The organism is Paenibacillus salivarius (assembly GCF_051307165.1).
GTDB lineage: Bacteria > Bacillota > Bacilli > Paenibacillales > Paenibacillaceae > Fontibacillus.
Genome location: NZ_CP195592.1, coordinates 4602741 through 4660000 on the forward strand (window position 1 = coordinate 4602741; position 57260 = coordinate 4660000).

Consider the following 57260-nt stretch of genomic DNA (forward strand, 5'->3'; position numbering starts at 1 on the left):
ATAATTTGAGTCGGTCTCGGGGAAAGGTCCATAAATTGCTGTATAAAGTACAACACTTGTACCCCTGCCGCTCAATTTTGGCCTCAATTGTTGTATTTAGTACAACTTGGACGCCTGGGCTTGGGCGCTTGGGTGCTCGCCCACTCCTGATCTGTTTGGCCCCTTTGCGGCCCAGCTAGACAAAGGGGTTGTGACGCGGGAGAACTTGTCTCAGCAGAGCCGCTGCCGCATATAACCTTTTCATTAACTAACACAAATTGCACTTTATGCAACATTTGGCTCCCGACTGACTACCTTCCGCGCCAAAACGAACACAAAGCTGCCTTTAGCGCCGTAACGCTCACAAATTGCACTTTATGCAACAATTACCTCCAAATGGCTGCCTTTACCGCCAAAAGCTGCAGAATTTACAACATTTTAAGCATAATTTGAGTCGGATTCGGGGAAAGGTGCTTAAATTGCTATATAAAGTACAACACTTGCACCCCTGCCGCTCAATTTTGGCCTCAATTGTTGTATTTAGTACAACTTGGGCTTGGGTGCTTGGGTGCTTGGGTGCTTGGGCTTGTGTGCTCGCTCGCTCCTAGTCTGTTTGGTCCCTTTACAGCCCGGCTGGACAAAGGGGGTGTAACGCGCCGCATACAACCTTTTCATTTACTAACACAATTGCACCTTATGCAACATTTGCCTCTCGAATGGCTACCTTTCGCGCCAAAATGCACATAAAGGAGCCTTTCCGCCGTAACGCACACAAATTGCACTTTATGCAACACTTACCTCATGAACGGCTGTCTTTCCCGCCCAAAGCTGCAGAATTTACAACATTTTAAGCATAATTTGAGTCGGTGTCGGGGAGAGCTCCATAAATTGCTGTATAAAGTACAACCTTTGCTCTCTTATCCTCCGATTTTGGCCCAAATGTTGTACTAAGTACAACATGGCTTCTTGGCCAACCCGGATTTGTAAAGTTGAGAGAATGCCGAAACTCCATCCACAAAAAAAACCGTGCAAATGCACGGTTTGAAATGGTGTTTATGTGGAAAACTCCCGCTGACGCAGCGCCTCGTACAGCAGTACCGAGGCCGCCATCGCAACGTTCAGCGATTCGGCGCGGCCGCGCATCGGGATGAGGAGGCCGTCGTCCATGAGGCCGCGGACTTCGGCGCTCAGGCCGGCGCCTTCGCTGCCGAACAGCAGCCATACCGGCCCGGTGAAGTCATAGGCGTAGCAGTTCACCGCCGCCTGCAGGCTGGTGCCGGCCAGCCGGATGCCGCGCGACTTCGCTTGCGGCAACAGCTCGCCCAGCTTGCCGTGGATCACCGGCAAGTGAAAGATCGAGCCCATGGTGGCGCGCAGCACCTTGGGCCCGTAAATGTCGGCGCACCCCGCGCCGACGATGACCCCGTCCGCCCCGACCGCGTCGGCGGTGCGGATGATGGTGCCGACGTTGCCGGGGTCCTGCACCCCGTCGAGCACCACGACCAAGCCGCGCTCCTTCGCCAGGAGCGCGGACGCGTCCCCGCCGTGCTTGCGCACGACGGCGAACACCGGCTGCGGCGTCTTCGTATCGCTGCATTTCACAATGACCGCGCTCGACACCGCGATCCATTCCACATCGAGGCCTGCCGAAGCGGCCTCGGCCAGCTCGCCCGGGATGCCCGCTTCCATCTCGTAGCAGACGCACTCGAGGTCCGCCCGGGCGTCCAGCGCTTCCTTGACCAAGTGGATGCCCTCGATCAGGTATTTCCCCTGCTTGTCCCGCTGCTTTTTCTCCAGCAGCCCGGACCATGCTTTGACCCGGGGATTTTGTGGAGACAAAATTTCCATGCCCGCTTCATTCCTTTGTATAAATTAAGCTTCTTCCGAGAAAGCAAGCTCCAGCTTCGTCAAATCGTTCTTCTCCCCAACGATGACCAGCACGTCACCGTCGGAAAGACGGTCGTTGGAGGAAGGCGAAATATTCATTTTCGTTCCGCGTTTGATCGCCATGACGTTGCACCCGTATTTGGCGCGAATGTCCAATTCCTTCAGATTTTGGCCGAACATGGCGCTCGTCGCGCGCAGCTCGACAATGCTGTACTCATCCGACAATTCGATGTAATCGAGAATATTCGGCGACGTCAAATGATGCGCTACCCGCAGACCCATATCCCGTTCCGGAAAAATCACTTTGTCCGCCCCGATTTTTTGCAGTACTTTTCCGTGAAGCTCGTTCTGCGCCTTGACTACAATCAGCGGTCCTCCCATATCTTTAAGGATCAGCGTCGTCAGGATGCTTGCCTGGATATCCTCCCCGATCGCCACGACGACCACGTCAAAATTACGGATGCCCAATGCGCGAAGCGCTTCTTCATCGGTGGAATCGGCCGAGACGGCGTAAGTGACAATGTTGGAAACCGCTTGTGTTCTTTGTTCGTCCGCATCGATCGCCAGCACATCGAATCCCATGCCGCTCAGCGCGTTAGCCACACTTAAACCAAACCGTCCCATGCCGATGACGGCAAATTGTTTCTTTTCCGCGTGTGCCATTTTTTTCACCATCCCGCAACATTTTGGATTGCTTTAGTATATCACACCATATTACAAACTTGTATGTTTGGCCCCTTGGCCGGGAACGTTAAGCATTGGGCAATCACTATTCAAGGGGGAGTTTTCGATGCCGATCATGATGGATTTGCGTCAAGCCGTCTTACACAAAGTCCACGGTAAAGACCAAAACGGGCTCCGGGAAATGATCGAGGGTTCGATCGACGCCCGGGAAGCCGCTTTGCCCGGTTTGGGAGTCGTGTTCGAAGTCATCTGGAAGCATATCGACCGCGCCAAACAGGACGAATTGATCTCCGTGCTCCAAGGACAGCTGCAATAAACGACCTGATCTTGAAAGAATGATGGAATGATTCCTGCCCATGAAAAAAGCCTTCCGGTTCACCGCCGTTAAAGCCGGATCCGGAAGGCCTATTTGTGTCAGATTAAAGTTACGGCGCCGTCTCCAGAAACTTCGCATCCGGATTTTTTTCCATGGCCGTACGCATGGCATATTCGTTTTCAAACAGGGCGACGTAGTTCCCCTTCTTGTCCTTCACAAGGGTGGAGTTGATCCGGAATTTGGACGGGTCGATCTTGTCCGCCACGATCCACCGGGCAAATTGGAACGGCATGCGCTGAAGCATCACATCGACGCCGTACTCGCCCTTCATCCGGTATTCGAACACTTCAAATTGCAGCTGGCCGACAACCCCGAGCAGCGTATCCTCGAAGCCTACGGTCGTGAACACTTGAATTGTCCCTTCCTCCGTCAGCTGATCGATCCCTTTTTGATATTGCTTATGCTTGAGCGCGTTTTTTACCGTCACCTTTGCAAAAATTTCCGGCGAAAACGTCGGCAATTCATCAAATACAACCTCACTGCCTTGGCTCAACGAATCGCCAATCCGGAAAATCCCCGGGTCGAACAACCCGATAATATCCCCCGGAAAAGCTTCGGTAACGATATCCCGGTCTTGGGCCAGGAACTGTTGAGGCTGGGACAGCTTAATTTCTTTGCCCACCCGGACATGCTTAACCGACATACCGCGCTCGAACTTCCCGGACACGATCCGCAGGAAAGCGATCCGGTCACGGTGCGCCGGGTTCATATTGGCCTGGATTTTAAATACATAACCCGAAAACTTCTCGTTCGTCGGCTCCACCAGTCCGGCCGTGCTGCGGCGCGGCTCCGGTTTGGGAGCAAGCTGGAGGAAGTTCTCCAGGAAGGTTTGCACGCCGAAGTTGTTGACCGCGCTGCCGAAAAATACCGGCGTAAGCTCGCCGCGCTTCACCTTTTCCAAATCGAACGGATCGCCCGCGACATCGAGCAGCTCCAGGTCCTGGCACAGCTGGTCATGCAAATAGTCCCCGGCCATTTCACGGATCACCGGATCCTCATAACCTTCGACCTTTTGAACCTGAATGTTCGAGTGGTCGTCCCCTTGGAACAGTTCCACCTGATTTTTCATCCGGTCATACACGCCGCACAGCTCGCGCCCCATCCCGATCGGCCAGTTCATCGGCACCGAACGGATCCCGAGCACCTGCTCGATTTCTTCCATCAGTTCGAAGGGACTGCGGCCTTCGCGGTCCAATTTATTAATGAACGTAAAAATCGGGATGCCCCGTTTGGCGCATACCTGGAACAGCTTGATCGTCTGCGCCTCGACCCCTTTGGCAACGTCGATGAGCATGACGGCACTGTCCGCAGCGGTCAGCGTGCGGTACGTATCTTCACTGAAATCCTGGTGGCCCGGCGTATCCAAAATATTGACGCGATGGCCGTTATAATCAAACTGCATGACCGAGGAAGTGACGGAGATCCCCCGCTGCTTCTCGATTTCCATCCAGTCGCTTGTCGCATGCTTGCTGGCTTTCCGGGCTTTGACCGAACCCGCCAAGCGGATCGCTCCCCCGAATAAAAGCAGCTTTTCGGTTAATGTCGTTTTCCCGGCGTCCGGGTGAGAGATGATCGCAAACGTACGCCGTTTGTCGACTTCCTCTTGCAATTGTTCCAATGCTTTGCTCATTCTCACTTTCCTCTCGTTCACACAGAGTCACATTTTGTATTGTAACATACACCTTTCCACAAATTCCAAGACTTCTTCCGATATCGGAAAAAGCCCGGATTGTTCGGCCGGCTGTTTGCGGACCTCCCAAAATTTGTCCATCAGCGCTTCATCTCCGCCGAAGGTTTCTTCCGACAAGGAGATCAGTTCGCGGGCGATCTGGGCACCTTCTTCCGATTCCGGCGGAATGCTCCGGCTGATGCACCATTCTATTCGGCGGAGCAAGGAACTGTACTGCTGAACAACCTGCGTATTATTTTCCAGTGCGGGCAAGGTTCTTCGCAACAGCTCCTGCTCTTCTTCATTGAAATACTCCACCCACTTTTTCGAGGACTGCTTCGAATTCCGAACGACGGAACGCACCTTATCCCAGGTTAGCGAACCTTCGATATCCAGCATATTGATCAGAGAAACCGTGTTATCGATGCTGGTCTTAAGCTCTGCCGCCTGTTCCTGCAAATGGTTGTGATGCGCGATAAGGAGCTGCCGCAACGAAACGGTGTCCAGCACCCTTTGGATTTCCTCCAGCGGGAGCGATAACGATTTGAGCAGGGTGATTTTTTCAAGGGTCAGAAGATCCTCCTCCGAATACAGCCGCTTGCCATGATCCTCTTTGTGGCTTGGCGTAAGAAGCCCGATTTGATCATAATAGCGAAGCGTCCGCACCGATAACCCGTAGACCTTGGATACTTGGCCCGTCGTCAATTGCTGTCGGCGTTTCAAAAGAACAATCCTCCCATACCCAGCAAAAAAAGAATTTGCAGGTGACGTAACGTCACCAAATATACTTGCATTATACCATAGGAAATATGGAGGAAAAGCGAATGAGGTTGAATTTGGAATCCCGGATTGGATTCGGGAGGAAGTGCTCCAGCCCTTGGGGCGTAAAAGAGTTTATCATCTTGATGTTGCTCGAATTCGGGTTTGTGATGATCGGGATCAAATACGCGGTTCAACGTGCATATGAAGCCTGGTTCGGAAACACGTTATATTCCGGTACCCTAACCGGTCTGACCATTGCCGTTGTCTTGATGACCGGCATATATTTTACGGCGCTGCGTCCGCTTCGTCTTTCCTGGAAAGAAGTCGGCCTGAAACGGTTCCCTTCCAAAGATTGGCCGCGAATCCTCGGCTGGACACTCCTTCTTATCGTTCTGAGCGTCCTGGTCGCAATACTGACGAGTTACCTCGGCGTCGGAACGGATAACAGCAAAACCGAAAGTCTCCGGGAGAAGATTAACTTTTTCACCGTTCTGATCGGGATTATATCGGCGGGGGTTATCTCGCCCGTTTACGAAGAGATTTTCTACAGGGGCTTTATTCACAGATGGCTGGCAAGCCGTATCGGAACGGGTCTGGGAATGCTTGTCAGCTCGCTCATTTTTACGGCCGCGCATTTCCCAACGCTCAACGCCATGCCGGTGAACTTTATCAGCGGGGTCATCCTCGCCTGGACTTATGAACGTACGGGTTCCGTGATCCCGGGAATGATCGTCCATGGGATATTTAATACGATTGCCGTGCTGCTTACGGTAACCGGTTGATTATCTCTATTCATACAAATCCCCGCTCCTCTGACGATGAAAATGGTAAAAATAGTATGATCATCTCCCCTGAAACGAATACTGTAAATTATGGTTAATTTCAAAATAGGGTATTTATAACGCCGCTTCTCGCGGACGGTGAAATTGGCTGCGATGAAGTCCGGCGGTCCATTTTTTCTAGTGGAGGTGCAGGATGAGCGTTTGGTTGTGGATTGTCATCGGGGTCCCCGTTTTCGTCGTTCTGGTGATGGTGGGACTAGGCATCGTCGCTTCGGGTAAGGATATCGGCTTCACCCGGGATGATCAGGGGAACATTACTTTGTTTGATACGCCAGGTATGCGGGCCGACGCAACTTTTGCCTATGACGAAAATATCATCATGGAAAAGCGGGGCCAACAGTTATCGAACGGCATGAGCTGGAACGAAGTTTGGTTGAACATGATCCGCGCGATCCGAGTGAATACCGAAAATCCGGAGTGGTATGTTCAATACATTATCGAGCAGCGGCGGATGGCTGGCCTACCGGAACTTGAAGGCTTGGATGATGAGAATAAGCGGTAGGCGGTTTGATGGCGTTGTACCTATCCATATGAGGCTTGCCCATGGCATATTGTTATTTCCCCGCGGGTACTTCCTTTCATGGTCGGCTTCTTCTTTCAATCCACGCACCCGTATAGGGTGCGACGTTGATCTTTTGCCGCCAGTTATCATCACGATGCAACTTTCAATCCACGCACCCACATAGGGTGCGACTTCGTAATATTGAAAACGTGAGTAGTATCATATGCTTTCAATCCACGCACCCGCATAGGGTGCGACTGGGGCGAATATGTGGCCGAGTGGGAGCCATGCGAACTTTCAATCCACACACCCGCATAGGGTGCGACATCCACGAACGGCATTACCTTAATGGGGCTCCATGCTTTCAATCCGCGCACCCGCATAGGGTGCGACGTCCGGATCCATCGCAAAGATACCGACCTCCCGAACTTTCAATCCACGCACCCGCATAGGGTGCGACTTTTGCTGCACCGCCGGAGCTCTCGGTAATATTTCTTTCAATCCACGCACCCGCATAGGGTGTGACGAAGAAGGCAGAGGACGACACGCTGGCCGCGCTCTTTCAATCCACGCACCCGCATAGGGTGCGACCATAACCTTTGTTTTCCCTTCATCTACCCCGAGGCCTTTCAATCCACGCACCCGCATAGGGTGCGACTTATATATAAATTCAACGCCGCCTATCGTCAGTCTTTCAATCCACGCACCCGCATAGGGTGCGACTAAACGCCTAGAAACGCTTTACTACAAGGAGATCTTTCAATCCACGCACCCGCATAGGGTGCGACCTGTCGGCCACGACTGATTTTCTCATTGCATTCATCTTTCAATCCACGCACCCGCATAGGGTGCGACGCGCCATTTCCGTTTGATCCAGCGCCTTTACCGTCTTTCAATCCACGCACCCGCATAGGGTGCGACTCCGATTTCAGGTTATAAATAACCCAAAAAATCGGTTGAAACCAAATATAATTATGATAAATCCAACTAAACACATTCAACTTCAATTTACAAAACCATTTTTTGTAACTTATTTGGTGCGAATCCCCTAGCAAAACTATGTTCGCTTGGCATTCGCACTACAGAATTAGTACCCCATCCAAATCCAGAGATTTTTTGATCCCTACATGTTCTACTTTATTCTTATAGTTGTTTCCAAGCTGATAAAATCTGAGACTATCCTCTTCCGGATCAATGATGTCGATCAGTTTTTGCTTCAACACGACATATTGGGTAGCGTCAACAACACACTCAAATACGGAATGTTGAACACGTTGTCCATAATTCTGGCAAACCTTGGATACTTGCCTAAGTCTTCGTTGCCCCTCACTACTCATTGTACTTACATCATACGTAATCAATACAAGCAATTCCAGCACCTACTTCCAAAGAAATGGAGGATACTCATCCAGATCATTACGCAAATGTCGGGCAAGTAGAAGTGCTTGAGCATGCGGGACTAGCCCCCAGGAGATTTTCTCTCCAAGATACGGATGAGTTACTTTCTCCTGTTTTTTATTCTGCCAAGCCGATAAAAACCTCTTCCTTGCCTCATCCGTTATGAGAACAGCGCCATTTTCTTTTCGGTAAAAATCATCCTTATTCAATACCCTCTTGTTAATCAGAGAGAGAACGAATTTATCCGCATAGACACCTCTTAATTCTTCCATAAGATCAAGCGCTAAAGAAGCTCGGCCGGGACGATCTCTATGTAGAAATCCAATATATGCATCTAGTCCAACTCCTTCAAGAGCTGCTGTCATATCATGAGCCAATAACGTGTAGGCAAGTGACAACATCGCATTTACGTTATCGAGAGGTGGCCTGCGGGAACGGGTTCGAAAATAAAAGTCCTCTTTCTGCTGCAAAATCATATGGTCAAATAATTGATTATAAATTAGCGCTGCCTGTCCCTCAAGTCCCCGCAACCTCTCTAAACCGATACACTCTCTTACTTCTATCATCAAGGAAGAAAGTTGTTTCGATGCCGTTTTAAACTGGTCCATATTAATCCTGAGGGGATAATCCCGCGTCATCCGTTCAAGCATCCATTTATGATTATATATTTTACCGACGATAAAATTCCGGGCTATGTTTGTCGATAATATCTCGTTATCTGAAATTAAGCTTTGTTTTTTTCGCAGGATCACATTTCCTTTACTTGCTCCAATGACTCTAGCTAGAAATCTACCGCTCAGGGACATGAAGGTTATTGATATGTTTCTTTCAGCGCAATATCCCATAAGAGCAGGACTTGCCCCTGTATAACCAAACGCAACTATCGATTCCAAGTTATGTAGAGGGAGCCTGGCCAGTTTCTCTTGCTCTTTCAACAATACGATATTATCTCCGTCCAGTGATAGATACACGTCTGGTTGTGTAATAAACAACGTATTCAAAAGTTTTTTCATTCGCGGATTTTCCCCTCGACATAACTTTTTACCGACCGCTTGTTCATAATCTCGGGCAAACATACCAAATGCAAAGAACAATTCCGACAAAAGGAACCCGTCTTTACTTTAGGCGTGTATTTACGGCTGTAATAGTTATACATTTCCTTGAACGTCGCCTTAACTTTATCCTTGAGCTCATCGGTTAATTGTACTTCTATCCGATGTTTTATTTCATTATAGAAAATATATCCGAACTCGACTCGGCACAGCAGCATTTCTTCCAAGCAGAGCGCCTGCGCCGCCAACTGCATCACGTCAGCATCGGTCACTTTAGGCTTGCCGCGCTTGTACTCCACGGGGAAAGGTAAATATTTTCCTTCTTCCCCATGAATAACAACCCCGGCTTCATCCCGAATGAATTCAACTACATCACAGATCCCGGATATTTTAAGTTCCCCTGATTTCACTGGCATCCCTCGAACAACCAGCTTATCCCCACGCTTCTCCCTAATGAATGGCTGATCCGCCTTCTTGTGAAGATATTGTCCTTCAATGGTCCTTACATTTTCTTCCCATTGTTGTTCGATATGGATAAGAGCCCACTGGCGTTTGCAAAAGTCGAAATGCTGAATCCCGGACAACATCAAGTAATCTTCTTCCTGATTAACGTCCATCCAATACTTCGACCTTTAGTCCATCCAACTCTACCAATTCGATGGAATAATCATCAAAAGATCTCGGTTCATCCTTTTTCGCCTTTACACAAAGCGAACGATGTACTTTGGCCGAAGAGTACTGCCCCAGTTTGGAATTATGCTGCCACCAATATACTTTATTCACTTCCATACTGCCTTCCGGTCGTGCTGACGATAAGTCGTTTTCAAAGAGACTAATTAGAGCTTCCTTGATCTTCTCAGCATCCTCATTTGAAAATCCGGTTTTCTCTGCGAGTTGGGTATTGATACTTCCAAAAAAAACATATAAGCCGAAATCGACCCGGTGCTTCATTCCCATCGTATCCGAACCCCGGTCTTTGCCAGGCTCGGAATTCACGCTTTTGGTAATTTGCATACTAGTAATGTCAATTGGATCGACGCTTCTGGCCGTATGGATGGAAACTGGCCCTCTCACTCCGACAGATACGCCTCCACCGTTTCCGGCTCCTTTGAATGCAAACACCTGTCCGAAACTCCGAACATCGATCCATTCTTGGCAAGCTACATTGGCAAAATCTTCACTTGAACTTGTTTTCGACTTCAAGATTTGGTTTAATTCCGCGTTTCCTTCAGCACGTTCCCTTAAACTTCCATATTCGTCAACTTTGCGATCATTGGATTGCACGAAAATAGATTCTCCCATATCTTGCAGCCTATTTCGGATTTTACGCTTGATAGCCACGTCCGATATTTCACCGTAACCATCATAGTTTTGTCTGGGACGGTTCCCATTGAGCGGGTCACCGTTTGGATTCGCGGAAGTCACCGATAACACCACAGCAAAATCAATTTTATGATCCAAAATGTTCATTCTTAACACTCCTTATTCGTTGGATTCTTCCTGTTCAAGGGCATTCCCATTATTTTTACTTTGATAAAGATCATGTCTTTGACTGTAGAAACCAAGCAAATACTTGCCGGAAAGGGGCCTGTTGTTGAAGTCTTCCGCTTTGAACTTAAATCCGATCTCATCGATAATCTTTGTCAAGTACGTTGCATCTCTGCCTAAACGCGCAATGTAGGGCTGTAAGCTTGCCTGAATAACACTCCATGTCCGCTCCGGGCGACCTGCAAATGAATTCATGTAGCGAATAGCATTAGTTGCCCTTTTTTCATCTTTACCCAGTGCTCTTCTTTCAAGGACATCCGCCACGGCTAGCATTCGACCAAACAAATAACTACGGTCATCGTTGTTTACATCCAGCGCCAAATCAATTCCCTCCTGTCTATCAGTGTAATCCTTGCGAATTAATGCACACGTAATACTCAGCGTTTTTTCCCATTCCCATGTTTCCATCGCAACCGGATTGGAGGCACGGTTCATAGCACTATTGATAATATCTTTAGGAATCCTTGTCCCGTCTACAATACAAGGTAGAATTCTTTCCATCAGAACTTTGACGATTTTATCACCTGCCCTTGGTCCGTAAGCAGCAAAAGCGATATCTTTCGTCGCGGGAGCTCCGTAAAAAGGAACAAAACTCCCTTGTTCGTTTTTACGGTATCGATGCAGCCACGCACATGATGTATGCCACTCCGCGAGCTTATCCAGGTACAGCTCTTTATTCATATTTCGGTAATAAAGCACTGCCATTCGTCCAGTGGTTGCTGAATCAAGCACTAAAATATTGACCTCTGACTTGAACCGTTCCTTCGTATCCTTGACCAGTTTGTTTCTGTACCCGCTTAACGCTTTTGATACTTCATGAGCAAGTGCTTCATTGGTATTGGATTTCAAAACCACGGCCGGTATGGCTTCCGGATCAAGAGCAAAAGTATCCTCGGAAGGTTCTGGAATAAACAGCGAGTCATTACCCCACACCAAAAAAACACGCTGATCAATCGTTTTTCCCTGACGATTAATGAGCCACTTTAGTGCATTGTGCGCCTTTTGCGATACTTCATAGCTAATACTTGCTGCATCGCTGCTCTCCACAAATCTTCCGCGAAAAGTAAACCCGCTGGTGTCGTTAGATGAAATAAGTTTTGCCTTATCCGCGGCATTGCGGATTTTGTTTGCATGCCTTTCCGTACTCGGCAATCTTTTTCCAGTAACGTAGCAGATGTCCTCGTCACCGAGTCGCTCTCGGTAGTATGCTATGAAAGAATCATGGACATCTCGATCTTTCCAAACATCGTCCATAATTCGATCCGGCGAATACACATTGAAGCGTATAAATGCGCTGGTTTGATCCCCCGCTATTACGCTGAAAATGGCTGGCTTCTCCGGATAAAGAGATTCGTATTTTCTATCCCACTTCTCAATCAAATGGTTGTTTTCATCTACAGCAAGGGTATTCTTGTATGCTGCCAAATCTCGAATCAACGTTCTTTTGTTGAGGTAACGGTGAATGCTCTGTACCTTGGGATGGGTATAAGAGGATTCCGCCCAATTTTGCAACTCTTGTATGTAAGTTTCGAATGGAACTTCCCCTTTAATTCTTCCTCCGTAGGCCACAAAATCGCCCGCTACATAACTTAATTTGTCATGCAGCGGATAAGGAGCGATTACCGAGCCCGCCCTGCTTGACGATTTTTCCGTACAGGGAATCAGGGTACTGGCCTCATTTTTATCAACAATCTCTGCAGAGTGAAAATCACCATTTTCTGTGACATAAACGGTAATATGCGCCGTCTGGGTCGTATGCGAAACGGGGAGGAGTGTGTATTCCCGGTCGTTCTTCAGTTCTATCTCACCCACTCGATCCAGGTTCGACTCATAGGTTTCATACAAGTTGAGCAGCCAGCTCATAGATTAACCTCCTCTCCCCAACTGGCCAATAATTGATCTGCGGATTCAACATTCGTCGAGTCAAAATGCTTTGGTTTCATCTCCGAGATTACGCGAATCTGAGTACATTCCTCAGGTCTAGGGAACTTAATAACTCCATCCCTCATAATCGGATTCCACAGACGTATCTCAAGCTGATCTCTGCCGGTTTCATCCGGATAGTTAATACCGTGTACCATGTTTCCCAAGTGGATATCACCATAGCCGTCGTAAAAGCTTTCACCTTCACCAAAATTGCATGGTTCAACGTATCCCTGGCATTCCCGGACCCCTAGAAAAATATCTCTTCGACCGCCTGCCTGGACGCTACGCTTAAGAATGTTATGATGTTTATGCTCGTTACGATCAAAGGCCATATCGGGACGATTCAAGTTAAATTCAAAATGGCATCTCACCTGATACTCAACATCCTTAAGATAGGTGTAATTTGCCAATGTATTTCCTCCGCCATATTCAATAGGACGTATGCCTTTTGACTCCATTTTGATCGCCTTCATAATACGAACTTCGTCTACAACCATGATTAAGGTCGGTTTCCAGTAAACGCTTTCAACTATCCCTTTCAATGCTTGATACGTGGGGACTTGGTAGCTTAGTTTTTCACCGCCAAGTTTTGTTAGCGGATCCGTAAAAAGCGCATAGTCACCATAAACCACGAACTCTACGGAGTTTCTCATTGTAAAGACTCACCTCCTTTCAAGTTTATAAGCCTCTCGGAATTCACCATTCCGCATTAGCCCTGGCCTGACGGCCAGGGTCTTTATTTGTTTCACCCCCAAAGTATGGTGCGAACAAACTTTCCTCTTGACTTTTTCGAAACACCCCAATAATCGCCGAGAAGGCATTTTTATTGCCTACCTTTTAATTTGGGTGATTGTAATGTCGATTGTATCTCGTTCTCATCAGGACTACCTGGCCTTCGTACGCGATCAACTTCGAAAGGAGTACAACTCCCCGGAAGCTATGCGGTTTTTGCAGCGCTTCTACAGCGATATCATCTTCTGGATCACAGCGATTGACCTGTCCGCTGCAGCTTCCTTGATGCAGTCGGCCTATTCTTCTAAGCCAAGAGGCCGAAAGCCTCACGATCCCGCCGACATGCTCCGCTGCCTGCTCCTTATGACCAAGCTTGAGCTGAGCGTCGATGAGGGGGTCGTCGCCATTCGCACGACGCCTGTTTATGCCATTCTTTGCGGTTTCAACCCTGGCGAGTCGCCGGGCGTCGGGACGTTCTACGACTTTTTCCCCCGGCTTTGGCGGGCATCCAAGCCGCATAAGACTGGGCGCATCAAACGTCGCCTGAAGAAGCCGCGAAAGAAAGGCAAGAAGAATGAAAAGCAGGAACCCAAAAACCCAAAAATTACGGAGAGGCTCGTCTCCCGCGTCCTGCGCGAGGGCAAAATCCACTATGCCCCCAAGGAGCACGACCTGTTGCAGCAATTGTTTCAAACCATGTTTGTCGCACCTTCCGCGGCAAAGGGATTGCTCGGTGATACGAACGCTTTTCGCGTCATCGGCGATGGATCTCCAGTTGAAGCCGGGGCGCGTTCCTTCGGTAAATTCCTTTGCGATTGCCGCAAGTCGGGCAACTGGAAATGTACCTGCAAACGGCAATTTTCCGATCCCGATGCAGATTGGGGCTGGGACAGCTACCGCGAGAAGTATTACTACGGACGCACGCTTTACATGTTTACCGCCGCGGACAGCGCCTATGATCTGCCCGTGTATCCGCGATTGTTTCGCGCCAGCCAACACGATGCCGTATCGTGGATTTGCGGTTACCGCGAACTTCGCTACTGGTACGCGGATTGGAAGGTGGGAGAGGCGATCTTGGATTCGGCCCACGACGCCCTCCCGATCTATACCATGCTGGAACATGATGATGTTAGCAGCATCATCGACCTGAATCTCAGGCGTTCCGGGCATACGGTATACAATGAAATGAAAATAAACTCCGATGGTGTTCCCGTCTGCCCCATTGGTCGCAAGATGTCCTGCTGGGGCAAGTGTCCGGGGCGGCAGCGTATCAAGTGGCGCTGCCCCGCCAAAGTTGGAAAATGGGAGTGTCCTACTCCGTGTTCGCCTTCCGAGTACGGAAGAACGTTCTATACGTCGACAGCCGATAATCCGCGCTTGTTCCCACGCATCCGCCGTGATAGCAAGGAATGGAGAAAGCGTTACGCGATGCGAACCGGCGTTGAGCGTTGCATTAAGCGTCAGAAGACTGATTACAAGTTGGAATCTTCGCGCGGCCGCAGTTCACGTCACTGGAACATTCGAGTTTATCTTATTGCCATGTGTCAGCACGCTGACGCATGGTTCGAAGAAGCAAAGAAACAAAAACTGTTGCCATCCATTCAGCATTGGCTTAACGAATCTGTTGCCGCATAAGCCCAATTTTTAAAAAATGGAGGACCTTGTGTTTCTTTGGCATGCGCATTCATGAAAATCGCTTTCATTATCGTGCTAGTATTCATTTTTTGCGCTCATCACCCCTCGCTCGAACTCGAATCCCCCAGTTTAATCCGAGCTCCTATGTTTAAACTTATAATTTGATTCTCCGTTACCAGTAGTAACCGCCTGTCCAGCTGTCATTTTCCAAATCAAGTCCATACTCATTATTGTAAGCGCCCTCTCTCAATACCAGAAGTTGTCCGTCCAGGCAGCTTTCTAATCCGCTGTTTTTGTCTAGTTTCTCTAGCTCATAACTAAAAAGATTAATAGTATATTGCTGCGCCTTCCGCATCAGTGTGCTGAAATCCTCGATCTTTTCTGCTCCATTCAGTTCGGCAATGATTTGCTTCCCATCCTCACCGTATGGGACCAAAACCGGCGTGGTTATGTCTTCAATAACGTGAAAGTGCTCAGCGGCTGTTCGGTAGCTGTTTTTTATAAATAACGGCGGAAAACTGCCTTTGTTCGTTTTATATTCCTGAAGATACTTATTATTGGAAGGATCAGCAAAAAGCAAGTCGGTCATATACACGTCAAGTTTTTTTATATGGTAGTTAAGTAAGGGCTTTACACCCGAATAAAATCGTCGAAAATAATTAGAAATAGCTTGTTCTGACAATAGATGACCGCCATGATTTGATAAATCTCGTTTAAGGTCAACCAACATCAACTTTGTGATTTCCTTGCCTTTCTTTATCTCGTTTAAATGATTCAAATTTTCTTCCGTATGATCAATCACATAGACCTGCTGTAGTTCTTCTTCTCCATGTCTGTTGCATCGACCAGCCGCTTGAGCGATCGAATCCAGTCCTGCAAGAGAACGAATAACACATTGAAAGCTCACATCCACCCCCGCTTCAATTAGAGGGGTACTGACGCAGATTACTCTCTCTTGATTTTTTAAATGAGTTCGAATTTTGTCCAAAATGTATTTTCGGTGCGCCGCACACATGGAGGTGCTTAAGTGAAACACAGGGATATCCTGCAGCATTCCATGAAGCCGTTGATACAAATCTTTTACTATGGATTTGGTATTTAGAATAATCAGAATACTCCGTTTCTCTTCAAGCCTACTCAGCACAAAGTCCGTCAATTTCTCATTAGTAAACATGTCATAAGACGCTTCATTCACGATCTCAACCCGTTTAAACGACTCTATCACTCGATCCAAATCCTTAATCATTTCCGCGTCTGAATTGATCTGCAGCTCATGTTCCACAAAATCTAGCGCAGGCTGGGTTGCCGTGCAGAGTACAATGCTTGAATTACAAAAACTCTTTAGAAAATTCAATGCTTCATTAAACAGGGATACACAAGATATCGGCACTTTCTGAACTTCGTCAAAAACTATCACGGATTCACTGAGGTTATGTAGCCTACGGATATTTCTGCTACCCTTGGCATAAAACACATTTAGGAATTGTACCATGGTCGTAAAAATAACAGGAGAATCCCAGTTGTCTTTGGCCAGCTTCAGCTTTTGGCGGATATTCATTATCCCGTCATTAGCTTCATCATTCTCATCGAATTCTTCAATCATATTGGAATGATGCTCCAGGATGTTGGCATCATCTTGTAAAATTCGGCGCACTTCGGCGGCGTTCTGTTCTATGATGGTCGTAAATGGCAAGACGTAAATAATGTGTTTTTTATTGAAATTAATAGCATGCTTCAGTGCATATCGGAGACTGGCTAAAGTTTTTCCACCCCCAGTAGGAATTGAAAGAGTGTAAATACCCGAAGGCTTGTCCGCAAACCTGTCACACTGCTCCGACATCTCATTTCTTAATTGGTTAATAGAAGAGGACGCATTCTTGTATCTGGAATAGGAGTTAAGCTCTTTCATAAGCTTTCCATAATAGCTCTGAAATAGTTCCAATGAAGGGGCTGCTGCTTCACTTTCGTCAGATATCTTATCTTCGAAGCGGCGAGTGTTTGTCCGATCGGCGTCGATTAATGCGCTGAAAACGAACTTGGTAAGAAACATGCATTTAAGTTCCCGACTAAATGAAGACGGTACCGCCAGGTACCTCTTTAATTCTAAAGCAGCTTGATCGACATATCGTTTAAAATCCGCCTCACTCATGACGCGCTCAAAAAATAGTTGAACGCATGGCCCATAGTCTTCAATGTCTTTTTTGTCTCTCACTCGCTGCAAATATTTTGATTCAAGATCCGAATCTAGAAAATCATGGAGATAAGAATGGTGGGATATAATCGCGTTACCGACGATTTCAGCCAGTAACCCAGTTTCAAACTCAATTTTGTTAGTATGATAAAATTCAAACAATAGTCTTCCACCGGCAGTAGAATGATCGACACTCCCCCGCTTAGGTGGAGCGTCTGGATGTTGCACAGCTTCGATTAGATAATTTTGAAAAGCCTTCGTTAATTTTCCCATGTCATGAAGTAAACCTGCTAATCCAGTAATGTGAGGAATCCGTAGTTTGTCCCCGAAAGATTCCGCTAGCTGTTTTACTTCAAGCAAATGTTGTTCAACGGTTTGACCATTTCCATCACTTTTGCGAATATGAGCTACATATCTCATTTCCCTGCCCCCTCTCCGAACTTACTCGGATCGCTAATCAGTTAATACAAGATATATTAGTTAGTTCTACAGCCCCATTGCATTTACCTTCCAAATTTCTACAAAAATTTTAAATTGTACTTTCTCGTAATGTCAGGAACAGTTTTCCGCCTCCATTCTGTTTGGTTAATAGTCTATAGTTACTAAAAGAAAACACAGATATATTCATCACAGTTCATAATAATATTTTCATTGAACTTTTAATTCTGAATTCTAAAAGGCAGCCCAATTTGGGCTGCCTTTTAAGGAATTTTAACCAAAAATCATATTTTCATTTTTTCAATCCGCGCACCTCAATAGTACGACAAAAGCTAAATCCCGCACCTTTAACAGCAAAACAAAACAAATTATAAACCTCTGAATTCAAAAAAGCCATGACGTTTGTGGAAAACCACCTTCCTTCTAAATTACTTCACTTTGTACAACCGCGCGCCAGTTGATCAATCGCATCTTTTAATCCATACACTTACATAGGGTAATCCACACACCAACATAAGGTGCGACCACCCAGGTATTCGGATCCATTCCGGAACGCCGTCTTTCAATCCACGCACCCACATAGGGTGCGACATTAAATCCGGCGCTTCTAATTGTGCCACTTTTTCTTTCAATCCAAGCACCCACATAGGGTGCGACGACCGTTGATGTTGCTGCATCCCATACGAACCAACTTTCAATCCACGCACCCACATAGGGTGCGACCCAAACATGTTGAAATATTTTTCATGTTTAATGACTTTCAATCCAAGCACCCACATAGGGTGCGACGTGGATTGGGTGACGCATACAAGTCCGCAGGTAACGTCCACTTTCAATCCACGCACCCACATAGGGTGCGACACTCCCGGACTGATCGGACATGTTTGTCTGATCACTTTCAATCCACGCACCCACATAGGGTGCGACCAATGGTCAGATGTTTAGGGATGTTGATGGGTTTACTTTCAATCCACGCACCCACATAGGGTGCGACTTCGCCGGCCTGGATGACGTTGAAAAGCTGAAATCTTTCAATCCACGCACCCACATAGGGTGCGACGGTTAACCGCGCCATCGAATACGCCCTTAGCCTGAGCTTTCAATCCACGCACCCACATAGGGTGCGACAAGATATAACAATCAAAAACGCAATTTTGGTGGAGCTTTCAATCCACGCACCCACATAGGGTGCGACGTATAAGGCCGGGCTCACGACGATTCCTTACCGCTTTCAATCCACGCACCCACATAGGGTGCGACTTACAAACTGGCGGCGGATTTGGATTTGCTTGTTCTTTCAATCCACGCACCCACATAGGGTGCGACGTCCATGATCGCAGCTAGTCGCTTAGGTGGACATTGCTTTCAATCCACGCACCCACATAGGGTGCGACACGGAACCTGTCTTATGGGGATTCGATCAGGCCTTTCAATCCACGCACCCACATAGGGTGCGACTCGATATGACGCAACAATTTCATGGGCTGCTAATACGCTTTCAATCCACGCACCCACATAGGGTGCGACTGCGAACGGAGAGAAACAGAGCTTCGAAAAACGTTGCTTTCAATCCACGCACCCACATAGGGTGCGACAAATGACGCCTTGAGCGATTCTGTACCCCGGAGCTTTCAATCCACGCACCCACATAGGGTGCGACTCTGACCGGTTCGTCGATCGTAGGCCGTCTTAACGCTTTCAATCCATGCACCCACATAGGGTGCGACAAATGACGCCTTGAGCGATTCTATACCCCGGAGCTTTCAATCCACGCACCCACATAGGGTGCGACTATATGCACCTAAACGATTAATACGGGATGTTAAACTTTCAATCCACGCACCCACATAGGGTGCGACGGTAGCAACGTAATAAGTCATGTTGTCGGCATACTTTCAATCCACGCACCCACATAGGGTGCGACCAATTCTTTCAACTTGCCCTGTACCTTCTTTTCACTTTCAATCCACGCACCCACATAGGGTGCGACGCGTAGTAGTCGCTGAGTTCTTACCCCGGATTCTCTTTCAATCCACGCACCCACATAGGGTGCGACCGAAGATAAAAAAGCATATGCGTCAGGTATTTACTTTCAATCCACGCACCCACATAGGGTGCGACGGTATTCATTTAGTTTTAGCAGCCCTGGATTAGCGCTTTCAATCCACGCACCCACATAGGGTGCGACTAGGTTCAGCAGGTGGAACCGTATCAGGACGAGCTTTCAATCCACGCACCCACATAGGGTGCGACTCCGTTTTTCTTTAAAAAACGGTCTTAAAAATCCCGTTCTTATAAAAATTGACTCAAATAATAAGCAATGACTAGATTAATAATAGTTATATTTGGAAAACAAAGTTAAATTACAAGTGCGAATGTCCCTGGAATTTTATGTTCACTCTACATTCGCACCAAAGAGAAATTGTACTTTATATTATAAATTTTATAATAGTTTTTAGCTTAGCTGTAAACAATCTTAAATCTTACTTCACAGTCGGCCACTAAGAGCACCACTCCCCCAGCTTCCCAATCTAACGGAACTCACAGCCGCTATTTCGCCCAAAACGCTCGAATTTCAAATCTAACGGAACTCACGGACCTTATTTCGCAAAAAAGGGCACCCTACGCCCGCAAAAACACCAAATAAGGTCTTTGGCTTCCGTTAGACTTTCATTACGAGCAAAATCCGCCGAATAACGGCTCGTACTTCCGTTACGCCGCCGCCCATGTTACTTTCGACCAAACCGCCCCGCATACTGCGACAATAAGATTCGGGATCCCATGCGGTAAATCAAACATAGAGGGCTCAGGGCGGCTTGGCGTAATCCAAATGACGTTGTCTTTATCCTGGCCGTTAACCGGCCACCAGTGGAAGCTGTCTTTTGCCAGGAGCTTCAGGAGCTCCTGAGAATACGAGAGCTTCAAGCAACCTACAAGATACAGGTTGGTAATTCTAACGGAACTCTCCGCCGCTATTTCGCCCAGAACGCTCGAATTTCAAATCTAACGGAACTCACGAACCTTATTTCGCAAAAAAGGGCACCCCGCGCTCGCAAAAACACCAAATAAGGTCTCTGGCTTCCGTTAGACTTTCATTACGGGCAAAATCCGCTGAATAACGGCCCCTACTTCCGTTACGCCGCAGTCCATGTTACTTTCCACTCCAACCGGCCACGAATAACTGCGACTATCAGATTCGGGATCATGCGATAAATCCGACATAGAGGGCTCGGGACGGTTTGGCGTAATCCAAATGACGTCGTCTTTATCCTAGTCGTCAACCAGCCACCAGTGGAAGCCGTCTTTTGTTAGGAGCTTCAGGAGCTCCTGAGAATACGAGAGCTTCAAGCAACCTACAAGATACAGGTTGGTAATTCTAACGGATCTCCCAGCCGTTATTTAGCCCAAATCGGCCCGATTCCAATTCTAACGGAACTCACGGACCTTATTTCGCAAAAAAGGGCACCCCGCGCTCGCAAAAACACCAAATAAGGTCTCTGGCTTCCGTTAGACTTTCTTTTGAGGCCAATATCCGCCGAATAAAGGCTCGTACTTCCGTTACGCCGCCGCCCATGTTACCGCCGCCCATGCTTCCTTCCCAACCTACCGCGCATAACTGCGACAATAAGTTCGGGATCCCATGCGGCAACGGCAAATCCGATATTATAAAGGGGGCAGTTTTCCCGCGCCAACCTTCAAAAAAACCGCCCCGAGCACATGCTCGAGGCGGTTTCAGTTATATTTCCATTCCGATTATTTCTTCGGCGTAATCCAAATGACGTTGTCTTCATCCTGGCCGTTAACCGGCCACCAGTGGAAGCCGTCTTTCGCCAGGAGCTCATGAGCTTCCTGAGGGCCCCAAGAACCTGCAGGATACTGGCTGATGTCGGCAGGATTTTGCGCCCAGGCGGATGCGATACGATCGACGAAAGCCCATGCGGTCGCCACTTCATCCCAGCGGGTAAAGTAAGTGGAATCCCCGTTTGCCGCATCATAGATCAAGCGCTCGTAAGCTTCCGGCGAGTTGATGCCGACTTGGCAGCTTTGGCAAAATTCCATGGCGAACGGCTCGATCTCCGATTCCGATCCCGGTTTCTTCGCATTGATCTTGATGTAGATCCCTTCCATCGGGTTTACGCGAATGACCAGCAAGTTCGGTTCCAGATTATGCTTCTGTCCGAGATAGACGTTGGTCGGCATTTGCTTGAATTCCACGACGACTTCCGTTGTTTTGACAGGGAGGCGTTTGCCTGTACGGATGTAGAACGGTACGCCCGCCCAGCGGAAATTGTCCACATAAACTTTAGCCGCAAAGTACGTTTCCGTATTGGAGTTCGGATCGACTTTGTCCTCTTGGCGGTAACCCGGCAATTTCTTGCCGTTGCTTTCGCCTTCGGTATACTGGCCGCGAACGACGTTCTCCTTCACTTCCGTCGCGGAAGCGAACGGACGCAGGGAACGAAGCACCTTGACCTTCTCATCGCGGATATCTTCCGCGTACAACCGGCTAGGCGGTTCCATGGCAATCATCGTGAGCATTTGCAGCATATGGTTTTGACCCATGTCGCGCAAAGCCCCGGAATGATCGTAATACCCGCCGCGCTCTTCCACGCCGACGGTTTCGCTCAATGTAATCTGGACGTTCGCGATATGCTTGTTGTTCCAAAGCGGTTCGAAGAAAGCATTCGCAAAGCGGATAACTTCGATATTTTGAACCATCTCTTTGCCGAGATAGTGGTCGATACGGTAAATTTCTTCTTCCTTGAACACTTGGTTCAGCTCTTCGTTCAGCTTCTGCGCGGAAAGCAGATCGTATCCGAACGGTTTCTCGATGACCAGACGATGCCATCCCCCGCTGCTGAGCATTCCGCCCTTTTGCAGGTTGAACGAGACACTGCCGAACAATTCAGGCGCAAGCGCCAAGTAAAAGAGACGGTTTCCCGGAATGCTGTAACGCGATTCCACGGATTCGGTCAAATCGCGGAGTTCGTGATAACCGTCAATATTGTTGATGTCCAGCGACTTATAGGAAAAATGCTCGGCGAACCGGGTCCAGTTTTCGCTGTCTTCTATTTTGTAACGGCAAAACTCCTGGATAGAACGGTGAACATCCTCACGAAACTCTTCGTGCGTGCGCGGACGGCGTGCCACGCCGATAACAGCAAAATCTTCAGCGAGCTTTCCTTCGCGGTACAGCGAATAAATCGCGGGAAAGAGTTTGCGGCGCGCCAAATCTCCGGTCGCTCCAAAAATGAAAAAAACCGCTCCTGGTGTCTGCAGTGATTCTTGATTTTGAATTTCAGCCATGGCTCCTCATTTCTTTCTATGTAATATAGTGAATATTTATTCAATTCCCGACCAATGATATGAATTTACACGGGCATCACTGGATGTGATGTCATTTTAGCATATTCGCAAAAATGATGCCATCATATTCATACCTAAAAAAGACGGTATTTCAGAAAATTCATCTAATATTTATCTTATTTTTAAAGTGTTCTCCTTAATACTCCACCGTAAGCAGCGGAGAGCCGATGGATATCTCCCCTTTCCCCGCAATCGTGCTGAGATGGGCCGCGAACTGCAGTGCGACTTGATTTCCGCCGCTCAGCACCGAGATGGGCATTTCCCGAACCGTATAGGTCCGGCTGATCGTTTTCTCGTCAGTATAATTTTCCACCGGATTCAGATTTAATTCACGGCTGGCATCTATTTCCATGCTCCGAACCGTCTCCTCGAGCGAATTTTGCATACCTTCGCTGTCGGCGTGATTTTCGGTCAGTGAGTTTTCACCCTGCAATGCCCCGTTCCAATGAATTTCCACGCCCTCATCCGCAAGGATATCCCCGTACCTCGACTGCAAAGCCCCGATCCCGTGCAAATTGTCCTTGCCCTGCCCTTCCATCCGCAAAACGACATAGTATTGCCCGTCTTTAACCGGGGTTACGGTCAGCTTGGAATCGATGCCCCGTTCGCTCCCGACAGCATCATACACATCATGGTCCTGCACCCGGCTGACGCCGATTTCGGAAAATCCGAGACGCGAAGCTAACGCTCCCGCCCCTTCTTCCGGAGTTAATAGCGTATTCCAAGTTCCCTGCCATTTGACGGTTCCCTTCAGATCGTTTTCAATCACACGGATTCCCAAAGCAAAAAGCTGATCCCATTGTCCGGCGGCCTCTTCAACGGCATCGCCCATCATTGCGGCCGAGCTTTGGATATTGCCGGGACGGCTCAAAATCAGCCCGAGCACCAACAGGCATCCTGCAAAAAGAACCCATCCGCTTTTCACTTTGTTTCCGTGGTTGATCATCTCAAATTCCCTCCGCGACTCTATCAATCTATGAGATCAGGATAACCTGATAGCGAAGAGTTTATACCCGAATACCCATGATAATTCTGGAAACACTAAATCGGACTTCCATGAGAACAGGAGTGCCTCTATGCTGAAATCGCCTAAACCCTCTGCACTTCAAGCCGTCATGATGATGATGTTGACCGTCGGCATCACGAATCATGTTTTTATTATTCCGGCAATGCTATGGGCAGCCAAACGCGACGCGTGGTTCTCCGTCCTTCTTTCCGTAATCCCGTTTGCCGCCTTTACGCTGCTGCTGCTTTTCATTTCCGGACGTATCCGAACCCGGCCGCTGCAGAATTGGATCAAGGATCATTTCGGGAATTTCGCATCCATCTTGTTTCGGGTGGTACTATTTATTTACTTTTTTACGGTAGCGTGGTTTACCTTGTTCGATACGATTACCTGGACCAAAACAACCTTTCTTCCCTATACTCCGACGTGGGCCACGCTCATCGCCTTGGTCGCCCTCTGTCTTGCCGGAGCGGCTCTGGGTATAAGAACGATCGCGGTGGCCTCCGGTTTGCTGCTTCCGCTTGTCGTTATCCTCGGAATCTATGTCGGAATCGCCAATGTGGACCTCAAGGATTACAGCCAATTATTTCCTTTATTCGAATTCGGATGGGGCCCCCCACTTAAGGGCGTCCTTTATGCCTGCTCAGGTTTGTTTGAATTGTTTATGATCCTGTTTATCCAGCCGCATCTCTCCAAGCCGTTGAAAATATCCCATTTCACGGCCCTCGCCATCATCATCACCGGGCTTACCCTTGGGCCGCTGACCGCGGCCATCGCCGAATTCAACCCCTTCGAAGCGGCACAGCAGCGGTATCCCGCTTATGAAGAATGGAGAATCGCCGGTTTCGGGAAATATATATCCCAAACCGACTTTTTTTCCATCTATCAATGGTTGGCGGGGAGTACGATCCGCATTTGTTTCGCCTTGTTTGCCGCCGTCGATCTATGGAACATCAAGAAGCCGAAGGTACGATTCATCATGCTGACGATCATGGCCATCGCCTTGATTCCGCTGGGGAATTACGCATTCAGCGACATTCAGTTTCAATACTTGATGACCTATTATATTTTTCCGGGAAATTTGTTTCTGATCAGCGGTTTGACCCTTATTCTTGCCGGGGCAGCGCTTGCCGCCGGGCGCAAAAAAGGAGGACCTCCCCATGGATCTTGAAGAGGATGGCGGTCTTTTGGTTGAAGGAAAACCGATTACCGCGGAATTGCTTAAAAAGTATTTCGAATTTTCGGCTGACGTTACGATCCACACCTTTAACGCCGGAGGCAAGCCGGAAGCCGAAGCGCAGCCCGTATTGCTTGTATACTCCGAAGGAATGATAGATCTCAAACAATTGAACCAGCTTGTCCTGCCCGCCTTGTCCGCCATATTCCGGGACGACCCTCAAGCAGGGGCGGCGGATATTGCCCTGAACCGTCAAATCCCTTTGAATCCGGTGCGCGTAAACCGTTTACAAGATATTGCCTTTGAGGTTTACAGCGGAAATCTGATCATTTTATTTGAAAAGCTCCAATCGTGCTTCCGTCTGGATATCGCGAGTCCTCCTACCCGCTCCCCCGACGAACCCCAGACCGAATCTTCGATCAAGGGTCCCAGGGACGGTTTTACGGAGGAGCTGACCGCCAATATCGCCCTGTTGCGCAAGCGGCTACGCACTCACTCACTTCGTATCGAACAGTTTGTAAAAGGACGCCGGGGAGAAAACCGCCTGGCCTTGGCCTATATCAAGGACATCATCAACCCCGACATTCTGGAGGAAATCCGCAGCCGCCTGAACAGTATCGAAACGGATGCCATCATCGGCACCTCGTTCATCGAAGGGGTCGTTTCGGGCAAAAAAGGCCACGCCATATTTCCTTTGACCGATTATTCCGGCCGTCCGGACTTTACCTCGGATGCGCTTTTGTCCGGCAAATTCGCGGTGTTGGTCGACGGCTCGCCGATGGCCATTCTCGCTCCGGTCACCCTGATGAATCTGCTCATCTCCCCGGAGGATGCCAATACCGCTTATTTCATCGTTTCCATGCAAAAAGTGATGCGAATTATCGGCCTGTTGATCGCCTTTTTTCTGCCGGGGTTCTATATCGCATTGACCGCTTTCAATCTCGAGCAGATCCCGCTTCCCCTGCTGGCGACAATCAGCAATTCAAGACAGGGGCTTCCGTTTCCGATCCCGCTGGAAACCTTTATCATGCTGTTCCTGTTTGAAATATTTAATGAAGCCGGGCGCCGCATGCCTAAAGCGTTGGGACAAACCGTCACCGTCGTCGGAGGGTTGATTATCGGAGATGCCGCCATCCGTGCGGGAATCACTTCGCCGACGATCATTGTCAGCGTCGCGATCACGATCGTCGCCTCTTCCACTTTGGTCAATCAGACGCTGAGCGGCACGGCTTCCCAGCTTCGGCTCGCCGTCCTGATCCTGTCCTCCTTGCTCGGCATGTTCGGCTTTATGATCGCCGTATTCGGCGTCCTGCTGTATATCTCCATGCTGGAAACTTACGGGGTACCGTATTTGTCGCCGGTTTCTCCGTTCAACAAAAGGGACTTCCTGGTCGCTGTCGCCAAAAAGCCCGCAGATTCGGATATTAAAAGACCTTATTTTTTCCGGACCAAGGACAGAACCGGAAGGGGGAACCGATCTTGAAACGGATACTGCCCGTCCTGCTGACGCTTGCGCTGCTTCTGACGGGATGCTGGGACGTCAAAGAGGTGCAAAGCGCCAATTTCATAACCGCGCTAGGCATCGACTACGTTAAAGAAAAGTACGTGATTTATGCCCAAATGCTCGGTTTTGCCGAAATCTCGAAGCAGGAATCCCCGTCAAAAGACGATGAACCGAACATCTGGATCGGACGTGCCGAAGGACAGACCATGGCGGAGGCGCTCAACAATCTTTATCCCGCCTCGCAGCAGCTAACCCTTTGGACCCATGTAAAGTCAATCGTATTTTCCAAGTCCCTGTTGGAACATGCTTTACCGGACACCCTGGCCGGCCTGCTTCGCTCGCGGGATCTCCGGTATACGCCTTGGGTGTTCGGAACGGACAAGGATATGGATAAGCTGTTCTCCAGCTTCTCGCTCATGAACCATTCCATCCTCAATTCCGAATTGATGGATCCGATGGAGGTTTACCGGCAATATTCGGCCATCAAACCGATGAGGCTCATCAAATTGATCAATGGAGTGAACGAACCCGCCGTCTCGGCACTGCTGCCGTCCATTGTTTATACGGAAACCGTATGGAAAAACAAAACGAAGCCGATTTCCCTCGCGGAGCTCAATGGCGTTTACGTGATCACGAAAGGAAAAAGTGCGGGATTTATCGATTCGAAGCAAATGAACGGCATTCGTTTTACTTCTTTCAATAGAAAAATGTACAAGTATCCCCTGTCCTTGACCATGCCCGACGGGACCAAAGCCGTTCTGAATATCATCGACGCAAAATCCAATTCTCGTTTCGACATAACCTCAAGCCGGCCTCTCATCCGGATGAAAGTCAAGGCCAGAGCAAATGTCGTGGAAACGGCACCGAACAGCGGGACCACCGCCGAGATCATCAAGAAGCTCGCGCTCAAGAAAATCGAACACGAAATTCGGAACACTTTTTTGGAAGCCCAACGTCAGGGACTCGACGTATACGGCTTGGAAGAGACGCTGTACCGCAAGCATCATGCCGGGTGGAAGCAGCTTAAAGCCGCTTCGGCGACTCCCGTTATCACCCGCCTGAATCTGGACCGGGTGGAAATCGACCTTAAAGTGGTTCATTCCACCTCGTACAAACTTCCCCATCAGTAAGCCAAAAAGAAAAATCCCCGGTGATCGTCACCGGGGATTTCATTTATTCCGCCAAACCGTTTTTGTATGCGTAAATTGCCGCCTGCGTCCGGTCTTCCACGCCCAATTTAGCCAATATATTAGTCACGTGGAATTTGACCGTTTTGATGCCGATGATCAAATCATCCGCAATGTCCTGATTCGATTTCCCCTGGGCGAGCAGGCGAAGCACATCCATTTCGCGTTCGGTCAAATCTTCATGGGCCGGCGTTTCCGGCTTTGGCTGACGGAACCGGTTCATCATTTTGGAGGCTACCTGGGATTCGAGCACGGACTGCCCTCTGACCGCGGCACGAATCGCTTCGGCGATTTCGGAAGCCCGCGACGTCTTGAGCAGGTAACTGAATGCGCCGGCCTCGATCACAGGGTACATCTTTTCGTCGTCGAGATAACTGGTAAGCACGATGACTTTGCATTCCGGATAAAGCTTAAGCAGCTGCCGCGTCGCTTCGATTCCGTCCATGCCTTCCATGACCAGATCCATGAGCACGACGTCCGGCTTGTATTCCTGCGCCAGCCTGATGCCTTCTTCACCGCTGCTGGCCTCGCCGACGACTTCGATCCCTTCTTCGGTGCCCAGCACGGCCGCCAAGCCGATCCGGACCATTTCATGGTCATCGACCAGCAGCACATTAATGTTCTTGTCCATTTCCGACTCCATGATCCTCATCCCCTCCGCTTTCCTCATTCAATATCGGAACCGTAATTTCAATCCGCGTCCCCTTCCCGGGGGCGGTAATAAACTGAATGGAGCCGCCGACTTCGTGAACTCTTTCCTGCATCGTCGACAAGCCGTAAGAAGCTTGCTTTTTGTCGTCCAATTGAAAGCCGATCCCGTTGTCCCGGAGCGACACTTTAACCGTCTCTCCTTTACGGTGAACGCGGATTTCCATCTTGTCCGCTTTGGCGTGACGCAACGTGTTGGACATGGCTTCCTGGATAATCCGGAACAGATGATTCTCGATTCCTTTTCCAAGCCTCAGGTCCTCGTCCATCTCCAATGACAGATCCATCGGCACCTTGGTCGTAAGCTCTTTAACAAGCTCCCGCAAACCTTGCGATAATTCCTTGCCCTCCAAATAAACCGGGCGAAGATGGAGCAGGAGCGCCCTCATTTCCGATTGGGCGACCGAAGCCATTTCCTCGATCAGCTCCACCTGGCGCCTGGCCTTGTCAAAGTCTTTCTCAAGCGTTCGCCCCACCGCCGTAGCCGTCATCGATATCGCAAACAGCTGCTGGGATACGGCATCATGAAGCTCACGTGCAAGCCTCTGCCTCTCCTCTACGATCGCCGAAACCCGGGCTTGCTCCGCAAGCTGGGCATTATGCGTGGAAAGCCGCTGCAGCGAGCTCACCTGCTCTTCCCAACGTTTGCCGATTCGCTCCAGTTGTTCCCCAAGCCCGCCGATTTCATCATCTCCGAGCTTCGGCACCGTGCCGGTCTGGTTCCCTTTTTCCCATTGCAAAAGCGAATCGCGAAGCAGGTCAAGCTTGCGTTTGTATCGGTAGCCTTGATAAAAGCCGAATGCCGCGCCAATGCCCAAAAGCAGGGTCAGGAACGTCAAGCCTGCCTGAACCCCCGTTTTCCAGCTGGTCTGCGGCGTAAAATAACCGTATGTATAAAGTACGTAGACGACGACAGCCAGCAGGATAAAACAAAGGAGAATCCCCTCCCGCATACTGCGGGAAACGATGTTCCCTGGCTTCTTTTTTTTCATGCGAAAGCGGTCCTCCCGTCTTAAGTTAATCTTATATCTACATCTCCTACCAAATAGGAGATCATTATTTTCACTTTTTGGTCACGCTGGTCATAGTTCGGCGATTTCCAGTACAGTTTATTCATCATCCCGGTTTCCCGGTCTTGGCCGAATTCAATTTGCCCGAACAGAATAAACGCCTCGATCTCAACCCCGTAATCCTCGGATATGGCGAGATCAATATCGCCGACGATGCCGTTGAACATCAATATATGATTGGAGCCTTCCGTGATCGCGAGCGACATGTCAATGTCGAGCTCGCCGAGCACATGCCACATGCTCGTATTCCGCAGCATCCAGGGATCCCGATCCCAATGTATGCTGGAGGTAATGCTTTGTTTCTGAACAAGCCCGCCCTGCGGCTGGGATTTGCGGATCTTTGCGTAATATAGGCCCAGCGAGATCATAACGATCGCCACTACCAGCATGAAATTATCCAGCAGAATCAGACCTCCGCCAACGGCGAGCAAAATATAACCGGTCCGCGTTTCCTCGCCCTGCCGGATCTTATAGATCCCGTAACCGATCAAAAAGAGAGCGACCATGGTCAAAAAACTTAGCCATTTGCCGAAAATCATCAAAACACCAAGTCCGATCAAGCCGATGGCGAGGAATCTTTTATGTTTGTCCATGCCGCACCTCCTGCCGGTCATTAAGTTGGAAAAGCCATAACGGTATAGAGTTAGAATCCATACCGCATGGCTTTGCCCAATCTAGCATACCATATTGTCCTGCAAACTGTGTAGCTGTTATTCTGCGCTTTCTTCGCGTTTTTCGGAAGGACTCAGCTTCGCTTTCAACGCTTCGAGTTGAGCGTCTACCTTCAATTGTTTTTCGGCGTCAGCCGGATTGATGTAGGCCGGGGAAGATGTGCCGCGGTACACTACGCCCGCTACCTCGGCTTCAGCCTCCATTTGCATAATCTTCTCTTCCATCCGGTGGAATCCGAGCGAAGCGTTGCCGCTTTCGATCGTATGCAGGCTGCTGATTTGAGACATTTGTTTTCTCGCTTTGGCCATTTGCGCACGGCTTACGAGCTCGTTGCGTTTGTTCCGCAGCTTGTAGAATTCGTCCTTCATTTCATGGAGCTGCTGTTTGAGTTCGTTGGCTTGCGCCTCGGATTGAGCATGAAGCTCGCTGAATTCCGTTTGTTTTTGATCGAAGTGGATTTTTTCTTCAAGCAGCTTGCGGGCTACTTCTTCCTGACCGTTTCTCAGGGCCAGTTCCGCTTGCGCTTCTCTCTGTGCCGAAATGCGTACCGCTTCGTCCAGGCGCTGCTTCATTCTGCGTTCATTCGCCATTTGTTTGGCTACCGTTACCTCCGCGTCGCGGATTTCCGCTTCCATGTCACGCAGATATTGATTAAGCATGACAATCGGATCCTCTACTTTATCCAGCAAATCATTTACGGATGCTTTTGTAATATCTTTAATTCTTTTGAATACTCCCATTTTTTACACTTCTCCCTTCTCATAGTCGGAAAGCTTTTTACGAAGCTCTTCCAGTTCTTTTTTCATCGCTTTCTTTTCGATATCTTCCATCATGGAATCAAGGTTGGATGTTTCTTTGGCGCCGAAACCGGCTGCACCGGGATGGCCCCCGAAAGGAGCTCCGCCGTACGGTGGCTGTTCCGGACGCCGTGGACCGTACCCGAAGCCGGGTTGTCCCGGAGCGCCTGCGCCGCCTCCGCCATAGCCGCCGTTTCCGCCATAGCCGTTGCCGTATCCGTTATAACCGTTATAACCGCCGCCCTGCCAACCGTTCTTGAAATAAGGATCAAACGGATCGTAAGGTTCCTTGGAAACGACGAGGGCCGCGATCAAGTAGATAAAGATCGTTGTTCCGCCCGTAAAAAATACACTGAATATTGTGATGACCCGCAGTGCCGTCGAACTGATTCCGAAGTACTCGCCCAGTCCGCCGAGCAAACCGCTTAACCATCTGTCGCGTCTAGAGCGGTATAATCTTCCTTTGCCCATTTGCATTACACCTCTCCTTTGTCATTCAGCTTCTGCTTCAAACGGGAGAGCTCCTGTTCCAGTGTCGATTGAATCGCGGACCCGGCCTGATTGATGAAATCCTGGCCTGCTCTGCGCAAATCGCGCAGGCTGCGGGCTTCCCATTCCATATCGGATACTCGGTCTTCCAGACGGTTAAACATTTTCGGAACGTCCTGCATTCCGTATCCGTTCATCCGTTCGTTCATCCGCTGCTGCAAGCGCAAGGTTTCCATTCTTGCATAATAGTACTGCCGTTTGCTGTAGACCACCTGATACTCGGTCTTCAGTTCATGGAGCTGATGCTCCAGCTCCTGCAGCGATTCCAGGCTTTGCGTATACAGGCCCGAATATTGCTCGATTTTTTCGTCGTACAGCATTTTTTCCTGCAATGCCAGCTTGGCTAAATGCTCTTCACCCGCTTTAAGGGCAAGCAGCGCTTGTTCTTCACGTTTGTTTCTCATCGTCGTCGCCTGGTCCACCTGCTGCTTTAATTGCTTCGTATGGCCGGAGTATTGATGATGCAATTTCTCCGCTTCGGCAATTTCCTGGCGGGTTTCAATCAGAAACTGATCGATCAACCGCACCGGGTCCTGGGATTGTTCCAGGCGTTCATTTAAAGTTGCTACCGTAATATCCCGTACTCGACGAAACACACTCATGACTTCCTATCCCTCCTAGCCTTTCGGTTATTGATTCTTCGTTTCACGATTCCCGTTATCTATAGATCAGTAACTCCGTCTGCCTTTCAGCGACGAGATTCCATAAATGATCAAGCCGATTCCGATCGCCGGAACGATCAGCCACGCCAGCTTGGATATCAAGGAAATAACCCCGAAGAAGAGGATCACCCATCCGAAGAAGGCGTTACCGCGCCGTATACCGTAATAGCCGAGACCGATCATAATCACCGCAATCACCAGTCCGAAAATACTTCCAAGGAACGGAGTCAGTTTGCCCAGCAGAATCAAAATGCCAAGGGCAATAAGGATCATCGCGAAACCATTGGGCCGATTCGTTTTCATTGTTTGTTCACCGCCTCTCATTTGATCAACCTTATGACTCTATTCTAGGCCCGATTCGGTTTCTTCAAAACGGACCGCGGACGGTTTTTGAACCTGGACTTAAGTCGAGGTCCCCGTCCGCCTCGGGCCAGGCAGCGGAATCCTCTCTTGGAACGGCCCTCTCTTTACAAATTCATGGAGCCCGTCATATAATGATATATGCGTAAGCAAACAACAGAAAATGATAGTAATCGGAGGAGCCTGCCATGATGCGGGCTCTTTTTGTCTTTTTTCGGTGATTTTAGGCATAATTCGGCCCCTTCACGGTTATCTTTAAGGCGTTCCGTTCTGTCAAAGCATTCAAGGAGGGGTTTACAATGGAACAACAAGCCATTTTGGCGATCGGCATCTTTTTGCTGACCTATGCACTTATTATTACGGAGAAAATTCATCGGACGCTGCTGGCAATGGCCGGTGCCGTACTGATGATCGTTTTGGGGATCATTGACCAAGAGACGGCGATTCACCATATCGACTTCAACACGCTGGGCCTGTTGGTAGGGATGATGATTATCGTCAACACGACGGCAGAGACAGGGATCTTCAACTATATCGGGATATGGACGGCGAAAAAGGCGAAAGGAAATCCGATCACGATCTTATGGCTGCTCGCCTTGATCACTGCCGTCGGGTCCGCCTTTCTGGACAATGTGACGACCATTATATTGATGGTTCCCGTCGCTTTCAGCATTACCCGCAAGCTAAAAGTGAAGACATTCCCTTATGTGTTCTCTCTCATCGTCGCCTCGAATATCGGAGGTACGGCCACCTTAATCGGAGATCCGCCGAACATCATGATCGGCAGCGCCGTCAAGGAATTGACCTTTACGGCATTTTTGGCGAATATGACACCGATTGCCTTGATCATTCTGGCGATTACTTTGCCGCTGCTGGTGCTTCTGTTCCGCAAAGGGTTGAGAACCACCGAGGAAAGCCGGGAATCCATGATGAAGATGAGTCTCGACGGGCTCATTACGGACCGGAAGCTGCTGGTCAAATGCTTAACGATCCTTGCGGTAACCCTGATCGGATTCTTTATGCATCAAACGTTTCATCTGGAATCCGCGACCGTTGCGTTGGCGGGTGCGTTTTTGCTCTTGCTTTTGACAGGCGAGCATGTGATGGAAAGAGCGTTTCGCAATGTGGAATGGCCGACGATCTTCTTTTTTATCGGCTTATTCGTTCTCGTCGGCGGATTAATCGAAACAGGTACCATTAAACAGTTGGCCGAGCGGGCCATCGATTTGACCGGCGGGGATCCTTTGTTTACATCTATGCTTATTTTGTGGCTAAGCGCGATTGCATCGGCTTTTCTCGACAATATCCCGTTTGTGGCCACGATGATTCCGATGATCCAGGACATGGGGAGCATGGGAATTTCCAATCTGGAACCGTTGTGGTGGAGTCTTGCGTTAGGCGCCTGCCTTGGAGGAAACGGCACCCTGATCGGCGCGAGCGCCAATCTGATTGCCGCGGGGATGTCCGCCAAAGAGGGCGAACCGATCACGTTCGTGAAATATCTGAAGTATGGTTTTCCGTTGATGTTGTTATCGATCGTGGTCTCCAGCATATATATTCTAGTTCGTTATTTTTAAGCCTTTTCCTTTTGAGATCAAAGCCATTCTATGCTATCCTTTTAATAAACCCTGCCAAGTAAGGGAGGATGACCGTGAAAATGCGAAAACAACGTATTTTGCCTTCAATTGCAGTGCTTGTCCTAGCATTTTTCATGCTGTTACCCTTGCATGGCCAGTCCCCGTCTACGGGGAGCAGCGAGAACCTGACGGATGCCTATGAGGTCGAGCATACAGGCCGCGCCCACAAAATTTCCGGGCGTCTTCACGCTTCCCATCCGGGGAAGCTGGTGATCGATAAAATGCCGCTTCCTGTCGGTACGGCTACTGTCGCGGCCTTGATCTTGCTTGCCGTTCCGCGGGTCTCTTTCAGGCCGTTGTTTTATTGCCTATTAAAAAAGATCAGGCTGATGCCGATCAAATTTACGAGCATGTTTGTGGCTTAGAAGCCTGAGCTGCACAGCCTGGCTGCGCAGCAGGCTCTTTATCAATTTAATCTTCTCCATTCCTGAATAAGGCATGGCAATTATGAACTCTGGAGGCTGGACCAAATGAATCTCAAAGAAACGGATTTACCAGGCATAGGTAAGAAATTCGTCATTGAAACCCGAAGCGGAGAAAAGCTGGCGATCATCATTCACGATGACGGCCGGCGCGAACTTTATCATTTTGAAGAAGAAAATCGGGAAGACAGCATTTCCATGGTTACTTTGGATGATGATGAGGCAAAATATATTTCCGCGATTATCGGCGGCGTAACCTATCAACCGACGGCACTCGAAAATATCGAGGTCGCGCTTGGGGATCTGATCATTGAGTGGTATCGTCTTGAACCTAATTATAAAGCGATCGGGAAAACCATCGGCGAATTGCGTATACGCCAACGTTCCGGTGCGACCATTATCGCCGTTATCGAGAAAAACCAGAAAAAACATGTGAATCCGGGTGCGGATCTCCTGCTTACCGCCGACGCTCTCGTCGTGGTGATCGGGGAAAGACTCCACCAACAGCAAATCAGACATATTCTCATGAATGGGAGCGTCTGATCCAAAGGCTGATTCCGTTAAAAAATGGGTCGCTGTCCTTCCTTTTGATATTACGATCGGAATGGCTGTCGGCCCTCTTTCGTTTCATTTCCGGTTTTCCTCGTAACATCAGATTCCCGCTGGTTAAACCTCCCCCCGTCTTCATAGTTGTTAGGTTCTCGTCGAACCGGGTTACCCTCCTCGAAAAGGGGTGTTGGTTTGAAATTGAAGATTACGGCGGATTCTCCGGCAAACGGTCGCCGGAATCCCGGAACCTTTTCTTCGATCTTCATTAATTTCCTCGGCGTGATGATCGGAGCAGGGCTTGCGGCCGTGGGGCTGGAGCTGTTTTTGATGCCGCATGGGATCGTTGTCGGCGGAATAACGGGCTTGTCCGCGCTCTTCGCGCTCCAGACCGAAATGAAGCTGGGATTGTTTTTGTTTCTGATGAACTTGCCTTTACTCTTTCTACAGCGGAAAAATATCGACGCATCCTTTGCGGTATTTACGATATTCGGTCTTTTCGTATTTTCGTTGGGGACCATAATGCTCCATCCCTACCCTGCCTTGATGGGAGATGCGTTGTCGGCCGCGGTGGCCGGAGGCCTCTGCCTCGGATTTGGGATCGGGCTCGCCTTACGCTTCGGCGGGGCCTTGGATACGGTGTCGAAGCAAGTCGCGGAAAAGTTTCACGCCAGCAACAAATGGTTTCTGGTGGATGGGACCATACATTTGTTTAATTGTCTCATCCTTCTGGCAGCCGGTTTTTATTTTGGTTTTCAAGAGGCCGTTTACTCGGTTACCGCGTATATTTTGGCATATGAATCGGTGAAAATCCCGCTGTTCGGCGTGAAATTCAACGTCCTCGTTCATATTGAAAGCCGGGAATGCGCCGAAATTCAAAAATCGCTGGTCCGCTATCTAAACCGCAGCGCCACTTATGTCGGTGAAGCCCCGAAGGACGGCACCCATCAGCTGCTCAAATACAAAGTCAACCGTTGGGAGATACCCCGGGTAAAAGCCATCGTCAAAAATTGCGACCCGGACAGCGACATCTCCATCTACCCTTGAGTTCTTAAATCGTTATACCGCCAAAAATACAAACCGTCCCTGACTCGCCGGAAATTTCCGGCAGGCTCAGGGACGGTTTTTCATTTTCATCCTCAAGGATTTGACGGAGTTCCTCCTACGAACGATCCGCCGTAATTCGCAATATAGGCCCATCTTCCAGCTTCATCGCCAGACTGTCCCGCTCCACGGTCACACCCAGCTCATGAAGCGCTACTGCAAGCTCGGGTCCCGCGCCGCTCCCGGGCTGACCGTATATCGCCGCCGCCAGCACATGGGTTCCCGGCTCCAGCACGGCCTTTAACGTCGGGAGAACCGTACGGGGATGCAGCAGATTGGTGTTTGCATTCGGATACACCATCAGCCCCTCCGTATAACCCATGAGACCGTGTATGCCCGAACGGCCCGCAGCATTGACGGCGGAAATTTCCGTCCCGTTCTCCGAAATGGACTGCTCTTCCTGCAAAGCGAGCGCAAATCCGCCCTCTGCGGCATCGAGACTACGTCCTGTCGTGATCCGGTGAACCCGGACGTGCCACGGAAGTCCCGCCGCAATCCAGGTCTCTACCTCCACGTTGGACCATGGCAACCATCTAGCGTACAAGACATGACCGCGAATCCAGGTCTCTTCATTCTTGCGACGGACGCGGAACAGATTGTCGCGCTCGCAGAGACCGAGCATCGAATCCATCGCCGCCTGGCCTAGCCCCCATTCGGCTCTAGGCACGCTGAAGCCGAATGCGGAGGAATAAGCAAACTTTTCGTATTTGGCCGAGGTGTGGGTATGTTCATTCGTCGACAGGTGACCGGCGTTGAAGGCGGCGACATGTCCGGTGCCTTCCTGGCGGCATAGCACCAGATGAGGCTCTTTCTGGACGGCCAAGCCGGGTAGTTCCGGCAAATCCTGTTCCGGCTCGCTCCAGAATCGATCCGTGTCCCCCAGGGCTAGTACCAGGAATGTTTTCAGCGCCCAATAAGGGGAACCCGGCGAATTGTAGTTCTCCGCCATCACCAGATTCGGATAGGCATAGCCCACGGTCAAAACGCCGCCGGCGTCAAAGATGGGCTGCTTGAACCACCAGCGGAGATTGCGCAGGATTAACCCCTTCACGACGCCGGGGGTGAGGGTATCGGTGTAGGCTTCCGCATAGGCAAGCGCGCTCCAGAAAGCGGATTGGGCGAAGCGATACGTCATGCTGCGTCCGTAGGCCAAAGCGGCTCCGTCCGGCGAAAACCATTGAATGAAGTCCGATGCGAAAGTCATGGCGCGTTTCTTGAAGCGCCGGGAGCGTTCCGGATCTTCCTTCTCCATAACCCGGGAGTAGACCAGTCCGTAATAATGGATCGCAAACGGCACATAATAGTCGCTATGTCCGCCCAGGCCGTCGCTGTACCATCCGCCGCCAAGATAAAACTCCTCGATGCGACGCAGGTTTTTCTCCATCTGCTCTTTGTCGTACGGTTGCCCGGTCTTGTAAAAGCCCATGTTGACCATGACATGAAAGAACAGCCAATTGCAGTCATGGCAAGGATGGGAATTGATCGAATTCAGCCACCGATGCAGGTTGCGGCGCTCCCGCTCCCCCAGCGGCTCCCAGATGCGTTCCGGTATCATGCACAGCGCCATGCCGAGAACGGCCATCTCCACCAGGCGTTGATCGTAATCCCCAACCTCGCCCCAATACTGCTCATGCTCCGGATCCGTTCCAGAGGTAATCCCCCGCAAACAGTTCTCCCATAATTCATCGGTGCCGCCCCCCGCCAAATGCGGGACGATGCCCCAAAGAATACGGGAAAACCCCTCCATACCGGCAATTTCCTCTCCGTATCCCGCACTGCCTCCCTTGATCGGCAACCGGCTTCCGCCCGCCTCATACAACGGCTTCAGCGGCCCTACCAGCTGTCGAAGCGCCTCCTGCAAATCGTGTTTGTCTTTCAGCGGATTGCGATCGATCGATTTCAAAATGCCTTCCATGGAAGCCACATCCTCTCTTCTTCTAATCGCTTAACGCCACTTATTCGTCTATTCCCAGTAAAACGGCCCGCAGCCTTTCAGGCGCGCCAGTCCTTCGACAAAGAAGTAATCGCCGTAAATAAGCGGGACATCCACGTTCGTGCCCTGCGGATAATTGCTGGTTCCGTGAAGAAGGAGTCCTTCCTCCGCCGGATTATTCCAATCGCCGTACGCTTCGTATAGCGATTTCAAGATTTTTACTCCTGCGGAGAAGTAAACCCTTTCATCTTCGCCGCCAAGCTTCTGCGCCAGCAAAATAAGGCCGCTGGCCGCACAGGAACCGGCCGACGTATCGCGCAGCTGCCGGAGCTCCTCCGGCGCGCGGAAATCCCAGGCCGGCACGCGGTCTTCCGGCAGGCGGCTCAGAAAGAAATTGGCCGCGCGCTGCGCCGCGGACAAGTATTCGCGCTTGCCGGTGTGATGATAGGCCAGGGTCAGTCCGTAAACGGCCCAGGCCGCGCCCCGGGACCAGGCCGATTCCGGAGCGAAGCCCTGTCCTCCCAGGCCTTCCAGCATTTCGCCCGTTACCGGATCAAAGTTCACGATATGGTAGACGGATCCGTCTTCGCGGATAAAATGCTTCACGACCGTATCCAGATGCGCCTCGGCAATATGGGCAAAGCGCGGATCTTCGCTTGTCCGGGAAGCCCAAAACAAGAGAGGCATGTTCATGCAGCAGTCGATGATGGCAACGCCTTCATTCCGCTCCCCTTCCGCCCAGGGATTCCAGGCCCGGATAAACCGCCCCTTCAGATTGAAGCGCGCGGCAAGATAATTGGCCGCCTTGAGGGCTCTGATCCGCGAAGTTTCATTGCCGGTCAGCTTGTAATTCGCTACGCTCGTCAGCGTCCACATGAAGCCGAGGTCATGATCCAACCGGACATAGGCGTCCAGCACGCGGTCCAGCTTGGCTTCGCATTCCTCCGCGATGAGCCTGAGCTCCTCTTTGCCGCTTTCGTTATACAGAAGCCATAGCATCCCCGGCCAGAATCCGGCGGTCCACCATTCGGGTTCGGCCAGATCGTAGACCCCGTCCTTGCCGGCATGCGGAAAGTTTGAGCCGATTCTTGCCGTATTCCGCACCGTCTTGTTCAGCGATCGCCCCCAAGCCTCGTTCACCCATGCCACTTCATTCGCCATTTGCATCAGATCCTCCACTTCGCGAAATATGTGTGAATTTGAACAAGAAGCTAAATTCCATGTTAGCCTCCGGTTTCGTCACATGAAAGTCCAGCGTGTACCAAACGGCATCCTCCCCGAAATGATTGCGGTAGGTCATCTCGCTCACTTCAGGCCTCAGGCGCTCGCCGTCATAGTGAAGCTCCAAGCCCAGGGGGCCGTCTAAAAGGAGCAGTCCCCCTTTTGCTTTCGATTCCGCCGGCTTAATCAACGAGACGAAACGCTCCGTCAACCGCTGCGGAGCGTTCGTAAACCGAAAAACGTCCCGCATCTCCAATTCGGGCAACGCCGTCTTCCGCCATTCCCAGGCTCTCGTGAACGACTCCAGCCCTTCGCAGTCGTAGGCTGCCGACAACTCCACGGCCAGCCTGTTCCCGGAGTGGCGGATGGCCCGCTCCAGAACGGTCGCGGTTTTGCTGCGGCCTGCGGCCTGAAATCCGCCATCGATCACCGGGACGGAATGTCCCTGCGAGCCGTTGCAGTCATAAGCGTACCTGGCCTCTCCGAAATAATCCTTGGTATACTCGCCGCAGCCGAGGTCTGACAGAAAAAACGTCCCCCCGCCGGCCAGAACGAACTGGCCCAGATCGTTATGATTGTGCGGCTCGTCATTATGGCCGCCTTTGGCGGCGAAGCCGAAGGTCCCCGTCTCTGATACCGTTCGGGAGATCATCCAGCCGGCATCCTCGAGCATATCGTCGCCAGAGTCCCAATCGACGGCATCCTCTGCACGGCTGCGCCACAGCAAATTGCGGAGCGCGGGAGCCCAGCGGCTGCAATGATCCTCGCGAAAATCCGTCCTCAGCGAAAACGGCGGTGACTGGACTTCTTTATACTTAGCTGCTAAGTACCTCGACAAGCCCAACTGGACGCCCGCATAGGGAAGCGCATCCGAAAAGTTGACGACCGCATTGCCGCCGAGAAAACACTTTTGCTGGAACCCGGCGATACGGCGGACCTTATCTTCACCGAACCAGTCCAGCTTGCCTCCGCTTCGCTCCAGCAGCAAATCGGCGTAATACACAAAATAGCCGAACCCGTAATTCCAGTATCCCAGTCCTTCTAGACAGGCTCCGTCATCGCCGAAGCCCCGCAAATAAAAGCCCATGCTGCGCTGCGTTTTCTCGAGAATCCGGGCCAGCCGTTCATGATGCTTCTCTTCGTCCAGCAGCAAAAGCGCGGCTGAGCCGATGGAACCGGCGCAAACGGCAGACCAATTGTGCTCCGCCTCCTCCCAGCTATAAGGTCCGTTCTCCAGATAAGGTTTGAACAGCCGCTCATCCACCAGTTCGGCGATCACCGCCCGAAGCATCGGCGGCAGCCGGTCGCCGAGCAACAAGCGAAGCTCCGCCAGCGTAAAACCGGTCTCCGCCGAGAACAAATCGATCGCGGTTTTGACGGATTCGCCGTCGCCGACATGGGCCGGCAGGCACCAGGTCACCTCGGAGCAGATTGACCAGACCGCATCCATCAACGCCTCCTCGTACCGCCCGCAATCCGGCTCGAGCAACGAGAGAATGCCGAAGGTGTTCAGGCGCCTTCTTTTTTCAAAATATGCCCGTTCGTATTCCAGCCTTGAGCCCTGCCTGAAATACAGGGAAAACAACGAATAGGTCAATTCCTCGGAGCGAACGGCGAGCAGCCGCTCTCCCTCCGACCGAATCTCCGCAACGTCGGCCGCGTATTCTCCGCCGTTACGCACCGTATTCCAGAACTTTTCCCCGTCGCCGCCCGGATAGTATAGCTCCAGACGAACTGGAGGCATGTTTCGCGCAAGCTCCGAAAGTGAGGCCATATTCATCTTGGTGGTAGTCCCCTTTCATATTCCACTCATCAGCCCTTGATGCCGGATGAAGCGACGCCCTGCACGAAGTATTTTTGCAGCGCCAGGAACACGAACAGCACGGGAATAATGGAAATGACGCTGGCCGCCATAATCAGGCCGTACTCCGCCGAATATTGCGATATAAACATCCTGAGCCCGATTTGAATCGTCTTCAATTCCGTCTTGGTCAAATAAATCATCGGCCCCAGGAAATCGTTCCACGTCGAAACGAAGGTAAAGATCGTCAGCGTGGATAACGCGGGCTTCGACAGCGGCAGCATGATTCTGGACCAGATGCCGTACTCGCTGAGCCCGTCAATCCGGGCCGCCTCGCATAACTCGTCCGGAATGCCTTGGTAAAACTGGCGCATTAGGAATACCCCGAAGGCGGAAAAAGCTTGCAGCAAAATGATAGCGAGATGCGTATTGTTGAGCCCCATGGAACGCATCATGATGAATTGGGGCACCATGTAGGCTTGCCAAGGGATCGCGATGGTTGCGATATATCCGAGAAACAAGATGTTCTTTCCTTTGAAATGCAATTTGGAGAACGCATAAGCGGCAAAGCTGGACGTCAACAGCTGCAAGACCGTCACAATGACCGACAGCTTTGCCGTATTGTAAATAAACGTCCCCAGCGGAATCTTCGTCCAGATGTCGGCATAATTTTCCCAGCGCGGCTGATCGGGAATCCATTGCATCGGAAAGGCGAAGACATCCTTATTCAGCTTCAGTGAGGAAGACAGCATCCATACATAAGGCACCAACATGCCTAAAATAACGACAACCAGCAAAATATAGGCGATCGACGTTGCGCCAGCTTTAACCGCTTTGTTTGATCCTACCATATCCGTTATCCCCCTATGCTCCATACTTCTTTTCACCGCGGAACTGAACGATGGTGACGCCCAGCACAAGCAGGAACAGCACGATCGCCATGGCGCTGGCATAGCCGTAATCCAGGGAACGGAACGCGGTGTTGTAAATCTGGTAGACCAGTACTCTCGTGGAATCGTTAAGCTGGTTGTCGGCACCGGCGAATAGGTTGATAAAGATATCGTAAACCTTGAACGAATTGATGATCAGAATCATCAACACGAAAAACGTGGTTGGAGCCAACTGCGGGATGGTGACGTTGCGGAATCTTTTCCAGGCATTGGCCCCGTCCAGTTCGGCAGCTTCGTACAGCTCGGGATTGACTCCTTGAAGACCCGCAAGATAGATGACCATATAGTAGCCCATATTTTTCCATACCGTGAACAGCACGACAGTAAACATGGCCCAATCTTTATCCGCGGCCCAGCGGGGCAGTTCCTCCAGCGGAATCCCGCTGATGGCGTGAAGAATATTGTTGACGGGGCCCATGGTCGGACTGAAAATAAAGTTCCATACGGCCGCCACCGCAACCAGCGATGCGACGTACGGAAAGAAAAAGACGGTTCTCATCACATTGCGCCCGAATATTTTTTGATTCAGCAGAATGGCAAGTCCCAGAGCGCAAACCATCGTAAGCGGAACGACGCCTACGGTGTAGATGATCGTGTTCCATAACGCCTTGTGAAAGGTCGTATCTTGAAGGAGACGGGCAAAATTCCGGAGTCCGATGAAATCCATCGGGTTGGCCCCGTCCCATTTGACGAAGGCAAGCACAAAAGCAAAGATCATCGGCACGAGCGTGAACAAAGCGAACCCGATGAAGTTCGGGGCAATGAAGCTATAAGCGATCAGATGATCCTTGACGCTTTTGGAAATGCCTGTTTTCGGCGCTTTTTCGGTTCCTAATACGGTTTCGTTCTGCATTTGTTTCCCTCCAAACCCTTCTGGCTATGACAAGCTTCCGGGGACAAAAAAACCGCAAAGTCACGTACGGATCCGCAGCTTCATCCGATTCCTTTGCGGGGGAGCCCCGAAAATAACCTTTCTAAAATAAGGGCGGGACAAGCCCGCCCTATTTACACCCGCATACTAGCTAGTTATTCAAAACCTGCTGCACCCGCGTTTTCATATCCGCCAAGCCTTTGTCGATCGTCGTATTCTTGGTCATGATGCTGTCATGCACTTCGTTCAGGATCACTTCGATGTCCGCGCTCTTCTCGTGCATCGGCATTTCCAGATACGTCTTCGCCGTCGTCAAAGCCGCCTTGCTGTTTTCATCGCTCGGGAAGCCCTCGATGGAGGAGATCGAATTTACGACTTCGTCCGTTTTAATCGCCGGAATGGTCCCCGTGGAAGCGATCACGGCCGCGCCTTCTTCCCCGGTGACGAATTTCATGAAATCCAGCGCCGCTTCCTTGTTTTTGGACTTTTGATTGACGGCCAGGGAAGTAATGGTACCGAGCGTGGTCCCCGGTTCAACGCCATCCGGATGAGGATATTTCACGATGCCCCAGTTCTTGGCTTGCGACTCTCCGCTCTTGACTTTCTCGATTTGGGTGGCAATGAACCAGCTGCCCATATTCATCATCGCGACGGAATTGTTATAGAAGACGCCGGAGTAATGCGTGCTGGATGTTTTCAGGGTGGCATAATCCATCACGATGCCGTCCTCCTGCTCTTTCAAAATCCGTTCGTACGTCGGCTTCAAGAAGTCGTATTCCCCGTCAAGAATCGTGTGCTGCCCGTCAAGAATGCCGAACAATTGAACCGCGCTGCGCCAGGTATGGTAGTGGGCTCCGTATACTTTTTCGGCCCCGCTCCCGGAGGTCATCTTTCTGGCCAGCTCATCATATTGATCCAGTGTCATATCGTTGCTCGGATAAGGAACGCCCGCTTTGTCGAACAAATCCTTGTTATAGTAGATCAGCCAAAAATCGCTGCGGAAAGGAAGCGCATAAACTTCTTCGCCTACTTGAATTTGTTCTACCGTGCCGCCGTATTTGGATGCGTCGATCCCTTGTTCTCCCATGTAGCCCTTCAGCGGTTCCAAATGGTTTTGTTTCACGAGGTTGGCATAGCCGGGAATATCTTTAATCGTCAGAACATCCAGGTCGGCACCACCGGAAAGTTGGGTACTCAGCATGGTCATATAATCGGTGGAGCCCAGATCGACATACTCGATGTTTACGTTAGGGTTGGCTTTCTTGTATGCATCGATCAAAGGCTGGTAATAAGCGGTGGCTTCCCAATCCCATAGCGCCCATTTTATCGTTACGGGATCTTTGCCGGCTCCGCCCGCATCGTTGGAAACGGTTGCAGAATTGTTCGCATTTTGCTTTCCGTTATCGGCGCTGTTTCCGTTTTTGCCTGAACATCCTGCGAGCAAACCGATCGAAAGAATCGTTGCCAGGGTAATGCCTAAGATTCTTTTCAGTCTCATTTCTTAACCCCTTTTCCTCTAGATATCAAAGCCTGATCCGGCAACACCGAATCTACATGTATCGTAAAGGATATCGCGATGAAAGGGCATACATTTTTTGAATCAAAATCATTCACTTTTCTATTTCGTTGAAACCCGCCTTGCCTGAACCTGTAAAATTGTGATTTATTCATGGAAAAATGTTGGTTTCTGTTTCCCCTCCCTGTGACGAGGCCCCCGAATCGTGCTATGATCTATGAAAACGCTTTATTTCTCTCGGAAGAGGTGATCCCCCACGAGAAGGAAATCCACCATCAAGAGCCGCGTTATCCTGCTCATGGCGGCCTTTGCTCTGCTTATCACGACTCTCATGTCCTATGTCAGCTATGAACTGATTGCTTATTTCCAGCGGAAAACAACCATTCAGGCCACCGAATTCAACCTGCAGCTGGTATCCCATATCATCGAACAGGATTTACTGAACCTGTCCCTGCTGGCCATGACATGCAGCACGAATTCCAAAACGAATACGCTGCTGACGGAATATTTCACATCACCGGACGCCAGCTCCATGGATGCCGTTCACGTTTTCGCTTCCATGCAGGAGGATTTCCGCATCAACCGTTCGAACGGCTACGTGCGCAGGTTGATCGTTACGGACCACAAGAACAAATTTTTTCAAGTGGATAATCTGGTCAGCGCGTCTATGCCGTTAACTCTCCATAATATCCACACTCTGCCCGGATTAACGGAAGACTCGACCGAGGAATGGGAGCGGGTCATCAAGGATCCGCTGTCGGGCTCCAGCGCCATTCCGTTTGTGCTGCCGATTTACGGAGAGCGTTCCGCCCGGATCGGGACCGTATACCTGCTTGCGAATGTATCGGTGATTACCGACAAGCTGAACGGCTATGCTTTACCCCCGGATTCCCAATTGCTGCTGAGCCTCGGCGATCAGCATTACGATATCGAGGACGGCAAGGTTGTCCCTTCTTCCGCCGACTATCGGGTTTCCGGCTACAAGACGGACGGGGTCAGCGGCAACCTTACCGATGTGTCCTTGCTTGCCGCGGACGGAAAAGAACGGCGAATCGCGGTTTCTTACCAGATAAGGCCCGGCATAACTCTCTCGCAGACGTTATCGGAAAAAGAAATTCTCCCGCAAATGAATATCTGGCTTTTGCTGGTGCTTGGAGTCGTGGTTCTCGTCATCGTACTTAGCGCCTTCATTACATACTACCTGACGCGTACGATCAGCCTTCCTGTAGAAAAATTAAAAAAACGGATCGATAAGATTGCCCAGGGCAATTTTCTGATCGACCGGAATATTGAATGGAACAGCGAGCTAGGCGATGTAGGCCGGGGGATTAACCGCCTGTCCCAAGACATCGTCGCCTTAATGGAAACCCGCCTGGCGGATGAGAAGCAGAAACAGGATCTGGAATACCGGATGCTCCAAAGCCAGATCAATCCGCACTTCCTGTACAATACGCTGAATTCGATCAAATGGATGGCCACGATCCAGAATGCAACCGGAATCGCGGAGATGACCACCTCGCTATCCAGGCTGCTGCGAAGCATCGCCAAGGATCCCCGCAAGTTGGTGGCTCTGGGAGACGAGCTCGGCTTGCTGGACGACTACTTCCTAATCCAGAAGTATCGGTACGGGAACAATATTACGATGGAATCGCGATTTGAGAACGCGGATCTATTGTCCTGTTTGATCCCCCGTTTTACTTTGCAGCCGCTGGTGGAGAACGCCATCTTCCATGGCATTGAACCGAAAGGCAAAGGCCATATTATCGTAACGATCGAGCGAATCGGCCATGGGGATGTGGGCGTGACGATCGAGGATGACGGGATCGGCTTGAGCCAGGAGCAAATTACCGGCATCCTCTCTTCGCGGGAACAGGAACCGAAGGGAATGTTCGAGAAGGTTGGGCTCCGCAGCGTGAACGAACGGTTGAAGCTGACTTTCGGCGATAGATACGGCCTATCTATCGAGAGTTTGCAAGGGGTTTACACCAAAATGAAAATGTTGATTCCCTACCGGAAGAGTGAATATTGATGACACAATCAAGAACACTGCGAGGTGAGCTTAATGATTAAATTGCTGATCGCCGACGACGAAGCCCTGGTTTGTATCGGCCTCCAATCGATGTTGAGATGGGAAGACCACCAGATCGAGATCGTTGGCGTTGCGCACAATGGCGCCCAGGCGGAAGAAATGATCGAAGCCCTGCGGCCCGACATTGTTTTGACCGATATCAAAATGCCGATCAAAAGCGGCCTGGAGGTGGCGACTTCCGTGCGAAAAAAACATGGACGGCTCCCCCTTTTCATTATCCTGACCAGCTATGAAGAGTTTGAATATGCGCGCAGCGCCATCGAAGTGCAGGCGGTCGATTATCTGGTGAAGCTGGAACTGACGCCGGAAACGCTGAAGGAGTCGATCCATAGGGCGATTAAGGTTCTAAAGGAATACACGCACGAGGAACTGCCTCCAAACCTGCTTTACCGCAGTAATTTACAAGGACTCCGGGACAAATTTTTCATCCGTTTGTTCAATCAATTGTTCGAATGCAGAGACCAATATCTCCTGCAAAAAGAGGACCTTGAACTCGAACTGGATGCGCCCGCCTATCTGGTTTGCACCTGCCGCATTCTCGGTCCGGACAGCGTGCCGCCGCGCGGAGACAAACTGGTCGCTTTGTGTACCAGCACGGTTCAAATGGCGAAAGATACGCTGGCAGCATCGGGAATCTGTTACGTGACGAGCCTGGATCTGAGGAACTTTGCCGTCACGCTGCCCGTCCCCGCGGTTGACCCGAAGAGATGGCTTAACGAGGTCGAGCATCGGCTGCACGACATGAGCACGCTGCTCCACAAATACTTCAATGTGACGATTATCGGAGGCGCCGGATTTGCCGTCGACGATCCTTATCTGCTGCGGGAGAGCTATTTGGCGGCGAGAAAAGTGTTGCCCGCCGCGGTTCATGAACAATCCTTCGTCTTCTTTTCTCAGGATAAACCGGCCTGGACGGATTCCTCCCTCTTCGATTTTTCGTCGTACCGCTCGGAAATTCGCCGCGCCTTCGAAGAAATGGATATTCAGGCCTTGAACGCGCTCATTTCCAAACTGATCTCGAGCTTCGACGGGCATCCCGAACTGTTGGTGCCCGCGACGGACGCCGCGTGCAACTTGCTGTATATGGCGACTTCCCTCCTCTCGGACGGAGAGAATATGGTCGAGCATATTTTCGGTAACGAACCGGAAGGCTACCGTGCGATTTATCAAAAGCATACGATGGACGGCGTGGTCGATTGGCTCGTGCAATTCCGCGACGGCTGCTGCGAGGTGCTGTCCTCCAGAAAGCAGAGCTATAAGGAGCAGGTAGTCCGACATGTGCAGGAGTACATCAAACGGAATCTGGACAGCAAGCTGTCCCTCAACCATGTTGCGGATATTTTCAATTTCAGCCCCAATTACTTGAGCCATCTGTTTGCCAAAACCGCAAAAGTCAGCTTTGTGGAATACGTGACGGAGGCCAAAATCGCGGCCGCCAAGGAAATGATGCTGCGCGGAGATGGCCGGGTCTACGAAATTTCGCAGCGGTTGGGTTATGAGAGCGCCTTTTATTTCAGCAAAGTTTTCAAAAAGGTCGAGGGAGTTTCCCCGCGGGAATATATGCAAAGAGCGGAGTCATAATGCTGGAAAGTATCCGTGGGCGCTTCAATATTCTATTTTGCCGCTCGATGCTCTCCAGGTATGAAAAGGCCGCAAATGGTCTTGGGTTTGAATCTGTATCATCGGTATGGAACGATCCTTCTTCGGCTTGGCGATCTGTTCATAGATGAATTGATCGTCAAATCCGATGGCAGCGGCATCCTCCTTCGTGCCCGCATAATAAACGGCGTCCGGACGCGACCAATAAATCGCCCCAAGGCACATCGGACAGGGCTCGCAACTGGTATAGATCACGCAGCCCTTTAACTCGAAGTCGTTCAAATGACGGCACGCCTCACGGATCGCCTGGACCTCGGCATGCGCCGTAGGATCGTTCAACGAGGTTACCGAATTCCGCCCTTTTCCGATCACTTGCCCGTCTTTGACGATAATCGCCCCGAAGGGGCCTCCCTCGCCCTGGGCCACATTCTCCGTCGCCTCGGTAATCGCTTTTTCCATCCACTGTTCATGGTCTTTATCCGTCATCGGCTTCGTTCTCCTTTATTTTGGGATCTCGAGTTATTATATTCCTTTTCCCATAACATTAATATTCCGCGGGGCCAAACCAAAAGCCCCCGTCTTGGCTTCAAGACGAGGGCCGTTACTTTAGACATTAGAGGTGTAACACGCACTTAAATGGGCATCGGCACAGCCTGCATGGTTCGCAAGCTTTCCTTCACGTCAATAACGCGCTGGTTGTCGGAGCCCCTCCATTTTAGTTTCAGGTTGCGCCGCTCCAGGATGAATTTCCCATCGATAAGAACATCGCAACAGGTCAGTAGTTCCCGTCTGCTTTCGTCTTCGATGATTTCTTCAAACGTATATCCGGACCAGATCCAGATATCCTTGCCGCTGCACTCGCTCCGTACCCTGGAGACAAGCCCGAGCAGCCCCTCCACGTTTTGAAACGGCTCGCCGCCTAGTATGGACAGACCGGCTATATTGACGTCCGGCATATTCAAATCGCCAATGATCCGTTCTTCCAACTCCATGGTATAAGGCTCTCCGTAATTAAAGTTCCATGTAGCCGCATTAAAGCAGCCCTTGCAGTGATGCGTACAGCCTGATGTAAATATGGAATGCCGAAGTCCTCTTCCATTGATGACGTCAAATCTTTTATAGTCCGCGATGTACATAAGACTCACATATGCTTCACGCGGGAGAGTACTTCTTTTTGCTTGCCCGCATTAAACGGACGCTGGCTTGGCTCCGATAAATACCCGCAGCAGCGCCGTATGACGGAAGAGGTTTTCGGATTGGCATTGCCGCAGTTCGGACATTCAAAGCCGGTATTGGTTGCTTCAAACTCCCCTTCAAACCCGCATTCCAGACATTTGTCCGTCGGCGTGTTCGTCCCGAAATAAGGCACCCGTTCATAAGCATAGTCCCATACCGCTTCCAGCGCCTCCGGATTGTTGACCAGCGAGTCGAATTCGCAATACGTGATAAATCCGCCGTTCGCGTACTGCGGGTAATCCTTCTCGAACTGGATTTTTTCAAACGGGGTCACTTTCTTGTTCACATCGAGATGGAAGGAGTTCGTATAATATCCTTTGTCCGTGACTCCCTCCATCCTGCCGAACTTCTCCTCGTCCAGCTTGCAGAACCGGTAGCATAAGGATTCCGCCGGCGTGGAGTACAGGCTGAAGCCGTAGCCGGTTTCCAGCTTCCATTGCTCGGCTTTATCGCTCAGGTACCGAACGATTTGCACCCCTTTTTTCCGCAATTCCTCGTCGTCAAATAGACAAGTACCGTACAAAGCCATCATCGTTTCATGGATCCCGATATAACCCAATGAAATGCTGGCTCTGCCGTTCTCAAGCAGGTGATCAATCGTGTCCTCCGGTTGAAGCCGGCTGCCGGCCGCTCCTTCCATATACAATATGGGGGCAACTTTAGCTTTGACTCCCTTTAAGCGTTCGATGCGATACATCAGCCCTTCCTTGCACACTTCCAAAAGTTCATCCAATAGGCGGTAAAAGGTCTCTTCCGAGCCGTTCGCTTTGATCGCAATCCGAGGTAAATTGGCGGTCACCACCCCCATGTTGAACCGGCCGTCGTGCATTTCCTCCCCGTTCTCTTCATATCTGCCCAAAAAAGAGCGGCAGCCCATCGGAAACTTGAAAGACCCGGTAATTTCTTTGACCTTCGGCACGGAAATAATGTCGGGATACATCCGTAATGTACTGCATCTTAAGGCCAACTGTTTGATATCGTAATTCGGATCCCCGGGCTTCAAATTGACGCCCTCTTCCAAGCCGAAGATCAGCTTAGGGAAAATCGCGGTTTTCCCGTCCCTTCCCAGCCCGCGGATTCGGTTTTGCAAAATGGCAATTTGGATTTGCCGCTCGGCCCATGACACCCCCCGGCCAAAGCCGAACGTGCTGAAAGGCGTTTGTCCGTTGGCGCTGACCAGCGTATTGATTTCATATTCGAGCGATTGAAAAGCATCATAGGTTTCCTTCTCGGTCAGGTTTTTGGCATATTCAAGACAACGCGGATACTTCTTATGTAAACCTTCGTTTTCCCAGGAGATATCCAGGGCTTCGATTTCATCGCCTTCCAGCATGTACAGCCATTGCAGGCCTTTGCGATAGTGCTTTTTAAAAGACTCTAATACATATGGGGCCAAGATAACGTCGATTTCATTAATCGTATTTCCGCCATAGATGTGGCTCGCTACCTGCGCGATTATCTGGGCGGTAATGGCCGTAGCGGTAGTTATGGACTTCGGGGTTTCGATCTGGGCGTTGCCGAGCTTGAAGCCGTTCTTGAGCATCCCCTTTAAGTCGATCAGCATGCAGTTGTAAATGGGGAAATACGGGCTGTAATCCTGGTCGTGAAAATGCAGATCCCCGCTGTTGTGGGCTTCCACGACCCGTTTTGGGATCATGTAAGTTTGGGCGAAATCCTTGGCCATAATGCCTGCCAGCAAATCGCGCTGCGTCGGAATGGTGGCTCCGTCCTTATTGGAGTTTTCTTTCAATACCTCTTCATTCGTGAGCTCCAGAAGCCCGAGAACCTTTTTGTCCAGGCTGCTGCGTTCGCGCCGTTTCAAGGTTCTTACTTCACGATAGCCGATGTAGGCCTCGGCAGCGTCTTTCCTTCTGCTATTCATCAGGGCGGATTGAACTTCATCCTGAATATGTTCGATATCCACCTTCTCCAGCTTGGAAATTTTCCGCGTCACCTTGTCGGCTATCTTTTGTGCCAATTCAGAGTCGCCTTTTTTCTTGGTACTATTCATGGCCGCGCAAATCGCATCGATGATTTTCTGTTGATTGAAAGCTACCTCTGAACCGTCTCGCTTAATAACTATCATTAAATTCATCCTTCGTAGTGATTTTATTATCAGGTATTCGACTAAGAGAGTATACCTTAATAAAAATCAACTTACAGTGATTCTGAACACTGCCGAAGGCAAAATACTACTATATATAGTGTTACCGTTAAACAGATCTACTTTTCCCTTATTTATCAGCTGCGATCAACAAAAAGATGGGTCTCCGGTTTGCATCCCGCCATTCCGGATCCTGCTCGACCCGATGTTCTTCCGGCTTAAGTTCGGACATTTCCCGAATTCGGAATCCCGAATGAATAAGCGCATTTACCTGTGTCGCAATACTTCGGTGATACTTAACGACATCATGATCAAGAAATCTGGCATTTCGCGGCCCTTCTTCATGATAACGATCGACCGGCCAATGCAACTTCTCTCCCTGCTTGCCGTAAACCCAGTCTTGTTCCGGAAGCGCGGTATACACCGGATGCTCCACCGAATACACGAAAGAACCGCCGGGGGCGAGACAGCGATAAACTTTTCGGCAGATGCTATCAAAATCTTCAACATAATGGAGTGCGAGGGAACTGATCACCAGGTCAAACTCCCCTTCGGAATAATTGATATCTTCAATTGCGCTCCGCCGATACTGAATTTGGTCATCCTGGGTCATGGTTCTGGCACGCTCCAGCATTTTTTCAGAGAGATCCAAACCTACCACGAACCTGGCATCATGCTCCCGGACATATCTGCTGTGCCAACCATAACCGCAACCGAGATCAAGCACTTTTTTGTCCCGAAGCTCCGGAAGCATCGCCCGAAAAACGGACCACTCCCCGGCAGCATCAAGTCCTCCTATGGAACGGGGCATCTGGCTGTATTTCGCAAAGAAACCCGGATTATCATAGCTATTTTGTTTCATGCAATCAACCTCCTTAACGATTACTATCGAAAACTTTATCTATACATTCTAAACGGTTAGAAATTGAGGGGCAATGCAAATAAAAACAGGCTTGTAAACTGCTTCAAAAGCAATTTACAAACCTGTTTGCGTGATGCCGGTGAAGGGACTCGAACCCCCACGGTTTCCCTCACGATTTTGAGTCGCGCGCGTCTGCCAATTCCGCCACACCGGCATATAAATATTTATTTTCTTAAAGCGAGTTATAATGGCGTGCCCTAAGAGATTCGAACTCCTGACCTTTTGATTCGTAGTCAAACGCTCTATCCAGCTGAGCTAAGGGCACATAAACCAAAAAAAGTGCGGAAGACCAGACTTGAACTGGTACGGTAGTCACCTACCGCAGGATTTTAAGTCCTGTGCGTCTGCCGATTCCGCCACTCCCGCGAAAAGAAAATGGAGGCGCCACCCAGATTCGAACTGGGGGTAGAGCTTTTGCAGAGCTGTGCCTTACCACTTGGCTATGGCGCCTTATAAAAAAATGGAGCGGACGACGGGAATCGAACCCGCGACCCTCGCCTTGGCAAGGCGATGCTCTACCGCTGAGCCACGTCCGCGTAAAATGGCTGGGGATATAGGATTCGAACCTATGCATGACGGAGTCAAAGTCCGTTGCCTTACCGCTTGGCTAATCCCCAACATGAAGTTGTTAGTAAAAATAATGGGGCGATCGATGGGACTTGAACCCACGAGTGCCGGAGCCACAATCCGGTGCGTTAACCCCTTCGCCACGACCGCCATAAAAATATTTAGTTTTGAAAAAATGGCAGGGGCAGCAGGAATTGAACCCACACCAAAGGTTTTGGAGACCTTTGTTCTACCTTTAAACTATGCCCCTTTAAAACTGGTGGAGGCTGATGGATTCGAACCACCGAACTCGTACGAGAACAGATTTACAGTCTGCTGCGTTTGGCCACTTCGCTAAGCCTCCAAATGGTGCCGGCGAGAGGACTTGAACCCCCAACCTACTGATTACAAGTCAGTTGCTCTACCAATTGAGCTACACCGGCATTTGATGCATTCAGTTTTAATGGTGGCTCGGGACGGAATCGAACCGCCGACACGAGGATTTTCAGTCCTCTGCTCTACCGACTGAGCTACCGAGCCTCACTTGCATATTTACTTAAAATGGCGGAGCCGACGGGATTCGAACCCGCGGTCTCCTGCGTGACAGGCAGGCATGTTAGGCCTCTACACCACGGCTCCACACTATTGGATATCCCTGTTAAAGGGATAATTGCGGGGGCAGGATTTGAACCTGCGGCCTTCGGGTTATGAGCCCGACGAGCTACCGGGCTGCTCCACCCCGCGTCAGTAAAAGTAAATCTTATATGGTGGAGGCTGAGGGGATCGAACCCCCGACCCTCTGCTTGTAAGGCAGATGCTCTCCCAGCTGAGCTAAGCCTCCGAGGAAAGACAAATCATATTGTACCAGAAAAAGCGGTTTAAAATCAAGTCTTTCGCAAAGCTTTTATGTAGCTTTAAAGAAAGTGGTGACCCGTAGGGGATTCGAACCCCTGTTACCTCCGTGAAAGGGAGGTGTCTTAACCCCTTGACCAACGGGCCTTGCTTATGAAAGAAATATGATGGCGGAGAGAGAGGGATTCGAACCCTCGAGACGCTTGTGACGCCTACACGATTTCCAATCGTGCTCCTTCGGCCAACTCGGACACCTCTCCATAATGGCTCCCCGAACAGGACTCGAACCTGTGACAACTCGATTAACAGTCGAGTGCTCTACCAACTGAGCTATCAGGGAATATTTATTCAAGCTTTGATCGCCTGAAAACTGGATACGAAACTTCATTTGCGTGTTTAGTTCTTTGGATAAGCCCTCGACCGATTAGTACTGGTCAGCTCCACACATTGCTGTGCTTCCACCCCCAGCCTATCAACCTCGTCGTCTTCAAGGGGTCTTACGAGTTGGGAAATCTCATCTTGAGGGGGGCTTCACGCTTAGATGCTTTCAGCGCTTATCCCGTCCGCACTTAGCTACCCAGCTGTGCTCCTGGCGGAACAACTGGTGCACCAGCGGTGCGTCCATCCCGGTCCTCTCGTACTAAGGACAGCTCCTCTCAAATTTCCTACGCCCACGACAGATAGGGACCGAACTGTCTCACGACGTTCTGAACCCAGCTCGCGTACCGCTTTAATGGGCGAACAGCCCAACCCTTGGGACCTACTTCAGCCCCAGGATGCGATGAGCCGACATCGAGGTGCCAAACCTCCCCGTCGATGTGGACTCTTGGGGGAGATAAGCCTGTTATCCCCAGGGTAGCTTTTATCCGTTGAGCGATGGCCCTTCCATGCGGTACCACCGGATCACTAAGCCCGACTTTCGTCCCTGCTCGACTTGTCAGTCTCGCAGTCAAGCTCCCTTATGCCTTTGCACTCTTCGAATGATTTCCAACCATTCTGAGGGAACCTTGGGGCGCCTCCGTTACTCTTTAGGAGGCGACCGCCCCAGTCAAACTGCCCGCCTGACACTGTCCCCGCACCGGATCACGGTACCAGGTTAGAACTCCGATACGATCAGGGTGGTATCCCAACGGCGCCTCCACCGAAGCTGGCGCTCCGGCTTCCTAGGCTCCCACCTATCCTGTACAAATCGTATCAAAGTCCAATATCAAGCTGCAGTAAAGCTCCATGGGGTCTTTCCGTCTTGTCGCGGGTAACCTGCATCTTCACAGGTATTAAAATTTCACCGGATCTCTCGTTGAGACAGCGCCCAAGTCGTTACGCCATTCGTGCGGGTCAGAATTTACCTGACAAGGAATTTCGCTACCTTAGGACCGTTATAGTTACGGCCGCCGTTTACTGGGGCTTCAGTTCATAGCTTCGGGATTGCTCCCTAACCACTCCCCTTAACCTTCCAGCACCGGGCAGGCGTCAGCCCGTATACTTCGCCTTGCGGCTTCGCACAGACCTGTGTTTTTGCTAAACAGTCGCTTGGGCCTTTTCACTGCGGCCCCCTCGGGCTATTCACCCTACCGAGGCACCCCTTCTCCCGAAGTTACGGGGTCATTTTGCCGAGTTCCTTAACGAGAGTTCTTCCGCGCGCCTTAGAATTCTCTTCTCGCCTACCTGTGTCGGTTTGCGGTACGGGCACCTTCACCTGGCTAGAGGCTTTTCTTGGCAGTGTGAGATCATGACCTTCGGTACTGTAAATTTTCCCTCCCCATCACAGCCCAGCCTTAACGATGTGCGGATTTGCCTACACATCAGCCTCACTGCTTGGACGAGCATCCATCAGCTCGCGTCACTACCCTACTGCGTCACCCCATTGCTCATAACGGTTTACGGTGGTACAGGAATTTCCACCTGTTGTCCTTCGACTACGCCTTTCGGCCTCGCCTTAGGTCCCGACTTACCCTGAGCGGACGAACCTTCCTCAGGAACCCTTAGGCTTTCGGCGGATCAGATTCTCACTGATCTTTTCGTTACTCATACCGGCATTCTCACTTGAATGCAGTCCACCAGTCCTTCCGGTCTGACTTCAACCCGCATTCAACGCTCCCCTACCCCTGAATCGACTTCACTCCAGCTTCGAAGTGTGTTTAACCCCGAAGACCATTTGGCCGAAACCTTTGAACAAATTCAAAAGTCGCTTTCGGCAAAAATGTCATCGGTTAAACACCGCCTCAAAGAAGCAGTGAAGTCGATTCAAGCCATAGCTTCGGTGGTGTGTTTAGCCCCGTTACATTTTCGGCGCAGAGTCACTCGACCAGTGAGCTATTACGCACTCTTTAAATGGTGGCTGCTTCTAAGCCAACATCCTGGTTGTCTGTGCAACTCCACATCCTTTCCCACTTAACACACACTTGGGGACCTTAGCTGATGGTCTGGGCTGTTTCCCTTTTGACAATGGATCTTAGCACTCACTGTCTGACTCCCGGATAATCAGTCTATGGCATTCGGAGTTTGACTGAGCTTGGTAACCCTTGCGGGCCCCGCACCCAATCAGTGCTCTACCTCCACGACTGTCATTTCCGAGGCTAGCCCTAAAGCTATTTCGGGGAGAACCAGCTATCTCCGAGTTCGATTGGAATTTCTCCGCTACCCCCACCTCATCCCCGCACTTTTCAACGTACGTGGGTTCGGGCCTCCAGTGCGTGTTACCGCACCTTCACCCTGGACAGGGGTAGATCACACGGTTTCGGGTCTACGCCTACAAACTAAAATCGCCCTATTCAGACTCGCTTTCGCTGCGGCTCCGTCTTTTCGACTTAACCTTGCTTGCAAACGTAACTCGCCGGTTCATTCTACAAAAGGCACGCCATCACCCCTAAAATGGGCTCTGACTTCTTGTAAGCACACGGTTTCAGGTTCTTTTTCACTCCCCTTCCGGGGTGCTTTTCACCTTTCCCTCACGGTACTGCTTCACTATCGGTCGCTAGGGAGTATTTAGCCTTACCAGATGGTCCTGGCAGATTCATACGGGGTTTCACGTGCCCCGCACTACTCGGGATCCGTCTCGGAGGGTTGAGACTTTCGATTACAGGGCTTTTACCTTCTTTGGCCGGCCTTTCCAGACCTGTTCGTCTAACCTCATCCTTTGTAACTCCATGTGAGACGTCCCACAACCCCAAGAGGCAAGCCTCTTGGTTTAGGCTAATCCGCATTCGCTCGCCGCTACTAACGGAATCACTA

The 57260-nt window shown here is 50.4% G+C and carries 43 protein-coding genes, 17 tRNA genes, 1 rRNA gene and 2 CRISPR repeat arrays (1 of these 63 only partly in view); of the genes, 13 read left to right on the forward strand and 48 right to left on the reverse strand.

Annotated features, from left to right (window positions below):
• Positions 1 to 1032: 1032 nt before the first annotated feature.
• Positions 1033 to 1827 carry a TrmH family RNA methyltransferase gene (locus ACSFXJ_RS21310; protein WP_435922364.1) on the reverse strand — a complete coding sequence of 265 codons (795 nt, stop codon included), beginning with the start codon at positions 1825 to 1827 and terminating at the stop codon, positions 1033 to 1035.
• A gap of 24 nt (positions 1828 to 1851) precedes the next feature.
• The gene (locus ACSFXJ_RS21315; protein WP_435922365.1) at positions 1852 to 2529 is read right to left on the reverse strand and encodes a potassium channel family protein; all 678 of its coding nucleotides are present in this window, start codon (positions 2527 to 2529) and stop codon (positions 1852 to 1854) included.
• Positions 2530 to 2656: 127 nt separating this feature from the next.
• Here ACSFXJ_RS21315 and sspI point away from each other — a divergent pair, with 127 nt between their 5' ends.
• The gene (gene sspI / locus ACSFXJ_RS21320) at positions 2657 to 2866 is read left to right on the forward strand and encodes a small acid-soluble spore protein SspI (RefSeq protein WP_435922366.1); all 210 of its coding nucleotides are present in this window, start codon (positions 2657 to 2659) and stop codon (positions 2864 to 2866) included.
• Between the two features lie 109 nt (positions 2867 to 2975).
• Here the strand turns inward: sspI and ACSFXJ_RS21325 are convergent, their stop codons facing one another.
• A complete protein-coding gene (locus ACSFXJ_RS21325) occupies positions 2976 to 4556 on the reverse strand; it encodes a peptide chain release factor 3 (protein ID WP_435922367.1) in 1581 nt (526 codons plus the stop codon).
• 27 nt (positions 4557 to 4583) lie between these two features.
• Positions 4584 to 5318 (reverse strand): MerR family transcriptional regulator, encoded by a 735-nt coding sequence (locus tag ACSFXJ_RS21330; RefSeq protein WP_435922368.1) that lies wholly within the window; start codon positions 5316 to 5318, stop codon positions 4584 to 4586.
• Positions 5319 to 5419: 101 nt separating this feature from the next.
• On the opposite strand from ACSFXJ_RS21330, the gene ACSFXJ_RS21335 reads away from it, so the two are divergent.
• Both ACSFXJ_RS21335 and ACSFXJ_RS21340 read left to right on the forward strand, forming a co-directional pair.
• A complete protein-coding gene (locus ACSFXJ_RS21335) occupies positions 5420 to 6139 on the forward strand; it encodes a CPBP family intramembrane glutamic endopeptidase (protein WP_435922369.1) in 720 nt (239 codons plus the stop codon).
• Between the two features lie 193 nt (positions 6140 to 6332).
• Positions 6333 to 6701, forward strand: a complete 369-nt coding sequence (locus tag ACSFXJ_RS21340; RefSeq protein ID WP_435922370.1) for a hypothetical protein — start codon at positions 6333 to 6335, stop codon at positions 6699 to 6701.
• A gap of 91 nt (positions 6702 to 6792) precedes the next feature.
• A CRISPR array of direct repeats spans positions 6793 to 7622; the repeat unit is 33 nt; unit sequence TCTTTCAATCCACGCACCCGCATAGGGTGCGAC.
• Between the two features lie 158 nt (positions 7623 to 7780).
• On the opposite strand, the gene cas2 is transcribed toward ACSFXJ_RS21340, so the two are convergent.
• The 6 genes from cas2 to cas5c are packed head-to-tail and all read right to left on the reverse strand — an operon-like array spanning position 7781 to position 13278.
• Positions 7781 to 8071, reverse strand: a complete 291-nt coding sequence (gene cas2, locus ACSFXJ_RS21345) for a CRISPR-associated endonuclease Cas2 (protein ID WP_435925827.1) — start codon at positions 8069 to 8071, stop codon at positions 7781 to 7783.
• Positions 8072 to 8080: 9 nt separating this feature from the next.
• On the reverse strand, positions 8081 to 9112 hold the full coding sequence (gene cas1c, locus ACSFXJ_RS21350) for a type I-C CRISPR-associated endonuclease Cas1c (protein WP_435922371.1): 1032 nt from the start codon (positions 9110 to 9112) through the stop codon (positions 8081 to 8083).
• Positions 9109 to 9768 (reverse strand): CRISPR-associated protein Cas4, encoded by a 660-nt coding sequence (gene cas4 / locus ACSFXJ_RS21355; RefSeq protein ID WP_435922372.1) that lies wholly within the window; start codon positions 9766 to 9768, stop codon positions 9109 to 9111. The genes cas1c and cas4 overlap by 4 nt, the downstream gene beginning before the upstream one ends.
• A complete protein-coding gene (gene cas7c / locus ACSFXJ_RS21360) occupies positions 9758 to 10621 on the reverse strand; it encodes a type I-C CRISPR-associated protein Cas7/Csd2 (RefSeq protein ID WP_435922373.1) in 864 nt (287 codons plus the stop codon). The genes cas4 and cas7c overlap by 11 nt, the downstream gene beginning before the upstream one ends.
• 12 nt (positions 10622 to 10633) lie before the next feature.
• Positions 10634 to 12562 carry a type I-C CRISPR-associated protein Cas8c/Csd1 gene (cas8c, locus tag ACSFXJ_RS21365; protein ID WP_435922374.1) on the reverse strand — a complete coding sequence of 643 codons (1929 nt, stop codon included), beginning with the start codon at positions 12560 to 12562 and terminating at the stop codon, positions 10634 to 10636.
• A complete protein-coding gene (gene cas5c / locus ACSFXJ_RS21370; RefSeq protein WP_435922375.1) occupies positions 12559 to 13278 on the reverse strand; it encodes a type I-C CRISPR-associated protein Cas5c in 720 nt (239 codons plus the stop codon). Before cas5c ends, cas8c begins: the two co-directional genes overlap by 4 nt.
• 202 nt (positions 13279 to 13480) lie before the next feature.
• Here cas5c and ACSFXJ_RS21375 point away from each other — a divergent pair, with 202 nt between their 5' ends.
• On the forward strand, positions 13481 to 14992 hold the full coding sequence (locus ACSFXJ_RS21375; protein WP_435922168.1) for a DDE transposase: 1512 nt from the start codon (positions 13481 to 13483) through the stop codon (positions 14990 to 14992).
• Between the two features lie 172 nt (positions 14993 to 15164).
• Here ACSFXJ_RS21375 and cas3 read toward each other — a convergent pair whose 3' ends face one another.
• The 3 genes from cas3 to ACSFXJ_RS21390 form a co-directional block, all read right to left on the reverse strand.
• Complete coding sequence (cas3, locus tag ACSFXJ_RS21380; protein WP_435922376.1) at positions 15165 to 17603, reverse strand: CRISPR-associated helicase Cas3'; 2439 nt, start codon at positions 17601 to 17603, stop codon at positions 15165 to 15167.
• Positions 17604 to 18180: 577 nt separating this feature from the next.
• Positions 18181 to 19874: a CRISPR direct-repeat array (repeat unit 32 nt; unit sequence CTTTCAATCCACGCACCCACATAGGGTGCGAC).
• 1500 nt (positions 19875 to 21374) lie between these two features.
• The gene (zwf, locus tag ACSFXJ_RS21385) at positions 21375 to 22928 is read right to left on the reverse strand and encodes a glucose-6-phosphate dehydrogenase (RefSeq protein ID WP_435922377.1); all 1554 of its coding nucleotides are present in this window, start codon (positions 22926 to 22928) and stop codon (positions 21375 to 21377) included.
• Positions 22929 to 23124: 196 nt separating this feature from the next.
• Positions 23125 to 23934 carry a hypothetical protein gene (locus ACSFXJ_RS21390; RefSeq protein WP_435922378.1) on the reverse strand — a complete coding sequence of 270 codons (810 nt, stop codon included), beginning with the start codon at positions 23932 to 23934 and terminating at the stop codon, positions 23125 to 23127.
• A gap of 130 nt (positions 23935 to 24064) precedes the next feature.
• Here ACSFXJ_RS21390 and ACSFXJ_RS21395 point away from each other — a divergent pair, with 130 nt between their 5' ends.
• The 3 genes from ACSFXJ_RS21395 to ACSFXJ_RS21405 are packed head-to-tail and all read left to right on the forward strand — an operon-like array spanning position 24065 to position 27805.
• Complete coding sequence (locus tag ACSFXJ_RS21395; protein ID WP_435922379.1) at positions 24065 to 25165, forward strand: GerAB/ArcD/ProY family transporter; 1101 nt, start codon at positions 24065 to 24067, stop codon at positions 25163 to 25165.
• A complete protein-coding gene (locus ACSFXJ_RS21400) occupies positions 25155 to 26654 on the forward strand; it encodes a spore germination protein (protein WP_435922380.1) in 1500 nt (499 codons plus the stop codon). Before ACSFXJ_RS21395 ends, ACSFXJ_RS21400 begins: the two co-directional genes overlap by 11 nt.
• Entirely contained in the window at positions 26651 to 27805 is a 1155-nt protein-coding gene (locus ACSFXJ_RS21405; protein ID WP_435922381.1) for a Ger(x)C family spore germination protein, read from the forward strand. The genes ACSFXJ_RS21400 and ACSFXJ_RS21405 overlap by 4 nt, the downstream gene beginning before the upstream one ends.
• Before the next feature lie 43 nt (positions 27806 to 27848).
• Here ACSFXJ_RS21405 and ACSFXJ_RS21410 read toward each other — a convergent pair whose 3' ends face one another.
• From ACSFXJ_RS21410 to ACSFXJ_RS21440, 7 genes are all read right to left on the reverse strand, one after another.
• Positions 27849 to 28493: a response regulator gene (locus tag ACSFXJ_RS21410; protein WP_435925828.1), complete on the reverse strand. Its 645-nt coding sequence runs from the start codon at positions 28491 to 28493 to the stop codon at positions 27849 to 27851.
• Positions 28477 to 29562 (reverse strand): histidine kinase, encoded by a 1086-nt coding sequence (locus ACSFXJ_RS21415; RefSeq protein WP_435922382.1) that lies wholly within the window; start codon positions 29560 to 29562, stop codon positions 28477 to 28479. Before ACSFXJ_RS21415 ends, ACSFXJ_RS21410 begins: the two co-directional genes overlap by 17 nt.
• A gap of 20 nt (positions 29563 to 29582) precedes the next feature.
• The gene (liaF, locus tag ACSFXJ_RS21420; protein WP_435922383.1) at positions 29583 to 30233 is read right to left on the reverse strand and encodes a cell wall-active antibiotics response protein LiaF; all 651 of its coding nucleotides are present in this window, start codon (positions 30231 to 30233) and stop codon (positions 29583 to 29585) included.
• Between the two features lie 117 nt (positions 30234 to 30350).
• Positions 30351 to 31052 carry a PspA/IM30 family protein gene (locus ACSFXJ_RS21425; protein WP_435922384.1) on the reverse strand — a complete coding sequence of 234 codons (702 nt, stop codon included), beginning with the start codon at positions 31050 to 31052 and terminating at the stop codon, positions 30351 to 30353.
• 3 nt (positions 31053 to 31055) lie between these two features.
• Positions 31056 to 31580, reverse strand: a complete 525-nt coding sequence (locus ACSFXJ_RS21430; protein ID WP_435925829.1) for a PspC domain-containing protein — start codon at positions 31578 to 31580, stop codon at positions 31056 to 31058.
• Positions 31581 to 31585: 5 nt separating this feature from the next.
• Positions 31586 to 32260 (reverse strand): PspA/IM30 family protein, encoded by a 675-nt coding sequence (locus ACSFXJ_RS21435; protein ID WP_435922385.1) that lies wholly within the window; start codon positions 32258 to 32260, stop codon positions 31586 to 31588.
• Positions 32261 to 32326: 66 nt separating this feature from the next.
• Positions 32327 to 32623, reverse strand: coding sequence for a hypothetical protein (locus ACSFXJ_RS21440; protein ID WP_435922386.1), 297 nt, complete (start codon positions 32621 to 32623; stop codon positions 32327 to 32329).
• A gap of 356 nt (positions 32624 to 32979) precedes the next feature.
• Between ACSFXJ_RS21440 and ACSFXJ_RS21445 the strand changes: the two genes are divergently transcribed.
• The 4 genes from ACSFXJ_RS21445 (at position 32980) to ACSFXJ_RS21460 (ending at position 36332) form a co-directional block, all read left to right on the forward strand.
• The gene (locus ACSFXJ_RS21445; protein WP_435922387.1) at positions 32980 to 34257 is read left to right on the forward strand and encodes an SLC13 family permease; all 1278 of its coding nucleotides are present in this window, start codon (positions 32980 to 32982) and stop codon (positions 34255 to 34257) included.
• A gap of 80 nt (positions 34258 to 34337) precedes the next feature.
• The gene (locus ACSFXJ_RS21450; RefSeq protein WP_435922388.1) at positions 34338 to 34682 is read left to right on the forward strand and encodes a hypothetical protein; all 345 of its coding nucleotides are present in this window, start codon (positions 34338 to 34340) and stop codon (positions 34680 to 34682) included.
• A gap of 105 nt (positions 34683 to 34787) precedes the next feature.
• Complete coding sequence (locus ACSFXJ_RS21455) at positions 34788 to 35282, forward strand: cation:proton antiporter regulatory subunit (protein ID WP_435922389.1); 495 nt, start codon at positions 34788 to 34790, stop codon at positions 35280 to 35282.
• 198 nt (positions 35283 to 35480) lie between these two features.
• On the forward strand, positions 35481 to 36332 hold the full coding sequence (locus ACSFXJ_RS21460; RefSeq protein WP_435922390.1) for a YitT family protein: 852 nt from the start codon (positions 35481 to 35483) through the stop codon (positions 36330 to 36332).
• Positions 36333 to 36447: 115 nt separating this feature from the next.
• Here ACSFXJ_RS21460 and ACSFXJ_RS21465 read toward each other — a convergent pair whose 3' ends face one another.
• From ACSFXJ_RS21465 to ACSFXJ_RS21490, 6 genes are all read right to left on the reverse strand, one after another.
• Positions 36448 to 38304, reverse strand: coding sequence for a DUF2264 domain-containing protein (locus tag ACSFXJ_RS21465; protein ID WP_435922391.1), 1857 nt, complete (start codon positions 38302 to 38304; stop codon positions 36448 to 36450).
• A gap of 48 nt (positions 38305 to 38352) precedes the next feature.
• Complete coding sequence (locus tag ACSFXJ_RS21470; RefSeq protein ID WP_435922392.1) at positions 38353 to 39483, reverse strand: glycoside hydrolase family 88 protein; 1131 nt, start codon at positions 39481 to 39483, stop codon at positions 38353 to 38355.
• The gene (locus ACSFXJ_RS21475) at positions 39473 to 41323 is read right to left on the reverse strand and encodes a hypothetical protein (RefSeq protein ID WP_435922394.1); all 1851 of its coding nucleotides are present in this window, start codon (positions 41321 to 41323) and stop codon (positions 39473 to 39475) included. The genes ACSFXJ_RS21470 and ACSFXJ_RS21475 overlap by 11 nt, the downstream gene beginning before the upstream one ends.
• 32 nt (positions 41324 to 41355) lie before the next feature.
• Positions 41356 to 42195, reverse strand: coding sequence for a carbohydrate ABC transporter permease (locus ACSFXJ_RS21480; RefSeq protein ID WP_435922395.1), 840 nt, complete (start codon positions 42193 to 42195; stop codon positions 41356 to 41358).
• Between the two features lie 13 nt (positions 42196 to 42208).
• Complete coding sequence (locus tag ACSFXJ_RS21485; RefSeq protein ID WP_435922396.1) at positions 42209 to 43147, reverse strand: carbohydrate ABC transporter permease; 939 nt, start codon at positions 43145 to 43147, stop codon at positions 42209 to 42211.
• Between the two features lie 169 nt (positions 43148 to 43316).
• Positions 43317 to 44663, reverse strand: coding sequence for an ABC transporter substrate-binding protein (locus tag ACSFXJ_RS21490; protein WP_435922397.1), 1347 nt, complete (start codon positions 44661 to 44663; stop codon positions 43317 to 43319).
• Between the two features lie 316 nt (positions 44664 to 44979).
• Here ACSFXJ_RS21490 and ACSFXJ_RS21495 point away from each other — a divergent pair, with 316 nt between their 5' ends.
• A complete protein-coding gene (locus ACSFXJ_RS21495) occupies positions 44980 to 46710 on the forward strand; it encodes a sensor histidine kinase (RefSeq protein ID WP_435922398.1) in 1731 nt (576 codons plus the stop codon).
• Between the two features lie 33 nt (positions 46711 to 46743).
• A complete protein-coding gene (locus tag ACSFXJ_RS21500; protein WP_435922399.1) occupies positions 46744 to 48351 on the forward strand; it encodes a response regulator transcription factor in 1608 nt (535 codons plus the stop codon).
• Between the two features lie 24 nt (positions 48352 to 48375).
• Here ACSFXJ_RS21500 and ACSFXJ_RS21505 read toward each other — a convergent pair whose 3' ends face one another.
• The 22 genes from ACSFXJ_RS21505 to ACSFXJ_RS21610 all read right to left on the reverse strand — a co-directional run.
• Positions 48376 to 48855: a nucleoside deaminase gene (locus ACSFXJ_RS21505; protein WP_435922400.1), complete on the reverse strand. Its 480-nt coding sequence runs from the start codon at positions 48853 to 48855 to the stop codon at positions 48376 to 48378.
• Between the two features lie 146 nt (positions 48856 to 49001).
• On the reverse strand, positions 49002 to 49505 hold the full coding sequence (gene nrdG / locus ACSFXJ_RS21510; protein WP_435925830.1) for an anaerobic ribonucleoside-triphosphate reductase activating protein: 504 nt from the start codon (positions 49503 to 49505) through the stop codon (positions 49002 to 49004).
• 5 nt (positions 49506 to 49510) lie between these two features.
• Entirely contained in the window at positions 49511 to 51691 is a 2181-nt protein-coding gene (gene nrdD, locus ACSFXJ_RS21515) for an anaerobic ribonucleoside-triphosphate reductase (protein ID WP_435922401.1), read from the reverse strand.
• 148 nt (positions 51692 to 51839) lie between these two features.
• Positions 51840 to 52571: a class I SAM-dependent methyltransferase gene (locus ACSFXJ_RS21520; RefSeq protein WP_435922402.1), complete on the reverse strand. Its 732-nt coding sequence runs from the start codon at positions 52569 to 52571 to the stop codon at positions 51840 to 51842.
• A 134-nt stretch (positions 52572 to 52705) separates the two neighbouring features.
• Positions 52706 to 52785: transfer RNA gene (locus ACSFXJ_RS21525), tRNA-Leu, on the reverse strand.
• Between the two features lie 34 nt (positions 52786 to 52819).
• Positions 52820 to 52896: transfer RNA gene (locus ACSFXJ_RS21530), tRNA-Arg, on the reverse strand.
• Positions 52897 to 52911: 15 nt separating this feature from the next.
• A tRNA-Leu gene (locus ACSFXJ_RS21535) sits at positions 52912 to 52997 on the reverse strand.
• 10 nt (positions 52998 to 53007) lie between these two features.
• A tRNA-Cys gene (locus ACSFXJ_RS21540) sits at positions 53008 to 53081 on the reverse strand.
• A gap of 11 nt (positions 53082 to 53092) precedes the next feature.
• A tRNA-Gly gene (locus ACSFXJ_RS21545) sits at positions 53093 to 53167 on the reverse strand.
• Positions 53168 to 53173: 6 nt separating this feature from the next.
• A tRNA-Gln gene (locus ACSFXJ_RS21550) sits at positions 53174 to 53248 on the reverse strand.
• A 24-nt stretch (positions 53249 to 53272) separates the two neighbouring features.
• Positions 53273 to 53348: transfer RNA gene (locus ACSFXJ_RS21555), tRNA-His, on the reverse strand.
• A gap of 26 nt (positions 53349 to 53374) precedes the next feature.
• A tRNA-Trp gene (locus tag ACSFXJ_RS21560) sits at positions 53375 to 53448 on the reverse strand.
• Positions 53449 to 53455: 7 nt separating this feature from the next.
• Positions 53456 to 53541, reverse strand: a tRNA-Tyr gene (locus ACSFXJ_RS21565).
• A 3-nt stretch (positions 53542 to 53544) separates the two neighbouring features.
• A tRNA-Thr gene (locus ACSFXJ_RS21570) sits at positions 53545 to 53620 on the reverse strand.
• Positions 53621 to 53641: 21 nt separating this feature from the next.
• A tRNA-Phe gene (locus ACSFXJ_RS21575) sits at positions 53642 to 53717 on the reverse strand.
• Between the two features lie 22 nt (positions 53718 to 53739).
• A tRNA-Asp gene (locus tag ACSFXJ_RS21580) sits at positions 53740 to 53816 on the reverse strand.
• Between the two features lie 31 nt (positions 53817 to 53847).
• Positions 53848 to 53921: transfer RNA gene (locus tag ACSFXJ_RS21585), tRNA-Met, on the reverse strand.
• Between the two features lie 21 nt (positions 53922 to 53942).
• Positions 53943 to 54018 (reverse strand) — tRNA-Val (locus ACSFXJ_RS21590).
• Positions 54019 to 54101: 83 nt separating this feature from the next.
• A tRNA-Glu gene (locus tag ACSFXJ_RS21595) sits at positions 54102 to 54176 on the reverse strand.
• Positions 54177 to 54197: 21 nt separating this feature from the next.
• Positions 54198 to 54289 (reverse strand) — tRNA-Ser (locus tag ACSFXJ_RS21600).
• A 4-nt stretch (positions 54290 to 54293) separates the two neighbouring features.
• A tRNA-Asn gene (locus tag ACSFXJ_RS21605) sits at positions 54294 to 54369 on the reverse strand.
• A gap of 64 nt (positions 54370 to 54433) precedes the next feature.
• Positions 54434 to 57260 (reverse strand): 23S ribosomal RNA (locus ACSFXJ_RS21610); it runs 231 nt beyond the window's last position.

What these genes read in the sequence shown, in the direction of transcription:
- ACSFXJ_RS21310 (WP_435922364.1), bottom strand. Translation starts at nt 1,827, where the DNA reads ATGGAAATTTTGTCTCCACAAAATCCCCGGGTCAAAGCATGGTCCGGG.
- ACSFXJ_RS21315 (WP_435922365.1), bottom strand. Translation starts at nt 2,529, where the DNA reads ATGGCACACGCGGAAAAGAAACAATTTGCCGTCATCGGCATGGGACGG.
- sspI (WP_435922366.1), top strand. Translation starts at nt 2,657, where the DNA reads ATGCCGATCATGATGGATTTGCGTCAAGCCGTCTTACACAAAGTCCAC.
- ACSFXJ_RS21325 (WP_435922367.1), bottom strand. Translation starts at nt 4,556, where the DNA reads ATGAGCAAAGCATTGGAACAATTGCAAGAGGAAGTCGACAAACGGCGT.
- ACSFXJ_RS21335 (WP_435922369.1), top strand. Translation starts at nt 5,420, where the DNA reads ATGAGGTTGAATTTGGAATCCCGGATTGGATTCGGGAGGAAGTGCTCC.
- ACSFXJ_RS21340 (WP_435922370.1), top strand. Translation starts at nt 6,333, where the DNA reads ATGAGCGTTTGGTTGTGGATTGTCATCGGGGTCCCCGTTTTCGTCGTT.
- cas1c (WP_435922371.1), bottom strand. Translation starts at nt 9,112, where the DNA reads ATGAAAAAACTTTTGAATACGTTGTTTATTACACAACCAGACGTGTAT.
- cas4 (WP_435922372.1), bottom strand. Translation starts at nt 9,768, where the DNA reads ATGGACGTTAATCAGGAAGAAGATTACTTGATGTTGTCCGGGATTCAG.
- cas7c (WP_435922373.1), bottom strand. Translation starts at nt 10,621, where the DNA reads ATGAACATTTTGGATCATAAAATTGATTTTGCTGTGGTGTTATCGGTG.
- cas8c (WP_435922374.1), bottom strand. Translation starts at nt 12,562, where the DNA reads ATGAGCTGGCTGCTCAACTTGTATGAAACCTATGAGTCGAACCTGGAT.
- cas5c (WP_435922375.1), bottom strand. Translation starts at nt 13,278, where the DNA reads ATGAGAAACTCCGTAGAGTTCGTGGTTTATGGTGACTATGCGCTTTTT.
- ACSFXJ_RS21375 (WP_435922168.1), top strand. Translation starts at nt 13,481, where the DNA reads ATGTCGATTGTATCTCGTTCTCATCAGGACTACCTGGCCTTCGTACGC.
- cas3 (WP_435922376.1), bottom strand. Translation starts at nt 17,603, where the DNA reads ATGAGATATGTAGCTCATATTCGCAAAAGTGATGGAAATGGTCAAACC.
- zwf (WP_435922377.1), bottom strand. Translation starts at nt 22,928, where the DNA reads ATGGCTGAAATTCAAAATCAAGAATCACTGCAGACACCAGGAGCGGTT.
- ACSFXJ_RS21390 (WP_435922378.1), bottom strand. Translation starts at nt 23,934, where the DNA reads ATGATCAACCACGGAAACAAAGTGAAAAGCGGATGGGTTCTTTTTGCA.
- ACSFXJ_RS21395 (WP_435922379.1), top strand. Translation starts at nt 24,065, where the DNA reads ATGCTGAAATCGCCTAAACCCTCTGCACTTCAAGCCGTCATGATGATG.
- ACSFXJ_RS21400 (WP_435922380.1), top strand. Translation starts at nt 25,155, where the DNA reads ATGGATCTTGAAGAGGATGGCGGTCTTTTGGTTGAAGGAAAACCGATT.
- ACSFXJ_RS21410 (WP_435925828.1), bottom strand. Translation starts at nt 28,493, where the DNA reads ATGGACAAGAACATTAATGTGCTGCTGGTCGATGACCATGAAATGGTC.
- ACSFXJ_RS21415 (WP_435922382.1), bottom strand. Translation starts at nt 29,562, where the DNA reads ATGAAAAAAAAGAAGCCAGGGAACATCGTTTCCCGCAGTATGCGGGAG.
- liaF (WP_435922383.1), bottom strand. Translation starts at nt 30,233, where the DNA reads ATGGACAAACATAAAAGATTCCTCGCCATCGGCTTGATCGGACTTGGT.
- ACSFXJ_RS21425 (WP_435922384.1), bottom strand. Translation starts at nt 31,052, where the DNA reads ATGGGAGTATTCAAAAGAATTAAAGATATTACAAAAGCATCCGTAAAT.
- ACSFXJ_RS21430 (WP_435925829.1), bottom strand. Translation starts at nt 31,580, where the DNA reads ATGGGCAAAGGAAGATTATACCGCTCTAGACGCGACAGATGGTTAAGC.
- ACSFXJ_RS21435 (WP_435922385.1), bottom strand. Translation starts at nt 32,260, where the DNA reads ATGAGTGTGTTTCGTCGAGTACGGGATATTACGGTAGCAACTTTAAAT.
- ACSFXJ_RS21440 (WP_435922386.1), bottom strand. Translation starts at nt 32,623, where the DNA reads ATGAAAACGAATCGGCCCAATGGTTTCGCGATGATCCTTATTGCCCTT.
- ACSFXJ_RS21445 (WP_435922387.1), top strand. Translation starts at nt 32,980, where the DNA reads ATGGAACAACAAGCCATTTTGGCGATCGGCATCTTTTTGCTGACCTAT.
- ACSFXJ_RS21450 (WP_435922388.1), top strand. Translation starts at nt 34,338, where the DNA reads ATGCGAAAACAACGTATTTTGCCTTCAATTGCAGTGCTTGTCCTAGCA.
- ACSFXJ_RS21455 (WP_435922389.1), top strand. Translation starts at nt 34,788, where the DNA reads ATGAATCTCAAAGAAACGGATTTACCAGGCATAGGTAAGAAATTCGTC.
- ACSFXJ_RS21465 (WP_435922391.1), bottom strand. Translation starts at nt 38,304, where the DNA reads ATGGAAGGCATTTTGAAATCGATCGATCGCAATCCGCTGAAAGACAAA.
- ACSFXJ_RS21470 (WP_435922392.1), bottom strand. Translation starts at nt 39,483, where the DNA reads ATGGCGAATGAAGTGGCATGGGTGAACGAGGCTTGGGGGCGATCGCTG.
- ACSFXJ_RS21475 (WP_435922394.1), bottom strand. Translation starts at nt 41,323, where the DNA reads ATGAATATGGCCTCACTTTCGGAGCTTGCGCGAAACATGCCTCCAGTT.
- ACSFXJ_RS21480 (WP_435922395.1), bottom strand. Translation starts at nt 42,195, where the DNA reads ATGGTAGGATCAAACAAAGCGGTTAAAGCTGGCGCAACGTCGATCGCC.
- ACSFXJ_RS21485 (WP_435922396.1), bottom strand. Translation starts at nt 43,147, where the DNA reads ATGCAGAACGAAACCGTATTAGGAACCGAAAAAGCGCCGAAAACAGGC.
- ACSFXJ_RS21490 (WP_435922397.1), bottom strand. Translation starts at nt 44,663, where the DNA reads ATGAGACTGAAAAGAATCTTAGGCATTACCCTGGCAACGATTCTTTCG.
- ACSFXJ_RS21495 (WP_435922398.1), top strand. Translation starts at nt 44,980, where the DNA reads ATGGCGGCCTTTGCTCTGCTTATCACGACTCTCATGTCCTATGTCAGC.
- ACSFXJ_RS21500 (WP_435922399.1), top strand. Translation starts at nt 46,744, where the DNA reads ATGATTAAATTGCTGATCGCCGACGACGAAGCCCTGGTTTGTATCGGC.
- ACSFXJ_RS21505 (WP_435922400.1), bottom strand. Translation starts at nt 48,855, where the DNA reads ATGACGGATAAAGACCATGAACAGTGGATGGAAAAAGCGATTACCGAG.
- nrdG (WP_435925830.1), bottom strand. Translation starts at nt 49,505, where the DNA reads ATGTACATCGCGGACTATAAAAGATTTGACGTCATCAATGGAAGAGGA.
- nrdD (WP_435922401.1), bottom strand. Translation starts at nt 51,691, where the DNA reads ATGATAGTTATTAAGCGAGACGGTTCAGAGGTAGCTTTCAATCAACAG.
- ACSFXJ_RS21520 (WP_435922402.1), bottom strand. Translation starts at nt 52,571, where the DNA reads ATGAAACAAAATAGCTATGATAATCCGGGTTTCTTTGCGAAATACAGC.